This is a genomic window from Streptomyces sp. NPDC048600, from assembly GCF_055587025.1.
In genome coordinates this window covers 184,417-225,531 of sequence record NZ_JBVJGZ010000007.1, presented here as the reverse complement: position 1 = coordinate 225,531, position 41,115 = coordinate 184,417, and the positions used below count along the sequence as shown (strand labels likewise).

26 protein-coding genes and 7 pseudogenes are annotated in these 41,115 nt (G+C 69.8%); 12 read left to right on the top strand and 21 right to left on the bottom strand.

What is annotated here, in order from left to right; genetic code table 11:
- Window positions 1-216: 216 nt before the first annotated feature.
- A pseudogene (locus ACZ6SQ_RS12605) lies at window positions 217-495 on the bottom strand (helix-turn-helix domain-containing protein); the annotation flags it as partial.
- Between the two features lie 477 nt (window positions 496-972).
- Between ACZ6SQ_RS12605 and ACZ6SQ_RS12600 the strand changes: the two are divergent.
- Window positions 973-3,498, top strand: a complete 2,526-nt coding sequence (locus ACZ6SQ_RS12600) for a GDSL-type esterase/lipase family protein (RefSeq protein WP_469560059.1) — start codon at window positions 973-975, stop codon at window positions 3,496-3,498.
- Between the two features lie 421 nt (window positions 3,499-3,919).
- Window positions 3,920-4,210, top strand: a pseudogene (locus ACZ6SQ_RS12595) (transposase); the annotation flags it as partial.
- Window positions 4,211-4,788: 578 nt separating this feature from the next.
- Here the strand turns inward: ACZ6SQ_RS12595 and ACZ6SQ_RS12590 are convergent.
- Entirely contained in the window at window positions 4,789-5,526 is a 738-nt protein-coding gene (locus ACZ6SQ_RS12590; protein WP_469560055.1) for an SDR family oxidoreductase, read from the bottom strand.
- A gap of 92 nt (window positions 5,527-5,618) precedes the next feature.
- Between ACZ6SQ_RS12590 and ACZ6SQ_RS12585 the strand changes: the two genes are divergently transcribed.
- The 3 genes from ACZ6SQ_RS12585 (at window position 5,619) to ACZ6SQ_RS12575 (ending at window position 7,878) form a co-directional block, all read left to right on the top strand.
- Window positions 5,619-6,482 carry a LysR family transcriptional regulator gene (locus ACZ6SQ_RS12585; RefSeq protein WP_469560051.1) on the top strand — a complete coding sequence of 288 codons (864 nt, stop codon included), beginning with the start codon at window positions 5,619-5,621 and terminating at the stop codon, window positions 6,480-6,482.
- Window positions 6,479-7,006 (top strand): hypothetical protein, encoded by a 528-nt coding sequence (locus ACZ6SQ_RS12580; protein ID WP_469560048.1) that lies wholly within the window; start codon window positions 6,479-6,481, stop codon window positions 7,004-7,006. The genes ACZ6SQ_RS12585 and ACZ6SQ_RS12580 overlap by 4 nt, the downstream gene beginning before the upstream one ends.
- A 230-nt stretch (window positions 7,007-7,236) precedes the next feature.
- Window positions 7,237-7,878 carry a DUF6461 domain-containing protein gene (locus ACZ6SQ_RS12575; protein WP_469560046.1) on the top strand — a complete coding sequence of 214 codons (642 nt, stop codon included), beginning with the start codon at window positions 7,237-7,239 and terminating at the stop codon, window positions 7,876-7,878.
- Window positions 7,879-8,050: 172 nt separating this feature from the next.
- On the opposite strand, the pseudogene ACZ6SQ_RS12570 reads toward ACZ6SQ_RS12575, so the two are convergent.
- From ACZ6SQ_RS12570 to ACZ6SQ_RS12550, 5 genes and pseudogenes are all read right to left on the bottom strand, one after another.
- Window positions 8,051-8,506, bottom strand: a pseudogene (locus ACZ6SQ_RS12570) (aminoglycoside phosphotransferase family protein); the annotation flags it as partial.
- A gap of 278 nt (window positions 8,507-8,784) precedes the next feature.
- On the bottom strand, window positions 8,785-9,102 hold the full coding sequence (locus tag ACZ6SQ_RS12565) for a hypothetical protein (RefSeq protein ID WP_469560044.1): 318 nt from the start codon (window positions 9,100-9,102) through the stop codon (window positions 8,785-8,787).
- A gap of 375 nt (window positions 9,103-9,477) precedes the next feature.
- Window positions 9,478-9,714, bottom strand: coding sequence for a hypothetical protein (locus tag ACZ6SQ_RS12560; protein ID WP_469560042.1), 237 nt, complete (start codon window positions 9,712-9,714; stop codon window positions 9,478-9,480).
- 991 nt (window positions 9,715-10,705) lie between these two features.
- Window positions 10,706-11,209, bottom strand: coding sequence for a GNAT family N-acetyltransferase (locus tag ACZ6SQ_RS12555; RefSeq protein ID WP_469560040.1), 504 nt, complete (start codon window positions 11,207-11,209; stop codon window positions 10,706-10,708).
- A gap of 555 nt (window positions 11,210-11,764) precedes the next feature.
- A pseudogene (locus tag ACZ6SQ_RS12550) lies at window positions 11,765-12,100 on the bottom strand (hypothetical protein); the annotation flags it as partial.
- A 459-nt stretch (window positions 12,101-12,559) separates the two neighbouring features.
- Here ACZ6SQ_RS12550 and ACZ6SQ_RS12545 point away from each other — a divergent pair.
- The 3 genes from ACZ6SQ_RS12545 to ACZ6SQ_RS12535 all read left to right on the top strand — a co-directional run bounded on the left by ACZ6SQ_RS12545 (window position 12,560) and on the right by ACZ6SQ_RS12535 (window position 16,846).
- Window positions 12,560-12,835, top strand: coding sequence for a UDP-N-acetylmuramoylalanyl-D-glutamate--2,6-diaminopimelate ligase (locus ACZ6SQ_RS12545; RefSeq protein ID WP_469560038.1), 276 nt, complete (start codon window positions 12,560-12,562; stop codon window positions 12,833-12,835).
- Between the two features lie 1,006 nt (window positions 12,836-13,841).
- The gene (locus ACZ6SQ_RS12540) at window positions 13,842-15,857 is read left to right on the top strand and encodes an ABC transporter ATP-binding protein (RefSeq protein WP_469560035.1); all 2,016 of its coding nucleotides are present in this window, start codon (window positions 13,842-13,844) and stop codon (window positions 15,855-15,857) included.
- Window positions 15,858-16,546: 689 nt separating this feature from the next.
- Window positions 16,547-16,846 carry a hypothetical protein gene (locus ACZ6SQ_RS12535; RefSeq protein ID WP_469560031.1) on the top strand — a complete coding sequence of 100 codons (300 nt, stop codon included), beginning with the start codon at window positions 16,547-16,549 and terminating at the stop codon, window positions 16,844-16,846.
- Between the two features lie 303 nt (window positions 16,847-17,149).
- On the opposite strand, the gene ACZ6SQ_RS12530 is transcribed toward ACZ6SQ_RS12535, so the two are convergent.
- From ACZ6SQ_RS12530 to ACZ6SQ_RS12520, 3 genes and pseudogenes are all read right to left on the bottom strand, one after another.
- Complete coding sequence (locus ACZ6SQ_RS12530) at window positions 17,150-20,074, bottom strand: hypothetical protein (protein ID WP_469560029.1); 2,925 nt, start codon at window positions 20,072-20,074, stop codon at window positions 17,150-17,152.
- 597 nt (window positions 20,075-20,671) lie between these two features.
- Window positions 20,672-21,073, bottom strand: a complete 402-nt coding sequence (locus ACZ6SQ_RS12525; protein WP_469560026.1) for a DUF6896 domain-containing protein — start codon at window positions 21,071-21,073, stop codon at window positions 20,672-20,674.
- Window positions 21,074-21,235: 162 nt separating this feature from the next.
- Window positions 21,236-21,451, bottom strand: a pseudogene (locus ACZ6SQ_RS12520) (IS982 family transposase); the annotation flags it as partial.
- An 82-nt stretch (window positions 21,452-21,533) separates the two neighbouring features.
- On the opposite strand from ACZ6SQ_RS12520, the gene ACZ6SQ_RS12515 reads away from it, so the two are divergent.
- Window positions 21,534-21,923, top strand: coding sequence for a hypothetical protein (locus ACZ6SQ_RS12515; protein WP_469560022.1), 390 nt, complete (start codon window positions 21,534-21,536; stop codon window positions 21,921-21,923).
- Window positions 21,924-22,193: 270 nt separating this feature from the next.
- Here ACZ6SQ_RS12515 and ACZ6SQ_RS12510 read toward each other — a convergent pair whose 3' ends face one another.
- The gene (locus ACZ6SQ_RS12510) at window positions 22,194-24,464 is read right to left on the bottom strand and encodes an MMPL family transporter (RefSeq protein ID WP_469560020.1); all 2,271 of its coding nucleotides are present in this window, start codon (window positions 24,462-24,464) and stop codon (window positions 22,194-22,196) included.
- Window positions 24,465-24,639: 175 nt separating this feature from the next.
- Here ACZ6SQ_RS12510 and ACZ6SQ_RS12505 point away from each other — a divergent pair, with 175 nt between their 5' ends.
- The gene (locus ACZ6SQ_RS12505) at window positions 24,640-25,812 is read left to right on the top strand and encodes a sensor histidine kinase (RefSeq protein ID WP_469560017.1); all 1,173 of its coding nucleotides are present in this window, start codon (window positions 24,640-24,642) and stop codon (window positions 25,810-25,812) included.
- A complete protein-coding gene (locus ACZ6SQ_RS12500; protein WP_469560016.1) occupies window positions 25,787-26,449 on the top strand; it encodes a response regulator in 663 nt (220 codons plus the stop codon). The genes ACZ6SQ_RS12505 and ACZ6SQ_RS12500 overlap by 26 nt, the downstream gene beginning before the upstream one ends.
- 329 nt (window positions 26,450-26,778) lie before the next feature.
- Here the strand turns inward: ACZ6SQ_RS12500 and ACZ6SQ_RS12495 are convergent, their stop codons facing one another.
- The gene (locus ACZ6SQ_RS12495; RefSeq protein WP_469560013.1) at window positions 26,779-27,183 is read right to left on the bottom strand and encodes a type II toxin-antitoxin system PemK/MazF family toxin; all 405 of its coding nucleotides are present in this window, start codon (window positions 27,181-27,183) and stop codon (window positions 26,779-26,781) included.
- A 154-nt stretch (window positions 27,184-27,337) separates the two neighbouring features.
- Here ACZ6SQ_RS12495 and ACZ6SQ_RS12490 point away from each other — a divergent pair.
- A pseudogene (locus ACZ6SQ_RS12490) lies at window positions 27,338-27,984 on the top strand (transposase); the annotation flags it as partial.
- 1,373 nt (window positions 27,985-29,357) lie between these two features.
- Here ACZ6SQ_RS12490 and ACZ6SQ_RS12485 read toward each other — a convergent pair.
- The 9 genes and pseudogenes from ACZ6SQ_RS12485 to ACZ6SQ_RS12445 all read right to left on the bottom strand — a co-directional run.
- Window positions 29,358-29,894: pseudogene (locus ACZ6SQ_RS12485) on the bottom strand (transposase family protein); the annotation flags it as partial.
- Window positions 29,895-30,309: 415 nt separating this feature from the next.
- Window positions 30,310-31,182: an ABC transporter permease gene (locus tag ACZ6SQ_RS12480; protein WP_469560011.1), complete on the bottom strand. Its 873-nt coding sequence runs from the start codon at window positions 31,180-31,182 to the stop codon at window positions 30,310-30,312.
- Window positions 31,179-32,264: an ABC transporter ATP-binding protein gene (locus ACZ6SQ_RS12475; RefSeq protein ID WP_469560256.1), complete on the bottom strand. Its 1,086-nt coding sequence runs from the start codon at window positions 32,262-32,264 to the stop codon at window positions 31,179-31,181. The genes ACZ6SQ_RS12480 and ACZ6SQ_RS12475 overlap by 4 nt, the downstream gene beginning before the upstream one ends.
- Window positions 32,265-32,582: 318 nt before the next feature.
- A complete protein-coding gene (locus ACZ6SQ_RS12470; RefSeq protein ID WP_389334019.1) occupies window positions 32,583-32,738 on the bottom strand; it encodes a VenA family class IV lanthipeptide in 156 nt (51 codons plus the stop codon).
- Window positions 32,739-32,784: 46 nt separating this feature from the next.
- Window positions 32,785-35,544 carry a class IV lanthionine synthetase LanL gene (gene lanL, locus ACZ6SQ_RS12465; protein WP_469560007.1) on the bottom strand — a complete coding sequence of 920 codons (2,760 nt, stop codon included), beginning with the start codon at window positions 35,542-35,544 and terminating at the stop codon, window positions 32,785-32,787.
- Between the two features lie 1,781 nt (window positions 35,545-37,325).
- Window positions 37,326-37,514 (bottom strand): hypothetical protein, encoded by a 189-nt coding sequence (locus ACZ6SQ_RS12460; protein ID WP_469560004.1) that lies wholly within the window; start codon window positions 37,512-37,514, stop codon window positions 37,326-37,328.
- Between the two features lie 193 nt (window positions 37,515-37,707).
- Window positions 37,708-38,925 (bottom strand): MFS transporter, encoded by a 1,218-nt coding sequence (locus tag ACZ6SQ_RS12455; protein WP_469560001.1) that lies wholly within the window; start codon window positions 38,923-38,925, stop codon window positions 37,708-37,710.
- Between the two features lie 7 nt (window positions 38,926-38,932).
- The gene (locus tag ACZ6SQ_RS12450; protein ID WP_469559999.1) at window positions 38,933-39,397 is read right to left on the bottom strand and encodes an ArsI/CadI family heavy metal resistance metalloenzyme; all 465 of its coding nucleotides are present in this window, start codon (window positions 39,395-39,397) and stop codon (window positions 38,933-38,935) included.
- A 39-nt stretch (window positions 39,398-39,436) separates the two neighbouring features.
- Entirely contained in the window at window positions 39,437-40,804 is a 1,368-nt protein-coding gene (locus ACZ6SQ_RS12445; RefSeq protein ID WP_469559996.1) for an NAD(P)-binding domain-containing protein, read from the bottom strand.
- Between the last annotated feature and the right edge of the window lie 311 nt (window positions 40,805-41,115).

Genomic DNA, 41,115 nt, shown 5'->3' with positions numbered 1-41,115 from the left:
CCGGGGGGGTGTTTTTTCCCCCCCCCCCCCCCCCCCCCCCCCCCCCCCCCCCCCCCACAACCCCCCCCCCCCCCCCCCCCCCGCCCCCCCCCCCCCCCCCCCCACCCCCCCCCCCCCCCCCCCCCCCCCCCCCTCGGCCGGCTCCGCGTCCGCCGCCCGCCGCGCACGTTCGCGCACCGCGTCCGCCAGGACCCAGCGCCGGTGCAGCTCGCTCAGTTCCTCGGGAGTCGCCTTGCACACCCGGGCGAACCGGGCGACGGCAGCGTTGTCGGCCGGCACCCCTTCCCCCTTGCAGTACCGGTGCAGCGTCGTGGTGCTCATGTGCGCCTGCTTCGCCAGAGCCTCGTAACTCAGCCCGGACCGCTCCTTCAACTCTCGCAGCAGTGCGGCGAAATCAGCTGTCTCTTCCGCTGCCCCCACCAGTCCCCCATTCCGTTCGGCGTCCCACGATCGCCACGTTCCTCCAGGCCAGAGCCGGTGCGGACATCCCGGCATTCCGAAACCCCCGGTGGAATGGCGGACGGGACGCCGCACGGTACAAGCTCGGGCCATCCAAGCACGGCCCCTCGCCGGACGCCGTGACCGATCCCACCCAACTCGCCTTCAGCGGCCAGCACTTCCGTGCCCACGCGCACACCCACGCAGTGCCCAGGCTGATCTTCGGGTCGGCCCCCTCCCGGAGGCCAGGACCTCACCCTCGCGCCCAGGAAGGCAAGAACCCGGCATGGCTCCAGCCCGAGTCGCACCCGCCGCGAGGCGCGGTAAAAAGCCCTGGCGGCAGGCACGGTGTTCCACCGCGATCACGGGGCGTAGGAAACTCCATGATCTTGGAAGCCCGTGCCGGTCCCGCTCCCAGGGCACCATCGAGCCGGTAGATCGCCGGGAACCGGGCCTCACGCGACTACGCCGAAGCCCTGTGTTCCGGCCCGCCAGTACTGCGCCTTGGATGAGGCGCATCACGCAGGAGGAAGAATGACGCGCAGAAACCCGCATGCACTCTTTCACGCGAAAAGGAGATTCTCAGGGGGCTTATCGCTCTTCGTGCTGGCTCTCTCGGTGGCACTGATGCTCGCCGGGTCCGCACTGCCCCGTGTCGGGCATGAAGCCGTCGCGGCGGATGCCCCAGGGTGCTCGGCTCACGCCACGTCCTTCGACACCTCACCGGCTTACCCTGAGGGCGCTGCCGACCTGCGGGTCGGTTGCGCCCGGGAGGCAGGCAGCCTCCGCGAGTTGGCGAGTCGTGACGACGACCTGGTGACAGCCATAGATTTCTATCCCGGGGAGCATCCGGAGCTGCTGCGTCAGGAGATGCAGAAACTGGTCGCCACCGTCCACGGGGACCAGGCGAACGGGCTTTCGCTCAGTGAATCTTTCACGCTGCATATGGAAAAGAACAGCGTGGGATATTACCAGCAGCAAGATGACGGTGTCGACTACAACGGCAGCATACAGATCGTCGGTGACAGCCTGGTCATCGTAGTGCCGGCCGGCGAATTCGGCGCCACGGATTTTTGGGAAGGTTTTTGGAAGAAACTCGTCGTGGGTGCGGCTGTTACTGCGACCCTCGTCGCGTCGGGGGCCCTGTGCCTGCTCTTGTTCCCTGCTGGTCCTTTCGCCGGACCGGTCTGCGGTGCCGTGGCGGGGGGCCTGTCTGGGGGCGTCGGCGAACTGGTGAGTGCCGCTCTGGACCACAAGCCGATCGACGCGGACGTCTGGGGCGGCGTGGTGGCCACCGCGATCTTTGGTGCGGTCGCCGGTGGCTTGGGCGTCCATTTCATGCAGCTCACAGCTGCGAGTACAACCACCTTGATCGCCAATACTCAAGCCACGCTGCGCACCTGGGCGTCGAAGCTCGGAGCCTGGGGGAACCCGCTCGGCGCTCTGGCGAACCTGCTCACCGAGCACGTCGCCAACATCATCCACGCAACTGTCCAGCGGCTCGCGCGGGGGAGGCTCGGGGCCAGCAATGTGGGCCTGCGGGTCATGGCGCTGGGTGACTCGATCACGTACGGCACGGCCAGCTCGAACGGATCCGGGTACAGGTCGGCGCTGTACGGCCACCTGACCCAGCACGGCGGGTCGGTGGAATTCGTCGGCTCGCAGCGCTCGGGACCGGCGCCCGACGCGAGCGAGGGGCATCCCGGCCGGCTGATCGGGGACATCGCCGGCATCGTGGACTCCGCCCTGACGACGTATCGGCCCGACGTGGTGCTCCTGCACATCGGTACCAACGACATGAACAACAACGTCGATCCGCTCGGCGCGCCGGCCAGGCTCGACAGCCTGATCGACCAGATCCTGCGGTACGACCCGGATGTGACGGTGCTGGTTTCGACCATTGTGCCGGCCGCGTTTCCGGAGACCGCGGCTCGGATCGCCAGGTACAACGCGGCGATCCCGGGTGTCGTGGAGGCCCGGCGGGCGGCCGGCCAGAAGGTCTGGCTGGTCGACATGGACGCGGTCACCACTGCCAATCTGGCCGATGGCCTGCACCCCAACGACCGCGGCTACCAGAAGATGGCAGGAGCGTTCTACGACGGACTCGTGACGGTGTCCCAGGCGGGCTGGATCGAAGGACCTGGCAGCGGCGGCACTCCGGCCGGGGGCCCTGTCCAGGGCTGGTCCTCACAGGGCACTATCGCGTCCGGGACTTTCAGCGGAGGTGCCGGCGCCGCTGTGTACGCCGATATCGACGGCGACGGCAAGGCCGACTACCTGCAGGTCAACGACAACAGTTCGGTCAAGGCCTGGATCAACGGCGGCCCCAACCCCAAGGAGCCGACCGACAGCAAGAGTGAGTGGCTGTGGTGGCCGCAGGGAACCGTCGCCAGCGGCGTCGGCGCACCAGGCAGCAGCATCCGCTTCGCCGACATCAACGGCGACGGCAGGGCCGACTACCTTCGGGTCAACGACAACGGCTCGGTCCAGGCATGGATCAACAGCGGACCCAACCCCGATGACCCAGCCGGAGCCAGCAGCGGGTGGCTGTGGAGGCCGCAGGGAACCATCGCCAGCGGCGTCGGCGCACCAGGCAGCAGCATCCGCTTCGCCGACATCAACGGCGACGGCAACGCCGACTACCTTCGGGTCAACGACAACAGCTCGGTCCAGGCATGGATCAACAGCGGACCCAACCCCAGCAATCCGACCGGCAGCGACTGGATGTGGTCGCCGCAGGGAACCATCGCCGGCGGTGTCGGCGCAACAGGCGCTCAAGTTCGCTTCGCTCCGCTCTACGGGAGGGCATCCGCCGACTACGTCCTCATGGGCAGCACGGACGACGGCAGCGCCGTGCAGGTATGGGAGAACCGTGGCCCCAAGCCCAACGAGCCCATCGGCAGTGACTGGTACTGGTACCCGGGCGGATATGTCGCCAGCGGCGTCGGCGTCGACGCAAGGCGTATCCAGTTCGCCGACCTCAACGACGACGGCAGGGCCGACTACCTCGATGTCGACCCCCAGAGCGGCGCCACCCGGGCCTGGATCAACATCGGCTGACGGCACTGCGGACACCGCAGCCGCCCTGCGCCTCCCTACCCGACAGCACTGATCCACCACGGGCGGCGGGCAAGCAGGTGCACGTCGTTCTCGCGGCTACGTGCGGGCTGATGAGGGGTCGGGCGCTTGCGGGGGTTGGTAAGGGTCGCCCCGGGGCGGCATGTGGAGGCAGGCACGGCCTCCGCTGATCACGGGATGTCGAGTCCCTGATCGGCACAACGGCAGACCGTGCCTGCCTGCTCGTCATCGCTCACAACGAACAACCCTCGTCCCAGCTTGATCTATAACCAGCAACTGTCGAACAGGGTTCGCACGCGTTCACTCGGCCGGGTAATCGCCGCATGTCAGAGCGGCCTTCGCCTGGTTCCGTGTTCCGGATCAAGAGGCACGCGGGACCAGTAAGAAGGCCGTGGAGTTGAGTGTGCTGCACCAGGACGCCCGGCGGGACGCCTTCACCTGGGTGTCGCACTTCCGGGACATCTTCCATGCCTGCCTGACCTCGCGGAGTGATGCGCTCTTCGAGCTCACGGACGCGCCCCTGTGCGCGGACGGGCCGGTGACCTTGCCGGTGGACCTGACACTGGTAGCCGAGCACCGGCGAGGGCACGGCGCAACGTACGACGCTCTGAACTGCGGAAACGTCAACACTTCGCGGCTGCGGCGGTTGTTGGCGGCGTGGCCGCAGCCGCGGGCCGCCGACGAGCGGATCGTCAGGGGCGCCTCCACCGAGGACCGCGCACCGCGACCGCAATCGCACGCAACCACTGCTGCGGTATATGCGAGTCAGGGAGGCGGTTCAGGCCCGGCGCCGCAGGGCAGGCGTCTCGAGGGGAGCCAACTCCCGCCTCGGCAGGGCCAGTCCGTGTGCAGCTCACGCGCGCCTCGCGGCCGCAGCCCACATCGTGCGGGCGCATACGGACCGTACGGTCGCCGGCACCTCTCCGCGCTGCGGGATGCCCCCGGAGTCGGGCCGTCTCGCGCCATCGCCGCCGCCGGCCGGCAGTTACGCACTTTCAGGTGACGGGCCACACCTAATGAGGTGGCGCGCTGGGCGACAGCGAGGCACGGCCCCGCTCCCGCAACGGCGGATCATCCACCGAAACGCCGATTAAGCACATACAAGACTTGCGCCAACTTCGCCCGAGCCCGGTTCACTTCATGTGCATCCACGCGTTCCGAGCGCCCCCGGACCGACAGGTATACCTAACGGAGTCCTACGAGCGGATGGTAGGTGGGTTCGCGGGGAGCTGATGACTGGTCGCCGGGATGTGTGCGTCGGCGGGTTCGTGATCACCAGGGAACGACGCCGTCGTCCTCGAAGAACGAACCGGTCGGGCCGCCGTCGGGCAGGGTGGCGAGCCGGATCGCCGTGGTCGCGCCCTGTTCAGGAGTGCGGGGCCCTTGGAAGCCTGTGAAGTCGGTCGCGACCAGGCCCGGGCAGGCGGCGTTGATCAGAATGTTCGTACCGGCGAACTGCCGGGCGTACTGCACGGTGAGGGCGTTGAGGAACGACTTCGACGGCGCGTAGGCCGCCATGATCGGGCCGATCTCGATGTCCGGGTCCGCCTGCCGGGCCAGGGAGCCGACGCTACTGGAGACGTTGACGATGCGTGGCGAGGCCGAGCGCCGCAGCAGTGGCAGCATCGCGTTGGTGACCCGGACGACACCCATGACGTTGGTGTCCACGACCGTGCGGAGCACCTCCAGGTCGAGTGCGGTCGGGTCCTGCACCCACCCCGGGTCCATCTCGCCGGAGATGCCGGCATTGTTGACCAGGGCGTCCAGGCGCCCGGCCGTGCGTTCGATCAGTTCCGCGGCATCAGTGACGCTCTGGCCGTCGGTCACGTCCAGCGGTACCCCGAACGCGTCCACGCCGCCGGCGCGCAGCTTCTCGACGGCGGTTTCGCGTCGGGTGGCGTCGCGGGCTCCCACGCCCACGCGGTACCCGAGGCTGCCCAGTCCGGCCGCGATCTCGTACCCGATGCCCTTGTTCGCGCCGGTCACCAGCGCGATCATCGTTTCGCTCATGCTGATGATGTTGGCTCGCGGACGAGTGGCGCGGCCAACACCGATACGGTGTTCTGTCATACCTGCCGGGTATCACCGCGTATGCTGCGGCCGTGGACACCCTGGAGACCCGTGAGTTGAGGTACTTCGTGGCGGTCGCCGAGGAACTGCACTTCGGGCGCGCCGCCGAGCGCCTCGGCATGGCCCAGCCGCCGCTGTCGCGGGCGATCCAGCAGCTCGAACGGCGCCTCGGGGTCTGCCTGCTGCAGCGCAACCGCCGTGGTGTCCGCCTGACCGGTGCCGGAGAGGTGCTGTTGCACGAGGGCCGGGCGGCTCTCGACGCGACCGCTGCCGCTGCTCGCCGCACCCGGCGCGCCGGCGGTGCCGACAGCTCTGGCGGCTCCCGCGGCCAGCTGGTCCTCGCGGTGAAGGCCGCCGCGTCGCACGAACTGCTGCGGAAGCTTCTCGACGCCTACGCGGCCGAGCCCGGCAGTGCCGAGATCGAGGTGCTGCTGTGCGGTATGTGCGAGCAGGAGGAGTTGCTGCGCGACGGACGTGCTGATGTCGCGCTCATGCACGCGCCGTGGAACTCCCTCGCGGGGTTCGACAGCGAGGCACTGACGACCGAGGGACAGGTCGCCGTCCTGCCTGCCGGGCACCCGCTCGCCGCCCGCGAGACCCTGTCCCTGGCTGATGTCAGGGATCTCCCCGATCTGCCGCTCGCCCGCTGGCCCACCCACGGCACCTACACACCCGGCCCAGGCCCCGAGATCCACAACCAGACGCAACTGGCTCAGTTGATCGCCCTCGGACGCACCGTGGCGGTCGTCCCCGACTCCGCCCGCTCCTGGCTGTGGGCCGAGCACACGGCCGTCCCCTTGACCGACGCACCTCCCGTCGTGACCCACATCGCCTGGCCCGCGCACAGCCACTCCCTCGCCCTGGCCAGCCTGGTCCGCACGGCCGCACGTCTATGACCAGGCCCTGCTTCTTCGAAGGCATCTGTCGAAACGGCTCCTTTCCCCGCAAGCGCAACCTCCTCGCCCAGGTCGACGAGCACACGACCGTCAAGGGCGTGACCAGTGCCGTGCCGAGCTACGTCCTCGACGACATCGACGAGCTGATGAAGCTCGCAGGAGAGCCCTTCGCTCCCCTGCAGGGCCTGCCGGCCCAGCAGCGCGTATGCGGGCCGATCTTCGCGGGAAGCGCCACCGTGAAGGCCGACGCAGACTTCATCACCGACGGTCTCCTCATCGACTGCAAGGCCCTCACCCGGCGCCACCGCGTCGGACGGGACGAGGCACAGCAGCTGGCCGGTTACCTCCTCCTCGACCACGACGACCGCTACGACATCCGCGAGGTCGGCTTCTACCTCGCCCGCCAAGGCGCCCTGATCCGCTGGGCGGTCCCGGAGTTCCTCGCCATGCTCGGTGCCCGTACCCCGCGTCCGCAGTTGCGCGCGGCACTACGCGGACACCTGCGGGGAAGCCGCCCCGCGTAGCGGCCACGAAAGCCGAACGTCAGGCTCCAGAGAGAGCCACAGAGCCGCGCCGAGGCAGCTCTACGGTCGAGCCGGATTCGAACTGCTCCGAAAGACGATCCTGCTGCAACAGCCTCCACGGCCACCAGGCAACATGAAACTGGCGCCTCGTCACGCCATACGCATGGCCCGCAACACACCGGCCCTGCAGGGTCGGCGAGCGATACCGACGTGAACGACGGAGGCAAGATATGAGGACAGATGCCAGCATCGATTCGCTCCGCTGGGCGATGGCCTGGATGTGCGTCACCTTCACCCGCGGCCTGAGCCCCGAGGAGGTCTTCACACGCTATGGGGCCGACCCGGACCAGGCGCGCCTGCTCGACTGGGACGCGGCCTCGGACCTGGTCTCGGGCGACTCCGACGATGAGACGGTCTCGCTGCTGCGGTCCGGGAAGATCGGTGACTGGGCCTTCTGCGTCGAGGAGGAAGGTGGCATCGGCTTCGGGGAAGAAGCACTCGCGAAGTTGTCCCGGGGCACTGAGACCTACAGCCTCGCGACGACCGATGGAATGGACGTCTTCCAGTACTGGCGTGACGGCGAGTGCGTCGAGTACTTCGAGCTCGGCATGGAGCACACCCGGTCCGAACCACTCGGCCACTGGTGGGACCGGGTGGAGGCGGCACTCGCCGTGCACGAGGGCAAGGGCGCCGGTATGGCGCCGGTTGTGGCCCTCGTACTCGACCACCTGGGCATCGCCCTGGACGACGACGCCCTCGCCGGGCCCTGGCCCAGCCTGACGCTCGCCGAGGGTGACGCGCCGTCGGCACCACCGGGCGAAACCTACGCGGGCGAGGGACCGGTCCTGCCCGGGACTGTCGAGATCTTGTAAAGCCTTACAGCAGTCACCCTCCACGTTCGCTCCCCAAGGTCTGTGACAGAGCCGAGAAATGACGGCACTGACGAGTGAGTGAAGGGATCGCGGGACGACCGGCCGCCCGTCAGGGCGGCCGGCCGTTGAGACGTGTAGCGGTAGGAGCGATGCGTACGTGGCGGACGCGGTGCTACGAGGCCAACAGAGCCAGCGCTTCCTTCGCGTTGTGCTCGGCGATTTCCTGCATCAGCGTGCGGTGCGGGAAGTCTCCCTCGAGCAGGCGCAGGGGGCCGGCCACCAGTGAGAGACGCATCGCGAACATGTAGAGGTCGAGCCGTGCCGGATCGAGTCCGGGGCGGGACAAGGCCGGGTACCGGTCACCGAAACGAAGCTGCAGGAACACGTGTTCCCACTCGACATCGAAGAACATCAGGCCCTCGATGTCGATGAGGACGGGGTGACCGAAGGCATCGACCAGGACATGGTCGGGCCCGAGCTCGCCGTGGATCAGTCCGTGCCGCGTGCGCGGAGCCACTCGTGCGGCCAGCTCCTGCAGGCGATCGTGCAAAGAAGCTGCGGCTGATCGGATGCCGGGGTCGCGGTCGGCTGCCTCGGCGAGATCCTCGATGGCACGTTCGAGCACCACCGGAGCAATCCAGGCAGGGGATAGCCGATGCCGCGTTCAGCAAGGTCCACTTCCGTGTTCGTGAGAGGCGGGAACGGCTGATCGGGGAGACACCCAGGAGAGGGAGGCACACTCTCCAAGCCCCACGCGAGTGCGTGGAGCCTCTCCACAAGCGCGTCGTCGTCCGCAGCAGTGCGGTGCGCAGCATCGGTCACGAGCCGGGACTGTAGTACGCGCCACGCGCCACTCCTTGGACAGCCCGCCAGACCAGGCGACACCCACGTCAGCTCACCTGGGCGTCAACGGACGAAGACTCGGGTGCCGTGCTCCGCGGTGCGCACCTCGACGAGCGCCCCATTGCGCGGGCCGGTTCCTGCGGCCCGGTCGAGGGCGTCCCCGACGTCCTGGTCGGACGGGGTGCGGTCGTTGGCCGCGACCAGGGCGTCGGCGAACCGCGCCGCGTCCTTCCGGGTCGCCTCGAAGGCCTCGTGCTCCCGGCCGGACTCGCGGTACCGGCCGACGGCAAACACGGTGACGAGGACCAGTATGGGAATGAGCAGGACCGCACCCAGAGCCTTCGCCCAGGGTGCGGTCCTTCCTTCTCGCTCTGCCTTCACGGGTTCCTATCGCTGCCTGGGGAGGTTCTCCACCATGCGACGGAAGGCCGCGGAGTAGGCGGAGGTGCCGGTGCCGTTCGGATGGTAGCTCTCCCGGCTGCCCATCCCCGCGGGTGCGGGAGCAGCAGTGCTGGCACGGTCACGGACAGTTCGCGTGCTCGGCAGAGACGCAACGAAAGCCGTCTTCCTCGCCGATGCGGGCATCAGAGGCGACCACGACCTGCTGACGGCACTGGGCAGTGGCCAACTCGCTCTGATGGTGGCCAAGGTGGTGCGCCCACGACGTTGAAACCATCACCTGCAGCGTCGCCGGTCCACGGCACCGCGGCCTCAAGCGTCGGCGAACCGTGGAGGCAGCGGATGGGGACGGCTCCTTTATGAGCAGTGGGTGCGTGCCTGCTTGATGCCCGGTTCGGCACGGCGGAGGTCGAAGGTGGTGGAGAAGGTCTGCCGGGCGGTGGCAAGGGCGTCGGCGAGCGGCTGGTACTTCTTGTCCTCCAACGCCGCCACCCGGGCCAGCTCTGTCGTCGCACTCAGCCGGCCGACCGCAACGTCCCAGGAACGGTCCGACGACTTGTCGGCCGGCGGGTCGGGCATCGGGTCGGGCAGCATCCGCACCAGTGTGCACGCCAGCTCACCGTCACTGCCACCCTGCCCGCCATCGGACCCGCCCGAGCCGCAGGCGGCAAGGACCAACAGCCCCGCGACCACTGGAACAAGACGTCTCATCATGTGCCGTCACCCTCCCCCGTCGGTACGTGCACCAGTCAGCCTAAGATCGCGCCCCGACCCCCGACAAGGCTGCCCCGGTGCCGCCTGCGACCGCCTGCGCAACTTCGGCGCCGGCCGGACGGTGGCTCAGCCGCAGGAATCACCGCGTCCGGCCTGACGCAGACGCTCCACGACTGTCGCGCGACCGTATCCGCGTTCGACCGAATCACCGTGGCCGATGACAAGGACGTCGCCGCGCGGCCGAGCCCGCACTGCACGGCCCCAGGCATCGGCCCCCTTCACCTTCACCGACTGCGCGTCGATGATCCCCGACGTGGGCTCGGCCTCACGGCCCGCGCGCTACGGACCGTCCCGCGCAGCCGGTCGGGGAACTCGGCGATCAGCCCGTGCTCGCGCCGACGGCGCGAGAAGGCGTAGACCCGGCCCCGATCGGGGAAGTCCGCGGGCATCGCCCGCCACAGATCCCGCCCGCGACCAGGTAGCGGATCGCGTCCAACAACTGCCGATGACAGTAGCCCTCGGGCCGTTCGCCTCGCCCCTGGAACCAGGCGGGCGCCGACAGCAACGGCCGGACGGCCAGCCGCCCACTCCGCGTCCGTCATGTCCGACGGCTACCGGCGCACCCGTTCCGGATGGTCGGCCGCGTTGCCGTGCGCATACGCGAGGCAATCGCAGACACAGCGGGCGAGTTGAGGTCAACATGCTCGGGAACGTACGACAAGACAACAGAGCCTTCGGGAACCACTCGGAATGGGATCGCACCCCCGAGCTACCAGGAGGCGCTGCTTTCACGCGCGGAAACAGCTGCAGTCACGCGACCGAGACTCCCGTTCGACCGACAGCCTTCGAGACCGGTGCGGGCAACAGCCACTTACGTGTCGGGATGCTGCGGCAGGGCGAGCCAGTCCGACCAGGAGATGTCACGACCGAGGAAGCGTGGCTGCTCGAACGGCCAGTCGGCGGCGATCCACTGCGGCACCAGTGCGTCGAGGGCCAGCTCGATCTTGCTGCCCACCAGTTCGTCCACCACCCACCAGGAGATCTCGCCGTCCGCGCCGGCCCTCTCCGGCGGGTCGATGTAGACACATCCGAGGAGAGCTGTCTCCGCCGCGTCGAACAGCGCGTAGTTGAAGGACTGGTGTGCGGCGATCTCCTTCTCGTGCCGCAACAGGTCGGCCTGGTCGGCCTCGTAGGTCATGGTGGCCGCGGGCCAGCCCCAGGCCGGGCCGAAGATGGTCCACAGCCGCTCGCGCGAACCCATCACAGCCGGATAGTCGAGCGGGGTGTCCGCCTCCCGGATCGGCCGCAGGTGATGGCCACCGCCCGGCAGCGGTACCAGGACGGGGTGGACGAAGTCATCGGGAAGCCAGCTCATGGCGCCCGACCGTAGCAGCGCGCGGCCGTCCGCTCCCCTGGATTTTCCCCGCATACCGCCAGGCCCTGCTCCCATGCCGGGCAGGGCCCGCGATCACCCGATCGAGACTCCCGTTCGATCGACAGACTCCCTGATCGGTACGGCAACGGCTTCTGTGGTTCGGCCGCACTGCGAGCCGTGTCATGCCGCGACGGGTCGGAACGTCGCGGTGATCGCGCGTCCCGCCGGGCGAGGAGATCCAGTTCGACTGGCTGGAGCCTCCGGACGGGCCTGAGTCGTGGGGAGTGGGCGAGCACGCTCACCTGCTGGTCGGGGCACTCGCGCATTCGGGCCGATGACGCGCGGTACTGGCGGAGTCCGAGGACTTCCCGCACCTGGTCCAGGCCCTCGACCAGGTGCTCCGCAAACCGGGCGGGACCGCGAGGCGGTGGCGCTTCGACCGTATGCCCACTGTCTGTTACCACAACCCCGAGCCCGGACATGGGGCGGTGAGGACCGGGACGGTGGAGTGGCGTACCCGCACTGGCGGTTTCCTTCGTCGGGCGCGGCTCAGGCCACCAGGATTTCACTGCCTGCCTGGTGAGCGTCTAGGGTCGATTCGGTCATGCCGGTCTCATGAACGTCGCTTGCACGGAACAGCAGCGCGTCGTAGGTCGGGTGAAACCAGTTCGGCAGGCTCTCGCGGTACTCCGCAGCCGGAATGACGACTTCCAGGCGCCCGCCGTGCGTCAGCACCGCCTCGGCGAACCAGGCGTCGGGGCCATCCGCGATGCACGAGACAGCGATCAGCTCTGCGGACGCATAGCCGCTCACGACCTCGTCCAACAGGGCACGCACTCGTTCCTCGACCTCGCTGCTGAGCCCCCGGTGTCCAAGGATCCCGACCCGCATCTCTGTGCCCTCCTACAGGTAGACGCCATGCAGGCGCTCGTCAAAGTCCCGCACTACCTTGGGCGGTGTGACGGTGGTGAGCGTACGGCGCACCGCACCACGTCTACCTGCCGTAGACAAGACTGGGGTGTATGAGCGTCCCCAGCACCTGGCACCCTGTTCCCTACTACTCGCAGTGGGAATCGACAAACCTGCCCGGGCGGTCACCGACCTGTCCGCCGCCCCCGTCGCCGAGACCGTCGCCGGCGGGCGCCTGGCGCTGTTGTCCGTCCACAAGACGGTCCGTACGCCCGAAGTCGATCCGCCGAGCAAGGGCGGGCACCTGGTGCTCGCCGTCGGCGCCAACGAGGAGAACGTGACGCTGCACAACCCGTCCGGACTGCCGGGCATGTCCCTGGAGTTCGCGCTGATCCCCTGGACACGGCTCGACCGGTTCTTCGCGGGCCGGGGCGATCCTCGGTGGCTGAGACGGTGGACGTCGAACCGCCGGAGAAGGAGCCGGGCACACGAAGGATCGCCGTGCTCGGCGAGATGCTGGAGCTGGGCGAACAAGCGCCGAGCGCCCACTGGGGTATCGGGCAGGAAGCGGGCCGACTCGGAGTCGACCTCGTGATCGCAGTCGGGCAGGAACTGGCCAAGCAGTGCGCACTCGGCGCAGCCGACGGCGGCGTCGACGCCGCCGTCGTCGTCGCAGACAACGAGACCGCCACACAACTGCTGTCCAAGATGCTGTAGCCCGGCGACGTGGTCCTGATCAAAGGGTCACGCGGCGGGATGCGCTGGCAGATCGCCCAAGCCGTGACCGGTCAGACGATCACCGGCATCCTCAGCTGAGCAGGCCCCGCTCGCCCACCCCTCGGATCCGTCTATGCAACACCGCAGTTGGCAAAACGTCGAACGGCTGTCTCGAACCGCCCGTTCCGGGTTCATCAGGCCATGAGCACGGAACTGCCGATCACGCACCCAGTCCAGCCCGAACTCGCGGGCCCAGGCAGCAAGTGCCGACAAAAGACGTGCTCAGCAGTCGGTTCCGTCGCCCCGCCGCGCACGGTAACCCAGCACCTGGTACCGCAACCGATTTCGCCATCCGCTCCCCCCTTGGACCGCCCGGCCCTGACCGCCCGCAGCCGCTGCACGCACGCGTCGCGAGCTGGACATCGGTGTCCTCAGCGTTTCGGCCACAGCCCTCAGGTCCGTGCCCCTGGCGGGAGAAGGGTCGGTGCACCGGGCATGCTCAGCCGGGCGCTCTGTGGTGGGGTTCGGGGTTCGTCCGAAACACAGGTGTTCGAAATCCGGGCGCAGTCGTTGAGCCGCATGACCCAACCCGCGACGAAGGGAGAGCCACGTTGACTTCAGTCGAAACCCACGGACAGCAGCGCGCCGCGACACCGGCGACAAGGACCGCATCGGGTCCGGCGAGCCTGCCGACCGTGCCCCACGGTGCACAGCGAAGGAAAGAGCGGCGGGCAGGGACCAGCGCCTACCTGCAGGAGCCGTACAGCCCCGTCCACCGCCATATGCCTGGCGAAGACCTGGACCGGCAGACCGTTGCGTCCTTGGCCTGGTCCTGGCCTGGGAAGCCGCACCACGCCGATCCGGGCAAGCACAACCCGGAAGGGCTGATCCGAGTGCCGAAGGAGTTCCCCCGCACGTCCCGCCCGCGCACCGCCATCACCGTCGGCATCCCCACCCGCGGCCCCTCGCCCATGTCCGTGAACGGTCCTGCCCGAGGAGGCATCCGGTGAAGAGGTTCTTCAAGCCGGTGAAGTTGGCCGAGCCCCGGGTCAGTGACGCCGAGCAGGAACTGTTCGGCGGGCCGCTTCGCTACGACATGGGCTGGTCCCAGCATGAGCACGCGGGTCTGGACCTGACCATGATGTCCGCGCTGCGCTCGATGCCCGCGCTGGTCGGCGCGACCCTGCGCATGGCGTGGCAGGCCGACCGGCGGGCGCTGCTCGCCGTCGGGGTCAGTGAGGTCGGCCAGGGTGTCGCCGCAGCCGCCGGGCTGCTGGCCGTCAACGCGGTCATGCACGCGCTGATCGCCGGAGACGGCGGCGCGGCGGAGCGGCTGCACGGGCTGTTACCGGGTCTGCTGACGGCCGGCGTCATCGGTGTCGTCAACTCCGTTCTTGCCGCGTGGTCGACGTCGCGTGCGGGGCGTCTGGAGCCGAAGGTCGAGCGGACCGCGACCACCCAGTACCTGGCCGCTGCCGCGAGTGTGGAGCTGGAGGCGATCGACGACCCGGACTTCCGGCGGCTCGTCGACATCGCGCAGCACGGTCCGGCCTGCGCGCGTCGGATGATCGGTGCGTGTGTCGCGGCACTGAACGGGCTGATCTCCCTGGTCGCCACGGCAGGTGTGCTGGCGGTGCTGCATCCCGCGCTGCTGCCGATGCTGGTGCTGATCGCGGCGCCGCGGGGCTGGGGTGCGATGCGGGTGGCGCAGGAGCGGTATGTGTCGGTGATGAGCTGGATCGAGCATGTGCGGGCGAGCCGGCTGATCGGGAACCTGCTGACCGAGCGGACGGCGGCGCAGGAGGTGCGGCTGCATGCCGTGGGTGCGTTCCTGCTGGGCCGGTACGAGCGGATGGCGGAGAGCGCGGAATCTGAGCAGGAGCGCCTTGCCTCCAGCAAGGCGTTGACGGAGTGGGTGGCGTCCGCGTTGTCGGGTGCGGCGATGGCCGCGACGTACGGGGCGTTGTTCTGGCTGATCACGGCCGGGCACATGAGCCTGGCCGTCGCGGGGACCGCGGTGATCGCGGTGCGGGCGGGTTCGGCGAGTCTGGGGGCGCTGGTGATGAACATCAACCAGCTGCACGAGGAGTCCCTGTACGTCCGTGACCACGGCCGCTTCCTCGTCCAGGCCGCCCGGCGCACCATCCCCGCCGGCGGCGCCCCCGTACCGCAGCGCATCGAGCACGTGGTGCTCGACAAGGTCACCTACCGCTATCCCGACCGGGATGCGCCTGCGCTGGAGGAGGTGTCGCTGACGCTGCCGATGGGCTCGGTCACCGCGGTGGTGGGTGAGAACGGCTCCGGCAAGAGCACCCTGATGAAAATCCTCTCCGGGCTGCTGCTGCCGCAGGCCGGGACCCTGCGCTGGGGCGAGCACGACATCCAGAAGCTGGACCGGGCGCAGGTCTTCGAACGGGTGGGTCTGCTCACCCAGGACTTCGAGCGCTGGCCCGTGACCGCCGCGATGAACATCCGTCTCGGCCGCCCCGCCCACCCCGCCACACCCGAAGACCTGCAGCCGTTCGTCGACTACGCCGGCGCCGCATCCGTCATCGCCCGGCTCCCCGACGGCCTGCACAGCCTGCTCGCCCGGATGTTCCGCGGCGCCATCGAACTCTCCGGCGGCGAATGGCAGAAGATCGGACTCGCCCGCACCCACTGGCGCAGCGCCACCGCACACGCCGACAGCATCCTCATCGTCGACGAGCCCACCTCCGCCCTCGACCCGCAGGCCGAGATCGAAGCATTCGACCGTATCCGCCGCCTCGCCGCCCCCAACCGGGCCGTCGTCCTCGTCACCCACCGCATGTCCGGCGTCCGCCACGCCGACCACATCTACGTCCTGCACCACGGCCGCCTCACCGAACACGGCACCCACAACGAACTCGTCACCGCACAAGGCCGCTACGCCGCCATGTTCCACGCCCAGGCAGCCCAGTACGCCCCCACCACACCCGTCCCGCCCCCCTCCACACCCACCATCCCAGCCCCCGCCTCCCCCACCGTCCCGGACCCCGCATGACCCGCCCGCCCGGAAGGCGCGGCGCGACGCATGCTCCTCCCACCGCCCTTGAGCACTCCCAGCGCGCTGCGGCGCCGGCTCATCGACCTGCTCCGCGCAGGCGGCCGCATCCGCGCCACCGCCGAGGACGCCCAGCGCCAGGCGCCCATCGCGGCGACCCCGATCCGTACGACGCCTCGCCGTCACCACCGCCGGAGCCAGGACACTCACGGCGAGCCGACCACTCGAACGCACCGCCGATCCCTGCGTGCTGCGCTGCTGCACGCTGCGCCCCTCAACTGTGCATGGAGATCACCGTGTTGGACGCCGAACATCGCACCCACCTCGCCTGGAACACCTACGGGCAGCACCACCTGGAGCGCGGTACACCCCTGGCGAAGCTCGTACAAAGGGCGAGCGGGACCCGGCGGGCCCGTCCCGGCCATGCGGCCAGCAGAGCCGCAAGCCCGGCCCGCCACGCGGGCGCTCGAGCGCGGCCGACAGGCCCCGCCCTGGCGAAAGGGTTCTCGTCCCGCAAAGGCGACGCCGACATACGGGGACGCGGTGAAGAGCATCCGCTGCTCCGCGATGTCGTCGTCCACGGAATCACGCGCCACACGATTTCACCTGATCAGCCCGCTCGGGCACCTGCTACGGAATGGGTACCGGTGCCTGGGGACTGACCAGCGACAAGGAGCCTCCTGGAGATCGTGGTTGAGATCCATGTGCCTCTTCGTGATGCCGCGGGCACCGCGGAGGGTTACCCGTGGATCGACCAGGTCGAGGACTTCCTCGCCGAGCAGGAGGCGGCGCAGGTGTATGACGAGGGTGAGGAGTACAGCGAGGCGTACGTCTCCTTCATCACCGGGGCCGCCGAGGAGGATCTCCTGGCCGTAGCAACTCGCGCGGCTGGTCCGGCAGGCGTCCCGAGCGGAGTGTTCGCGATGGTCACGAGTGACGAGGCCGAGGAGATCGGCCTCGGACGACGTGCTGAGCTGCCGCTTGGCTGACCCGCCGCCCAGCCGACGGCCGACCGGCGTCGGCTCTGCCCTCTGATTCCTGGAGAGCGCGCAGGCACGGACTCCCGGGCTCATGGAGTTCTCGACGCCCCGTCATCCGAGTGGAAGTCAGCGCCTGACCGGCTCCGTGACCATCCGCGGGCCGAACCCTCAGACGTGCCGGTCTGCCGGGACGGCTTGCTGAAGGACGCGCGCGGCTGCACCTGACGAGTGATCGGTACGGCCGGGCCGGTACCTCCGGACCGTCCTTCGATCCTGAGAACGCGCCTCCCGCCCGCAACAGGCATTCGGCCCTCAGCTTGTGCCGGTGACGCCGCTCGCAGGAGCGGCGGTACTGCCGTGGGATGTCGGCACACACGGGACACTCGTACAGACAGGCCTCAGCGGTGGCGGCGCGACAGACGTCACGACGGGCAGGTTCCACGCCACGCGCACCCGGTCGATCAACTCCCGCGCGCTGTAGGCGGAGACGGCCAGCTCGAGCCGCATGTCGGCGAGGCGCTGAGCGGCCCCGTCGGCGCCGCGTGCGCCGACGTCCCGGCTGCGCTGGTCGAAGTCGGGCGGCGTGAAGACCTCCAGCAGGGTGAGCCCGTACGCCACGTACGCACGGGCCTCGGCGACGGTCGACGCTATGGACTCCGGCAGCTCGTCGCCACCGGCAGGTACCGGACGCGGCGCCCCCGCAGGGGCAGGTCCCTGACCGGTTGCACCCGTGGCGGCCGGGCCGGCGCCTGCGAACGCCTGGAGAGCCTGGACCAACCACTGTGTGCGGTGCGGACAGGAGTCCGCCAACTGCTCGGTGAGAGTGCGGTATTCCATCAGGACGTACGCCGTGCCGGCCGTCCACGGTTGGCCCGCCAGCAGCGTCCGGAACCCGGCAAGCGTGTCGGAGAGCTCCTCAGCCAGCACCAGGGACGTCAGGTCCCGCAGTTCCACGTACGGCGTGCTCTGGCGCAGTTCGACGAGCCGGAGCGCGTACCGGATGAGGTCGCGCGGTATGCCGCCGGACAAGGCATGTGCGAGGACCGCGTACGGGCGGGGCAGCCGTGGCACTCTCTGGTCCAGGATCGCCACGGACTCCTGGAGGGTCATGGGCCGCACATGGACCACGTCGTCGAAGGAGCTGTCGGTGGAGTCGCGGTGCGGCAGTCCGCGGCGTACGAACGCGGCGCTCACATCCTCGGCAACGGTCACGAGGCAGTAGACCCTCGGCACCCCGAGAATGGCTTTCACCTCGCTGAGGAACTCCAGAGCCTGGTCCGCAGTGCGCATTCGGTCGAGCTCGTCGATGCACAGGAACACACGCCCGTTGCCGTTGTTCCTGACGTCCTCCGCGATCGCTCCGAGCAGACCTCTGAACTCCGCAACGAGCTGCGGGAAGTTCGGCGCCACGCTCGAGAGTGAGGACCCGTGCGCGGTCCCGAACAGCGAGGCCGGCGCCAGGGTGAGTGAGGCAGAGGTGCCCTGGACGGTCCGCAGTCGGTAGAGCTCGTCCTGACAGCGCAAGGCCAGAGCGGAAGGCTGGGATCGCGTCAACTTTCGCCTGCCGTGCGCGACACCGATGGCTTCGACGCCCAGTACGAGCAGGGCAAGGCGGGCCGGGTTCTCCCCGTCGGCCAAGTAGGGGCGGGCCACCGGCGAGACGGCGGTTACTGCTATCACGGCAGCGGCGCCCAGCGCCAGAGCCAAGAGCGCCCGGTCATCAACGGTGAGCCTACGCGGACGACGCAACAGGAAGGCGCCGGTGAACACGCTGAACCAGACAACAGCCGCCAACGTCAGCGAAATCGGGACCGCATTGCCTGGGGCCCTCGCGGGAAGGTCCACGACGAGACTGGCGGCGAAGACGACCAGCGCGGACAGCCCCATGACCCACACCAGGGTCCATCCGATCCGATGCTCGGGCCCGACCCCCAGAAACCGGCGCACGCGGCCCGGCCTGCGCATCCGCCACACCAGCGCGCCCGCGCATACGAGGACCACACTCGCGATGACGTTCTGCCCCTGCCACACTTCCTCGACAGCGCCGACGAAGTCCCGAACAACCGAACTCCCCCAGGGGACGAGATCCATGCCATAGCCGCCCCACCAGCCACGCACAGCCGCGGCGGCCCCCACGACGAGCAGCACCGCGGCAGGCAGGGCGAACACAAGCCACCTGACGGAACGGCGGACCAGGACAGCGGCCCTGCGACGCAGCCGGACGAACCCCGAGAGCCGTGCGAAGCCCGGCACAGCCTGGCCACCGCGCTCCAGATACCTTTCGCACACGCCCACCAGACAGGACAGCACGAAGTCGTACGGCGTGTAGGCCGCAGGCACGGCGACCTCGACCAGGAAATCCGGCGCCCCGTCGGCGGCGGATTCCTTGGGCCGCAGCAGTCGGGGCGCGACCCCCAACAATGTGGTCTTGCCCACCCCTCTCGGCCCGCTCAGCGCGATGGTGCCGCCGTCGACGAGGGAGAGTTTGCGCGCGAACTGCCCCGCGCACTCAGTAGCGACGAAGAACCGCGGATCATTGCGTGCCCTGAGTCCCTGATAGCTGTCGTACATCAGCACGGAGCGGGGATCGTCGCCCAGCAGCGCAGTGATGACCTCCAACAGAACCTGGCGAGCGCTGTTCTGGGTGAACTCCGCCTCGAGCTTGTTCAGCGCGGGTCCGACGGCGCTGCTGCTCGACCAGTTCTGCACAGTGAATCCAGCCACCAAGAACAAGGCCCGCACTTGGCGCCAGGCAGACGGGCGGAGCCACACCCAAACCGCCATCACGACCAGGCCCATCAGCAGTGCGGCCCCGAAAACGTCCCGCACGGTCGGCGTAAGGTAGGACTCCGCCAAGACACGCGCAAACATCAATCCCAGCAAGAACAGCACTGCCAGGATCGGCGGATCGAAGCCGACCTCCCCCTTGGCCCTCGCCAGGCCCCTGCGGATCCGCGTCCGGTCGTCCAGGGCCCGTCGCGCCGCAGCGAGCGGCTCCTCGCCGAGCGCCAGGACCCGCTCCACCGCAGCCTGCATCTGCATGGCCGCACGCACGCGGTCAGGGGTCACCTCCGGGCGGCTCTGCATCCGGTCGGCGACCGAACGCTCCTGCAGAATCGCCTCGACGCTGCGCTGGTAAGCCGCCTTCTCCGCAGCGACGTACCGCCACCCTGCCACGGACGAGGGTAAGACCGTCGTCCCCAGGCCGGATCCCTGGGCCGGCTGGCTGCCGCTCATCCGCGCCGCAGCATGTGACATACGGCAACTCCTCCTCCGACGGCGCGCTTTGCCGCCGCCTGGGACGCCCAGCTGCGTGTCGCACCGACCACCGCGTGATCTCCGCGCGCAGTCTAGGGGCTTGCAGAGCACACCTACACGGGGAACGGAAGTGACAAATGGGCGACTTGGAGGCCTGGGCTACGCAGTCCAGCAGCGCCCTGGGAATTGCCCAGCTCCCGACCGGGTCAAGGTCAGCGCGCCCTTGGCGGGAACAGACGCCACAGCTGCCTCCACCGCGCGGGCCGACACATACGCGCACGCCCGGCACGAACACGTTGCGGCCAGGAAGGAGACGACGCCTCAGCCAAGGCCGCCTCCAACCCACTCAGCATCTCCGACACGACCAGACAGTCTCATGCCCCACGCAGAAGATCGAACCCCGGGCCGACGCTGCCCGCCCTTTGACCAAGGAAGTAGAGGCCGCCCGCAGTGAGGGCTCCACGTCAGGGACTGCGGGATGAACGTCCTGGCCGCGGCTTCGCCTGCGGTGCCGCCCCGACTGCAGCCAGAAACGGCAGCCGCATCGCCCGCCTCACCAACCACATCCTGGAGCGATCAACCGGCTACCTTGAACCACCCCGGCCGCACCTCGTCCAGGAGTGGCTGCAGCGCCCGCACTGCAGACCGCAGGTCCTCATCCGTGACGTCAACAGGGTCCGGCAGGCTCCGCCCGTACGCGCGCAGCCGCCAGAGGTCGAAGACTTCGCTACCGTCGGCATCGAAGTCCACGTCGACCTCAGTGCCGTTGCCGCTCACGAACCGGCACCCTGCCCCATGAACCTTGTAGGAGTAGGTGCCGATGCGATCGTTTCGGAGGATCCTGCGCGAACGCGCCAGGCCGACCACGTCAGCCAGTCGTTCAAGCGAAGGGATCGCTACTCCCACGGCCTCGTCGATCGCTTTCAGATCGCGGACGTAACCGAGGACGAGAGCTCGCGCAGACCCAACCCGCTCCATACGGCGCCATCCCCCTCAGCCCGTGACAGACGGCATTGTTCCATGAGGCCGCCCGACGTCCCGCAGGGCGCCATACCTCAAAACGCGAGCCCGAACGTCCCGCCTCATACGGCAGTTGGCCTCGGTGATGAGGATTCGTGCGAACGGCTCGGGCTGCTCCACACCGGGGTGGTGGGGGCGCAGGTGGGCACGGGCATGGCAGAGCCATCTGGCCTCGGAGGTGAAGCCGAGTACGGCCTGCGTCGTGGCGAGGGTGACCGCTTCGGCTTTGCTCCGAGGGGGCGTGATGCCGACCGGCGGGCGCCACGGCGCCGACTCGGGATGCTCTTTCAGGGTGTCGTCGGTCGTCGCATAGGGTGCTGTCGTGAGGGTGTCCACGTCGTTCGTCACAAAACGATCTTGAACACCCTCATTCTCGTCTCCGCAGGCACCCCTCGGATCACACCACCAGGAGGAACCGGTGTCATCCCCGCACCTGCTCACCCCCCATGAGAAGCTCGCCGACGCGAAGGAGCAGCTCAGTCTCCCGCGTATCGTCGTGATCTGCGGCTCCACCCGCTTCATGACCGAGATGACCGAGGCCGATCTGTTGGAGACCAGAGCCGGAAGGATTGTCGTCAAACCAGCCTCTGACATGAAGTCGCCGCACGACCTTGGGTCGGATCCTGTCGAGGCCGAGGCGCTGAAGGCTCGACTCGGCGATCTGCACCGGGCGAAGATCCGGCTCGCCGATGAGGTGCTCGTAGTCGGCGACTACATCGGAGACAGCACCCGAGCCGAAATCGCCTACGCCCGGTCGCTGGGCAAACCCGTGCGGTTCACGCACCCCGAAGTCGACCCTGGCGCCTGACCGCCCGCTGCCACCTCGACAAGTTCCTGTCCGCCGTCCTTCGACGGTATCGGAGGCGTTTCGTGTGCGCGGGCCGACTTCTCGGGGCGTTCGGGCGCATGACGCTGCGTTCAGTGGATCTGCGCAACGAGCCCGTGTAAGCCGTGCTGGACCGTGTCGAACGGTCCCTCGGGGTGCGCCTGAACCGGGAGACCACCCGATGATCACGACTCGATATGCCCCTGGGTGACGCGCTGAGGTGCCGGACGCCAAGGGCGGCCAGGAGTTGAGTCAACGGTCAACCAGCCGTGGACGCGGGGCCTCACCCGTGGATTCCGCGTCGGTGTCGTCGGTGCCGACCGGGCCGCGGGGAAGCATCCGGTCCAGCCACTTCGGCAGCCACCAGTTGGCCCGGCCGAGGAGTGTCATGGTCGCCGGTACCAGCACCATGCGTACGACCGTGGCGTCGATGAAGATCGCGGTGGCCAGGCCGAGCCCGAACATCTTGGTGGAGGGGTCCTCGGCGACGGCGAAGGACAGGAAGACCGCCGCCATGATGAGGGCGGCCGAGGTGATGACCCGGGCGGTGCCCGAGACGCCCTCCACGATCGCCGTGCCGTTGTCGCCGGTGCGCACATACTCCTCGCGCACCCGCGAGAGAAGGAACACCTCGTAGTCCATCGACAGACCGAACAGGATGGCGAAGAGGAACATCGGGATGAACGACACGATCGGAACCGTCGCCTCCAGCCCGATGAGCGCGCCACCCCAGCCCCACTGGAAGACCGCGACCATGACGCCGTAGGCCGCGCCGATGCTCAGCAGGTTCAGCAGTACCGCCTTGAGGGGTACGACGACCGAGCGGAAGACCAGCATCAGCAGCAGGAACGAGAGCGCCAGCACGGCGGCGACGAACAACGGCAGGCGCTCGCTGGTGCGTTGCCCGACGTCGGACAGGCTCGCGGCGGCCCCGCCGACATGCGCCCTGGCCGGGCCCTGCCCGATCGCCGTGGGCAGCACCTCGGTGCGCAGCCGGGCGAGGGTGTCGGCCGTGGCCTTGTCCTGAGGGCTGGTGGTCGGGAACACCACGAGGGTCGCGATGCCGGTGGCCCGGTCGACGCGCGTCGGCGCGACGGACGCGATGCCCGGATCCGCCGTGACCGCTGCGACGAGACGGTCCACCACTCCCGGATCACCGGCGGGGTCCGCGGCGATGACGAGGGGACCGTTGGTGCCCGGGCCGAACCCGTCGGCGACGAGGTCGTAGGCGCGACGCTCGGTACGGCTCTGGGGCAGTGAGCCGTCGTCGGGCAGGCCGACGCGCAGGCCGAGCACGGGCAGCGTCGCCGTCAGCAGCAACGCCGCCGCGCCGACCGCGTACGGCACCGGGTGCCGGCCGACGTGCCCGATCCAGCGACGCCACCCGACGGCGGGGACGGCGCCCGCCGCCATGTCCCGCCGCCGGCCGAATCGGCCCGACCGCCCGGCCCGAAGAGCCCGGCCGATCCGGCCGGCCCGGCCCAGCCGCGGGCCCGCCGCGCCGAGGAAGGCCGGCAGCAGCGTCACCGACGCGAGCACCATGGTCAGGACGACGATCGAGACGGCAACCCCGCCCACCGTCATGAACGGCACGTTCGCGACCGCCAGACCGAGGATCGACACGACGACGGTGCCGCCGGCGAAGATCACCGGCCGCCCCGCCGTGGCCACCGCTTGTCCGGCAGCCGTGTGCGGATCGAGCCCCCGCGCGAGGTACTCACGGTGCCTGGCGAGCACGAACAGCGCGTAGTCGATGCCCACTCCGAGCCCGACCATGCTGCCCAGGACCGGTGCGAAGGTGGGGACCTCAGTCACCCCCGCCAGTACCGTCATCGTGGCCACCCCGACGGTCAGCCCGAAGACCGCCATGCCGATCGGCAGCGCGGCGGCGACGAGCGAACCGAACGCCAGGAACAGGATCGCGGCCGCGGCGAGGAGGCCGATCAGCTCGCTCGCGCCGCCGTCGGGGTCGGAGAAGGCGTAGAAGAGGTTCCCGCCCATCTCGATGCGCAGCGGCAGCTCGGGGCGCAGACGGTCGCCGAGATCGACGAGGGCGTCGAGGTCTTCGGCAGACAGCCGGCTCTGGTCGGGGTACTGCACCCGGACGACCGCGATCCGCCCGTCGGCCGAGACGAGGCCGCCGCGCACGGCGGTGTCCCCGCCCGCGTCGAGCGCCCCCGCCGGGTCGCTCGTGCCGAGCACGTGCGGCAACCGCTTCACCTCGGTCTGCAGCCGCGTGAGAGCGGTGCGCGCGCCGTCGTCGTCGAAGAACGTCGCACCGGCGTCGAGGGGGGTGACGACCACTTGGGCGGTCATCCCCTCCTGGCCGGTGCCGGCCCGCTCGATCAGTTCCGCGGCCCGCTGGGAGTCCAGTCCCGGAGCGGTCATGGAGTCCGCGGTCCGCCCGCCGAAGGCGACGGCGGCGAGGACGGCGAGCGTGGCGGCGAGCAGCCATGTCGCGATCACCCGCCAGGGATGGCGGGCGGCGCTTGCGCCCAGGCGCAACAGGGCTTTCGAGAGCATCGGGTCCTCCAACCACGTCGCCGGCCGTCCTTGTACGGCCGCCGATGCCGAGGCTCGTCGCCACGGCGCTCCGCGGCATCGGCCCACGGGCCGCGGATCCGTCGGCCCCGGGGCGGAGTGGCGACCCGTCCTTTCGGCCGATGCGCGACACGCCACGGTCCGTAGGCTGAGAACCGTGCTCCGAAACGACCTGCGAACCCTGTGGACCGAACCCCGGCCGCCCGACGCGCCCGCCCGGGTGCGGCGGGACTGGGCGCTGCTCGCCGCGGGCCTTGCCGGTGTGGCGCTGGAGGCCACCCTGCGCGAGGACGTCGTGTGGCGGCCGGTGGCGGTGGTGTTCGCCGTATGGCTGTGCCTGCTGCCCCTGTGGCGCCGGACCCGTCCGCTGGCGATGGTGACGCTGGCGTTCGGCTCGGTGGCCCTGCTCCAGGTGGCCTCGCTCGTCGCCGCACCGCGCGAGCCCGTCGGCCTGTACACCGGCATGGTCGTGCTCGTGCTGGTGTACGCGCTGCCCCGGTGGGGATCGGGACGGGAGATCGTGCTGGGCGGCGCGGTGATCCTCGCGGTCGGCACGCTGTGTGTCGTCGCGGACGAGACCCCGGTCGTCGAAAAGGTCGTGGGCCTCGTCTTCCTGCTGCTGCCCGGGGTGGTCGGGGCTGCCGTGCGGTTCCGGGTGACCGCTCGCGAGCGACAGGTGGAGCAGGTGCGCTCCCGCGAGCGCGAGCAGCTCGCCCGGGAACTGCACGACACGGTGGCCCACCACGTGTCGGCCATGGTGATCATCGCTCAGGCGGGCCGGGTGCTCGCGGGCACAGACCCGTCCGCCGCCGTCGAGGCACTGGAGGGGGTCGAGGAGGAAGGGGCGCGCACGCTGGAGGAAATGCGCGCCATGGTCGCCGCGCTGCGCGACCGCGAGGTCGGCGCCGAGCTGGCGCCGCCTGCCGGTGTCGCGGATCTGGAGCGCCTGGTGCGCACCCCGGGTGGTCGTCTCAGGGTCGACCTGGGGCTTGACGGCGAGCTGGACGCGCTGCCACCGGCCGTGGACGCGGCCGTCTACCGGATCGTGCAGGAGTCGGTGACCAACGCGCTGCGCCACGCGGTCGACGCGACCGAGGTCGTCGTGAGGGTCGCCGCGGAACGGCACGCGGTACGGGTGACCGTGCGCGACAACGGCCGGCGCACCGGCCGGGGTCGCGACGGATACGGACTTACCGGACTGCGCGAGCGCGCGACGATGCTCGGCGGCACACTACGAGCCGGCCCGGGTACCAACCGGGGCTGGCATGTCGAAGCCGAGCTGCCGAAGGCGAGGAGCGAGAGCGGTGTCCATTCGCGTGCTCGTCGCTGACGACCAGACGATCATCCGTACCGGGTTGCGGATCATGCTGAACGCCCAGCCCGGCATCGATGTGGTCGGCGAGGCCGCCGACGGGCGGGAGGCGGTACGTCTGGCCCGCGAACTGCGCCCCGACGTCTGCCTGTTCGACATTCGTATGCCCGTATTCGACGGGCTCGAGGCCACCCGGCTGGTCGCCGGCCCGGGTGTCGCCGACCCGCTGGCCGTCGTCGTCATCACCACGTTCGACCTCGACGAGTACGTCTACGGCGCGCTGCGTGCCGGAGCCCGCGGATTCCTCCTCAAGGACACCGGACCGGACCTTCTGGCGCAGGCCGTACGGTCGGCGTCCGACGGGGAGGCGCTCATCGCGCCCAGCGTCACCGTCCGTCTGCTCCAGGCATTCGCGGACCTGCCCGCCGGCCGGCCCGCGGCCCAGCCGGTCTCACCCGTCACCGCTCGCGAGGAGCAGGTGCTCCTCGCCGTCGCTCGCGGGCTGACCAACACCGAGATCGCCGATGCACTGCACATCAGCCTCAGCACGGTGAAGACGCATCTGGCCAGCCTGATGGCCAAACTCGGTGCCCGCAACCGGGTCGAGATCGCGATGTGGGCCTACGAAACGCGCCGTATCCTCCCCGGAACCTGAGCCGGGTGCCGGGCCATGTCCCATGAGTCCCCGCCCGGACGTCAGTGCACCGGTCCGCTCACTTCGGCTCCACGTGCCTCACCCGCCCCAGAGCGTGACGTACCAGGAGGCGGGAACTGGGACGGCGAGAGACCCGATACGACGAGACTCCCGACAGCCACCTCGCCAGTCTCCACCTGCACACCTCGATGACCCGGATCAAAGACCTCACCAGGACCACCCGATGATCACAACTCGATACGTAGATCGTGATCTTGTTGCTGGAGTTTAGTGGAGAGGGGGCAGCGGTCAGTCGTCGACGAGATCGAGCTGGGCAGCGCAGGCGTCCGCTACTCGAGTCCTTGGAGACGGCGGGCATCTTTGATCTCGCTGATCCTGGCAGCCGTCATCGGGGTCCACTCCCTCCTCTGTCCAGCGGCACGGAGGGCTTCTCCAACCTCGCTGAGCTTCACGGAGGACAACACGCCCGCCCGCTCGATCAGGTCGTCCCGGGCCACGGTGGTCAGCCATGTGCACGGAGTAAAGCCTGGACGCGGGAACGCGAACCGCAGCACGCCTTTGAAGGGCAGTCCTTCCGGGGCTCCTACGGCCACTTCAACGCCCAGGCCGCTGATATCGACGCCCGCCGGCGCAACGACCTGCATCGCCTGAAACCCGGATGACTCCTCGTCCGAGAGCAGCACGACCGGGCGTCGCTCATCGAAGTCGACCCACCAGACTTCACCGCGTTGCATGTGTCCTCCTGGCACGTGACGGCGGGCGAACGCTGCGTGCCCCGTGCGGGACACGGAAGGGATGCGGCCCCGTCTTCGCACGTCGTGACCGAGGGGCGGTAAGACGGGCGCGGCTACCGTTGATCATCGGTGTGTGAAGACTGAAGATCACGCGATGGCCGCGAGTCACAGCGTAGACCCTGCCCGCCGGCGGGAGGCGTTCGAGGTCCTGATGTCCCGGATGGCGGGCCGGTTCGCGCGGGTTGAACCCCGGCGTCGGGTGCGGGACTTGGTGCTGGGGCTGCTGTCGGACCTGCCGCGCAAGAACTGGTGGAGCATCGCCGAGTGGGCCGGGCAGGCCAGTCCGCATGGAACGCAGCACCTGCTCGGCCGGGCTGAGTGGGATGGGAGGATCGAAACGCTCAGGTCGCTGTCTACCTCGTCTATGCAGGCCGCCGCGGACACGCGCCGATCGACCGCGAGCTGTACGTCCCCCGCTCGTGGACGTGCGACCCGGACCGCTGCCGGGTGGCGGGACTGGGCGAGGACACCGTCTTCGCGACCAAGCCGGAGCCGGCCGCCCGCATGATCGGCCGGTTTCTTGACGCCGGGCACCGTGCGGGCTGGATCACGGGCGATGAGGTCTACGGCGGCAACCCCAAGCTGCGGGCCGCGCTGGAAGATCGCCAGTTCGGCTACGTGCTCGCCGTTGCTTGCTCGGCCGAAGTCACCACGGGTGCGGGGAAGTTCCGAGCAGATGCCCTGGCCGTGAAGGTGCCGAAGTGGGCCTGGCTGAAGTTGTCGGCAGGGGCCGTCGGCAAGACGACCCACGCCGTGCGGCCTGCCGAGCAGGGGGACTGCTTCCAGCCGCTGGGCGCGGTCCACGAGCACGGCCCCGAGGCGTGGGTGCGGGTGGCAGCCGACGACTGCGCCCGGTGGTGGTTCGAGACGTCCACTCCCTGCGCGGGATTCAGCGGCCATAATCATGACGCTCGTCTGTCGGGTCGGTCCTGGGCGGTGGCCACCTCGCCGCATGCGGCCGCCGTCGGCCTTCTGGTCGTAGCGGTCCTGGCAGTGGACGACCTCGTCGTAGGCGAGCCCGGCTGGACTTTGACCGCGGCGTGACGCTGCGCTGACGGCACGGCCGTAGCCTCGAACGAGGCCAACGAGTTCAAAGGACCAGGCCTCACCTCTATTCCCTGCGCCGGCTTTGCCCGCCCCTACGTACCACTCGCCAGGGCTGACCAGACTGCCAGCGAAGCAAATCAAGGAGTGGTCATGTCTGGGTATACGTCCCAACAGCAGCTCACCGACGAGCAGTCGAAGACTCTGGAGAAGGCTGCTCTGCTGATCATCAACGCCCAGGGAAGCGGGGGAAATGCTCAGGCGGGCCGACATCCAGGGGTTCGACGACGATTTCCTTGGCAGCCAGTGCCGACAGTGCGGCATGTGCTCGGAGTTCATCGGCGACGGCGAGGTGTGCGAGAGAAGTGCATGCAGGCACAACGCCTCACGACACGCGACCTGACCGATCAGGGCAGCGAGTCCTGCCGGATCGGCACCAGGCAAGGAACAGAGTCATGGAAAGTCAACGGAATCTAACAGAAACGCAAAAGGGCGTTTACAAGGAGAACGCAGTCGCCCTCGATGAGGCCGAGCAACAACTCCGGACGGCCCAGCAGAAAGCCCGTGCGAGGCTCAAGGCAGTGGGCATCGATGACGGTCCCACGGCGTGCATGAGCTGTGGATGTCCAGAGTATGTGCCGACACCCCACCACCCTGACACCCCGTGCCCGAGAGAATTCTGTGGGCACTCGTGGTTCAGCCATATCGCGTGAAGGAGCTCGTCGAGGCGGCCGAGCGGGCACTCGCTGGGGAGCCGGGCATCGGGCTCCCGCCACGCAGGGGTGACATGGCGGGGATCCGGCCCGCGAGGGGGCGGCAAGGATGAGGTGGGTGACTACGACCACCCCCGACCTCTGCACCCCTGCGGCCGCAGCCGTGGCGCCACCGACCGCGACATTCCGGACTCGTTTCACTGGACCTGGGAACAGAACTCGAGCCCTGCACGGAGGTCTTGGGCGGCCTGGACGGGGCGCGGGCGGGAGACCTCGGCGCGGGACCGGCCCTGCACGCCGCCCACGTGGCGACCCGTCACCGGCCCGCCCGGGTCTGAGCCGTGGACTCCTCCCCTGCCCAGACCGAGATCGCGGCCGGCCTGTACGGGCACCTGGCGCCGCGCCTGAAGATCGTCGACTCCGACGTCGTCGCAAACCTGCACACGATTGAGGACTGTCGGCCGCCTGCCCCGCGGTCAGGACGACGGCGAGCGGGCGGCGGCATCTGCGGTCCGAGGCGAGATGGACTTTGCTGGTCAGGCCGCTCCTCGACTTGCCGAGCAGGGCCTGGGCAAGGCGGAGCCTGCGTCCGCGCCGGACGCGCTGCCGCCCGGCCTGTCCGTTCCTGCGGCCGGCCCCCTTTTGCCGGGCCCGCTCCTGCTCCAGTGCGGGCTCCTCCAGTACCTCCATGCGGTCGTCGCTCACCCGCATTCCCGCGGCGTCGTGATGGGTGCGGACCGTCGTGGAGTCCACGCTGACCAGGGACAGATCCGTCCGGTCCGCGCGGGCTGCCGCGGCGATCAGGCCTTCCAGCAGAGCGGAGAAGACACCGGCGTTGCGCCAGGCCCGAAACCGCCCGTAGACGGTGGCCCAGGGGTAGAACTCGGCGGGCATCTTCGGTCACTGGCCACTGGACCGGCACCGCCAGATCACTCCCTCGAACTGCTCTCGCAGCCGATCGGGACAGGGACCCTACTCTCCGATCGGCAGGTACGGCTCGACGAACTTCCATTGCTCGTCGGTGAGTTGCCGACGAGTCACAGTCAATGTCCTACCGGCCCCACCGCCAGAAGAGGACAGAGCCCACCAACTGATCACTACATCACACGCGCATAGTGCGGCATGGAGCTTGGAGGCACGGCGCTGCAGATCAGTCTCCTGCTCCGAGAGCGGTGCCGGGCTCGGCCGTTGCACGTGTTGACGGCTTGGCGGCCGTCCGGCTGGGCTGGGAGCGTGTGAATCGAGCCGGGCGGGTTTCCGCTCCTGCCCCCACCAGCCGCTGCGGGCTCGCGGGCCCGCTCGGCTGCGGTCATTCGGGACGGCTGAAGCGGCGGGCGGCGTAGAGGAGGGTGAGGACGCCGACGGTCAGGAGAGCGGCGGCTTCCAGGAGGAGCGGGGGCTGGTGGCCGAGCCACTCGATGCCGGCCGCGGTCGTCTGCTGCGGTACCCGCACGGTGATGGAGCGGCGCAGCAGGTCCACACCGTAGGCGATGGGGTTCAGGGCGGCCAGTCCGCGTGCCCAGCCGGGGAGGTTGTCGAGGGGGAAGAAGCCGCCGGACAGAAAGAGCAGCGGCATCATCACCAGGCCCAGGAGCATGTGGAAGAGCTCGGGGCGGCCGAGGGTGACGGCGAGGGCGAGTGAGAGGGCGGTGATGGTGAAGGAGGCCAGGACCATGCCTGCGAGAAGCAGGGCCAGCAGCAGGGGGTCATAGGGCAGGCCGACCGTGCCGCCCAGCGCGAGGAGGACGGTGCCCTGGACGGCCGCCACCGCGGTGCCGCCCGCGCAACTGCCCAGGAGCAAAGTGGCGCGGCTGACCGGCGCCATGAGCAGTTCGCGCAGGTAGCCGGTCTGCCGGTCGGTGATCAGGCGGATGCCGACCATGATGGCCGGGGTCTGGACGGTCATCATCAGCATGCCCGGGAAGAGGTAGGTCTGGTAGCCGACGCCGAGCGTGGAGGCGGGGATCAGGGCCGCGAGGCCGCCCCCGAGGATGAAGAGGTAGAGCACCGGCTGGATCAGCATGAGCGCGGTGTGGGTGGGCTGTGAACACAGGCGCAGCAGGTCGCGGTTGACCAGGGCGTGGATCGCGCGCAGTTCCCGGCGCAGGCGGGCCGACTGCGGCGAACGGGGGCGGGCGTGGCCGTCGGGGCTGGCCGGTGCGGTGACGGCGGGGACGGTCACGGGCCTTCCTCCGTCGTTGCGGGGGGTGAGGTGGGGCGTGGGGTGTGGATGCTGCGGCCCGTGTGGTGGAAGAAGACGTCGTCGAGGGTCGGCGGTGTCGCCGAGGCGGCCTGGACCGGGATGCCGTCGGCGGCGAGGGCCGCACACAGGCGGGGGATCCAGGAGCTGCCGTCGGGCAGGCGCAGGCTGATTCCGTCGGGGCCGAGAGTCGTTCGGGTGCTTGGCGGCGTGGTGCGGCGGACGGTGCGGTCGGCGGCTGCGTCGTCGTGAGTGCGCAGTACGACCCGGTCGTCGCCGATCGCCGCCTTGAGGGCGGCGGGTGTTCCCTGTGCGACGAGGCGGCCGCTGTCGATGATGGCGAGGCGGTCACAGTTCTCGGCCTCGTCCAGGTAGTGCGTGGTGATGAAGAGCGTGGTCCCCTGCCGGTCTCGCAACTGGCGGAGGTGGTCCCAGACCTGGGCACGCGCGTGAGGGTCGAGTCCGGTGGTCGGCTCGTCCAGGAAGAGGACGCGCGGTTCGTGGAGCAGGCCACGGGCGAGTTCGATGCGGCGGCGCATGCCTCCGGAGAGGGTCCGGACCGGGGAGCGCCGCCGGTCGTCGAGGCCGACGGCTTGGAGGGTCTCGGTGGTGCGTCGGTGGGCGTCGCGGCGGCTCATACCGTAGAGCCGGGCGTGGATCCGCAGGTTCTGCTGGACCGTCAGTTCCATGTCCAGTGCACTGTGCTGGAAGAGCATGCCGACCCGACGGCGGACCTGGTCGGGCTGGGTGAGTACGTCGACACCGGCCACCGTGGCCGCTCCGGAGGTGGGGCGGGCCAGGGCGCACAGGAGGGCGATGGTGGTGGACTTCCCGGCGCCGTTGGGGCCGAGAAACGCGAAGGCCTCGCCTTGGTGCACGCCGAGGTCCAGGCCGCGCACGGCGGGAGTGACACCGCCGTCCGGGCCGGGGTAGTTCTTGACCAGGGCACGGGTGCTGATGGCGTACGGCTCCCCGGTGGCGGGCCCCGCGTCGTCCGGGTCCGCGCCGGCGGTGGTCGGGAGCGTGGCCCGGGCGGGGGCGTCGGCACCGGCGTGCGGCTGCATGGTCACTCGGGTCCTCGTCTGCTGGGTGTCGTCAACGGCCTTGCGTGAGCGCTATGTTGAAGGGGACGGTTGCGTTCGGGGCGCGTACGTGGTGCCTCCTTGTGGCGGAGCCGGACGCTCCGGCCGGTGGCTGCTGCGCGTGCAGCCACCGGCCGGAGGTCGAGCAGCCCCTTCGTGCTGCCCTGGTCGGCCGGCGACGCGGGTGCACGGGGCCTTCTTGCTGGCCTACGGGGAACCGGCTGTCACTGCCCCGTCAACAAAAGGTGCGGTTGCCAGGGGCGGCTGAGCGGTGCCGGATCCGCGAGGGCTCCTGCCTGGTCAGGCGCAGCTGACGCCGACGCAGACGGTGTTGAGGAGCGTGAGCAGGCCGACACACTCACACGTCGCGGCGAACGCCGCCCCGTCGGCGCCGACCGGGTCGGTCTCCGGGAGGGCGTGGAGCTCTGCCAGCAGTTCGAGGTCGCGGTTCTCCATGACTTTCTCCTTCTTCTGCGAGGTCGGCGACAGGGGTTCCTGTCGCTCAGCCCGGCTGCTGGATCATCCAGAGCCGGGAGTCCGTGTGGAGGGTCCGCTGGAGGAAGGCCAGGATTCCTGCGGACCCGTCGCTCCAGCCGGTCGAGACTTCCCCGTATTCGTTGGGAAAGACGACGTGGGAGCCGCGGTGGGAGCGTTCGGCGGCGATGAGGCGGGCCATGGTTTCGGCACCGGCGCGGTGGGCCGGGTCGCCGGTCGCGGCGGCCAGGTCGAGGAGGAAGTCGCCGTTGCCCGCCAGGCCGTGGCACTGCGTGAGGGGGGCTCGGGAGGCGCGTTCCATGACGGCCCGCGCCGCACCGGTGGCGAGGTCGCGGTACCGGTCGTCACCGGTGGTCTGCCACAGCTGGAGCAGGAAGGAGCCGATACCGGCTGAACCGTGGCACCAGTACGGGGCCGTAGGCACATCGCCGGCCTGGGCCGGCCAGTGGACCGCCCCGCCGACCGTCACGGCGTGCGCCGCCAGTGCCTCGCCGGCCGCGACGGCCAGGTCCCGGTACTTCCGGCTGTCCGTGGCGGTGGCGGCGGCGAGGAGGAAGCAGCCGATGCCGGCAGTCCCGTGGGCGAAGCCGAGGTAGCGCTTGCCGGCTTCCCCGGCGACCGCTTCCACCGGTGCGGGCCAGCTCACTCCGTGCGTTTCCGGGGTCGCGGCGGCTGCCAGCTGTTCGGCCTCGTCGGCGACCAGGGCGGCGAGCCGCGTGTCGCCGGTGCGGTGCCACAGGTGGACGGCGGCCAGCCCGCTGCCGGCGAGGCCATGGGTGATGTCCCGGTGGGGGCTTGGTTGCTGCGGCGCGAGGGCCAGGGCGAGCGCGTGGTCGGTCAAGGCGCGGTCGTCGAGGACGCGACCGGTCTCGTACAGGGCCCAGGCGGTGCCGCGGCCGCCGAAGTGCAGTCCTGGCCGGGGGGACCGGGTGTCCGTGCGGGCGGCCACCCAGTGGCCCGCGGTGGCGAGCAGGTCCGGCAGGCGCCGGTCGGCGGTGAGTTCGAAGGAGCGGGTGAGGACGCCGAGGACGCCTGCGGCACCCTGCTGGACGGTGCAGGGGTCGCTCTCCCCCGCCATGGTGGAGACGGGCCACAGGCGACGGTCGTCCTGCGGGGTCATGGAGTCGATGAGGTGGTCCACGATGCCGGCCACCACGGCCGTGACCGCGCCGGCGTCCGCCGGGGCGTTGCCCACGGCGTCGGGCGGTGTCAGAGCGGACCCGACAGCATCGACGGGTACCCCTCCGGCCCCGAACTCAGCGGGCCGTCGGGCCGGGAGAGCCGGTGGAACTGTTCGGCGCTCGGCCGAGCGCCGGGCGTTGCGCAGCGCTGCGCCGGCCCTGGCCGGGTCCCAACGCTCGGCGGGGTCGTCCTTCATCAGTCCCAGGATGATCTCGGGCAACCCTGCGGGCAGGTGCAGCACCGCGTCGCCCGCGGCCAGCCACGCGGCAAGCCGCTCCTGCGCCGGCCTCGCTGCCGGTTCCTCGGGCAGGAGATGGGGCACTTTGCCCGCGAGCACGAAACAGAGAGTGGCACCGAGGCTGTAGTAGTCCGCCGCCGGCGCGACGAGCGCGCCGGTCAGGCGTTCGGGGGCGCTGAAGCCGGGCGTCCCGACGGTGGTCGGCAGCGGGTCGTCGTCCTTGAGGACCGCCAGTTCGAGGTCGATCAGGCGCAGTTGCCCGTCCGGCCGGACCATGACGTTGCCGGGTGTGAAGTCCCGCAGGACGCAGCCGTGGGCGTGCGCGGCGGCGACGAGTTCGACGAGGCGTGCGCACAGGTCCAGGGCGTCGGCCCGGTAGCGCTCGCTTCCGGTGTCGCGGAAGTGCTCGGCGGTCCAGTTGCGCAGCGGGATGCCGGGGATCTCCTCCTGGGCGAGGAACAGGTGCCCGGCGTGCTCGAACGTCGCCAGCAGCTGTGGGGCGAGGTCCTTGCCGTCGAAGTACTCCAGCATCCGGGCTTCGGCACGCAGCCATTGGCGTACGTCCGTCCCGGACGCGTCGGCCTCCACGTGCGGCCGCGCCTCCTTGATGACCACCGGCAGGTCCGAGGTGACGTCGGTCCCCCGGTAGACGCCGCCCTTGTTCGTGTGGCGGATCGCCTCCCGGATCGCGAAGCGGCTGCCGAGCAGCACCGGTGCCGCATTCTCCGTGCGGGGGCGCGGCGCGGTCGGGACCGTGGCGGGGAAGGGGCTAACTACCCAGGACGGCGGAGCGTAGTGGCCGGTGCGGATGTCCTCGACGGGGTTGCCGTCGGGGTCTTCGATGAACCACACCAACAGGCCCTGGTCGGAGAGTCGCCGCCGCGCGACGAAGGCGCCGTAGCGGTAGTGCACCAGGCTGTTCGCGGCGTACGGCTGGTCCGACAGGATACGGGGGCCGGCGAGTCCGGCCGTCGCCCTGTGAAGTTCCTTCGCCAGCCGGGCCGCATCGGCGTCGGAGCGCGGGTACACGGTGATGAACTTGCCCGAGGTTCCCCGAGGCGTGGCACGCGAGTTGAGGGCGCCTACCTGGTCCAGGGAGCGCACGAACTTGAACGCCGAATCCTGCAGCAGCAGGACGGGGAGGGATTTCGCCAGCACGGCGGGCGCCGAGCCGGCGGTCGCCGACACATGGAGTTTCCAGCCCTGCGTGCGCCGGATCGCGGACGAGGGTGTCAGGCGGCACCACATGGCGTCGGCGTCGGTGGTCCACCGAGCGTCCTCACCTGTAGCGTCCAGCGCCTGGTGCAGCAGCGACTGGAGATCCACTTCGCTCGCATTGCTCGTCATGCCTGTCCCTCCTGTCCCTCTCCACCGCGAGGAGCACACTGTTCGGAAAATGCCTTCAACACGCACAGCCGAGGCGCCCGGAGCGGCGTCATAGCGGGTCGGAATCTATGCGAGCGAAAAGGTAGGGGACGGGTACGGTCGCTCTATTCGAACGGAATCAAGGGATTCTTCGTATCAAATCTGGCGTCCGGCCGTACACCACCACACACTTCCGCACCGACAACAGGACACTTGGATCCACCGCTGCCTTTGCGGAGAAATCCATCGTCCCGTCACTACGCAATATTTCGAACGCAGAATCGACGTTCGAAATCGTTCGAAAAGGCCTGACATTCACGGTCGAGGCCGGGACGAACACGTGCAACGGCTCCACTGTTCATCGCCTCGATATCAAATCTTCGCCGCGGCCGGCCTTCGAGTAAAGAGCCTGATTTCGCCACGCTGTCGGCTGAATACGGACAGCAATGGCACAGTCTGCAGCCAAGGGCCACCAGACGCCCGGCTGCGGCTTCTGATTATTCAGGGCTCAAAACTTTCGAAAGACTGCGTGATACGACTCGAAAGTGTGCAGAAATCTTCCATCCGGTCCACGGAGCACAGCGAATAGGTCAGAGGAGAGAGAAGAGGCATTCAGTCACCAAATTTACGGATGGGACTACGGTCGAGATCTGCAGCACACAGATGCGTTCGCGGAGCACTACTTGAGTACTTTCGAGGCCGAACCTCATTGGGCTCATTGGGTGACGGATGACCGGCGGGGCTGGGTGCAAAAGCGCTCATGCAGACGGCGCAGACCCGGCGCACAGCTTTAGCGCGGGCCGGACGAAGGCGGGATTGCCGGTCTGTCTTCGCAAGTGGCGCCCAGCTGCCTGCATGTGGGCGAAGGAAGGTAAATCTCCATGACTGGGGAGGCCGGCCCGCGGCCTGACGGGCAGCGAGCCTCCAGGAAGTCGTTTCTCTCGGCAAGTGGGCGCCCGGAGTCATGGCGGCTGCCTGCGTCGGGCAGTCTGGAGGCAGGCAGCTCTGACCGAATCACCGGCGAGAGGGTGCCCGCACCATCGAGTGGAATCCATGTCTGCTACTTCATCCGTCACCGCCCCCCGTCTGGCCGCTGCCGTGCTCACGGCCGGAGCCGTCATCGGGGGCGGCGGCGCTGCCGGCGTCGGCCGCCGACCACGACCGCGACTACCGCGGTCCGAAGGTGGCCACGGCTGGCGGGCAAGGAGAGCACCGCACTGCGGCGGGCGGACGAGCACACCGGGACGCTGCACAGCCTTCCCGAGAGGCAGCGCCTCCAGACCGCGCACGGTGCTTTCGGGCACCTGCGGCGGGGGATGCGGGAACGGGCCGGACAACACTTCGGCCGTCTCCTCGACCACCACCGCGTCGGCGACTTCCTGCGCCGCATCTCCCTGCGGACCTGCGAGCGGATCGCCGGCTGGGCCAACGCGGGAGCAGAACACCTGCGCCGGGCCGCAGACCCCGAAACGCTCGCGGGCCCTGCAATGGTCTTCCTCGAGGCTGGCGGCGTTGCCGGGATGTCAGGTGCAGACGGCCGACGGCCGCGTGGAGGTGGTCCGGCGGTCGGGCGGGCGGGGCTGGATGGCGGTCGCATCGAGGGTTCCGACTCGGCGCCGGTGGAGGCCGTGACCATCCGCTGCTGACGGGACGCCGGCCGGCGCTGGCGTCGAAGGCGAGATTGCCGCCGTCCGTTTCCTGGGCTGGTTCGGTGGGGGTGTCGGGGCCGGTGGTGAGGGTGAACGGACCGCTGGGTTCGACGGTCAGGGCCATGTCGCGTAGGCGGCGGCTGCGGCGATGCCGGTGTCGAGGACGAGTCCGACGAGCGCGACGAGCTCGGCGACGGCCACCGCGTCGACAGGCTGATCGCTGGTGGGCGCGTTGGCGCGGTTGACGAACAGGTGCCGCACCCGCCGCAGCGTCGCTTTGCTCTCGCCGTGTTTGCCGGTCACCGGGAGTGACTTGCCAGTCTCTGGAGGCTGGCATTTCTTCACACGATCCTGGGTTCTCTCGGCGATGACAGGCGGGAACCTCGACAGTGACGTGAGGCCGTGAACGGTTGTTTCGCGCGGGGCTTCGCGCGCCTGGCGTTGGACGGGCACGCTCGCGGGGAGGCCGGGTCTTTGTCCTGGTGGGGAGCGGGTCTCAGGGTCGCTCGTGTACGGAAGTTCCGGCGGCTATGAGTGCGGCGGTTGCCGCGAGTGCGGCAAGCAGGCCGAAGAGCTGGGGTGTTCCGCCAAGGAGTGGGGCGAGGAGGGCTGCGGCAAAGGGGGCGAGAGCGGAGGCGGTCATGGCGGGAGCGCTGAGGATGCCGGAGAGCCTGCCGTAGTTGGTGGTGCCCCAGCGGTCGGTGATGGCGGTGGCCTGGAGCAGGGTGAGGTTGCCGCGAACGACGCCCGCAGCGACCGATGCCACGAGCAGGAGACCGTAGGGGCCGGGGACGACGGCGAGAGCGGCGGTGGTCAGAGCGCCGAGAGCGATGAGGACGACGGTCCGGGCGGTCGTGCTGGTGCGGTGGGCGAGTGGTGCGTAGAGGGTGCGGCCGAGGGTCTGGCCGACGCCGCCGAGGCCGAGTGCCCAGGCGGCCTGGCTGGTGGTGTAGCCGCGTTCGGTCACGAGCGGGACGAGGGTGACGACGGCCGCGTAGACCGCGAACGCCGACAGCGTGAAGGCCACAGCGAGAAGAAGGAACGGCCGGCTGCGAACGGTCTCTTGCGGGGTGTCGTGGGCGTGGGCCGGTGCGGGCGGGATCGGCGGCCAGGGGGCCCGCAGAGCGAGGGCATGCGAGGGGATCGTGACGGCGCCGAGGATCACCGCGAGCACGAGGTAGGTGGTCCGCCATGTCAGATGGTCCGCGAGGGCGGCGGTGAGCGGGGCGAAGACGGTGGAGGCGAGGCCGCCGGCGAGGGTGACGATGGTGAGGGCGCGGACGTGGTCGGGTGCCCACCAGCGGGTCAGGGCAGCGAACGCAGGCTGGTAGAAGGTTGCGGCCATGGCGAGTCCGGCCAGGACCCAGCCGGCGAAGAACGCGGGCAGGTTCGGGGCGAGCGCGATGACGGCCAGTCCCGCGGTGCCGACTGCAGAGCCCGCGGTCATGACCGTGCGGGGGCCGTGGCGGTCGATGATCCGGCCGACGCGGATTCCGGCGATCCCGGACACGACCAGGGCGAGCGAGAACGCCGCCATCGTCGCGCCGGTCGGCCAGCCGGTCGCGGCAGTGATCCGGGGGTTGAGGACGGGGAAGGCGTAGTAGACGATTCCCCAGCTCGTGACCTGGGTCGCGCACAGCGCGGGCAGGACGGCGCGGGGCCTCGACCGGTCCCCGGTTCCGGTCGTGACCCCGCGGGTGTGGAGTTCGGTCATCGCAGCGTCAGCAGCAGCCGCCTGCGGTGACCGGTGCGCGCTCTTCGGTCTCGACGGTGGCCGGACCGGCGCAGCACGTGCTGTTCTTCTCCTTGGTCAGGGTGTCGGCGTCGGCTTTGACGACGTACACCTCCCAGGGCTCGCGGCCGGGGCCGTGGACCCAGACCTTGTCCTGAAGGGCGTAGCAACAGCGGGTGTCGTTCTCCTCTGCCGTCGCCAGGCCCTCGTCGTTCAGCCGGGTGGTGGCGGCGAGGACGGCGTCGGTGCTGTCGACTTCTACGCCGAGGTGGTCCATGCGGGTGTCCTCGCCGGCGGTGCCTTCGATGAGAACCAGCTTGAGCGGCGGCTCGGTGATGGCGAAGTTGGCGTAGCCGTCGCGGAGTTTGGCCGGCTCGGTGCCGAACAGCTTGGTGTAGAAGGCGACGGACGCCGCCAGGTCCGGGACACGTAGAGCGAGCTGTACGCGGGACATCACGTTCCTCCTGTGGGTGGGTTGGGCGGGTGGGCGGGGTCAGCAGCCGCCGGTGGCAGGCGCCGCGCCGATGCCGATCTGGAGGGTTGCCGGGGCCGCGCAGCAGCCGCCGTCCGACGCGGCATCGGCTTCGGGCTGGTCGAAGAGGCCTGCTCCGCCGCACACTCCGGTCTCGGGCAGGACGAGTTCGACGCGTTCGGCGGACTCGTGGTCGCCGGCGATCGCGGCGACGACGGAGCGGACCTGCTCGTAGCCGGTGAGGGCGAGGAAGGTCGGGGCGCGGCCGTAGGACTTCATGCCGACCAGGTAGACGCCCTCCTCCGGGTGGGAGAGCTCCTTCACGCCGTGCGGGTAGACGGTGCCGCAGGAGTGCTGGTTGGGGTCGATGAGCGGGGCGAGCTCGACGGGTGCCTGGAGGCGTTCGTCGAGGCCGAGGCGAAGCTCGTCGAGGAAGGACAGGTCGGGACGGAAGCCGGTGAGAACGATGAGTTCGTCGACCGGGGCGAGGCGGCGGCCGTCCTCGGCGACGAGGACCAGGCGCTCGCCGTCGCGCGCGATCGCTTCGGTGCGGAAGCCGGTGACGGCGTCAGCGTGACCCTCGTCCACAGCGGCCTTCGCGGCGAGGCCGAGCGCGCCCCGGGCGGGGAGCTGGTCGGCGGTGCCGCCGCCGAAGGTGGAGCCGGAGATGCCCCGGCGCAGGATCCAGGCGGCGTGCGTACCGTCGCCGTCCTGCGACTTCGCGAGCTCGGCGAGCGAGGCGAGGGCGGTGAAGGCGGAGGCGCCGGAGCCGATGACGGCGATGAGCTTGCCCGCGTAACGGGCCCTGGTCGCCGGGTCCTTGAGGTCGGGGACGCGGTACGAGATCCGGTCGGCTGCCGCGTGCTCGCCCAGCGCCGGGAGGCCGTCGCCGCCGGCCGGGCTCGGGACGGCCCAGGTGCCGGAGGCATCGATGACGGCGTGGGCCAGGATCCGCTCCTCGCGCCCGTCGGCGTAAGTGACGTGGACGGTGAACGGCTGGGTCTCGCGGTCGGTGTCGACGATCCGGTCCCGGCCCACCCGGGAGACGCCGGTGACGCGGGCGCCGACGCGGACCTTGTCGCCGAGGACGTCGGCGAGGGGCTGGAGGTACTGCTCGGCCCAGTCGCCGCCGGTCGGGTACGTCGCCGCGTCGGGCTTCACCCAGCCGGTCGGGGCCAGCAGCTTCTCGGCGGCCGGGTCGGTGACCTCGCCCCAGGTGGAGAACAGTCGCACGTGCGACCACTCACGCACCGCCGCGCCCGCCTTCGCGCCGGCCTCCAGGACCAGTGGCTCAAGGCCCCGTCCGACGAGGTGAGCGGCGGCGGCCAGACCGGCGGGGCCGGCCCCGATGACCACGACGGGCAGCTGCTGGGCGGCGGTGGTGTTCATGCGAGTCCCCTTTTGTTTCGACATCCGTCGATCTCTTGTGCCTTCAGCATGGCACCTGTATCGATAGGCGTCAACATAGACATCCATCGATGTGGAGCCGGCTTCCTGGAACACGCGGACGTCGCAGTCATCGGGGGCGGCCAGGCAGGTCTTGCGGCAGCGCACAGCCTGCTCCCGAGAGGCCTCAACCTCCTCGCCCTGGAGGCTGCGGAGCGGGCGGCGGGGTCGTGACCCCGCTTCTACGACAGCCTCACCCTGTTCTCGCCGCCCCGGCACGCCTCGCTGCCGGAGCTGCCGTTCGACGGCGACCC

Bases quoted from the DNA above. Each gene is read 5' to 3' on its own strand.
- ACZ6SQ_RS12600 (WP_469560059.1), top strand. From the start codon at position 973: ATGACGCGCAGAAACCCGCATGCACTCTTTCACGCGAAAAGGAGATTC.
- ACZ6SQ_RS12590 (WP_469560055.1), bottom strand. From the start codon at position 5,526: ATGAGCGAAACGATGATCGCGCTGGTGACCGGCGCGAACAAGGGCATC.
- ACZ6SQ_RS12580 (WP_469560048.1), top strand. From the start codon at position 6,479: ATGACCAGGCCCTGCTTCTTCGAAGGCATCTGTCGAAACGGCTCCTTT.
- ACZ6SQ_RS12575 (WP_469560046.1), top strand. From the start codon at position 7,237: ATGAGGACAGATGCCAGCATCGATTCGCTCCGCTGGGCGATGGCCTGG.
- ACZ6SQ_RS12560 (WP_469560042.1), bottom strand. From the start codon at position 9,714: ATGCTGCCCGACCCGATGCCCGACCCGCCGGCCGACAAGTCGTCGGAC.
- ACZ6SQ_RS12555 (WP_469560040.1), bottom strand. From the start codon at position 11,209: ATGAGCTGGCTTCCCGATGACTTCGTCCACCCCGTCCTGGTACCGCTG.
- ACZ6SQ_RS12530 (WP_469560029.1), bottom strand. From the start codon at position 20,074: ATGAGCGGCAGCCAGCCGGCCCAGGGATCCGGCCTGGGGACGACGGTC.
- ACZ6SQ_RS12525 (WP_469560026.1), bottom strand. From the start codon at position 21,073: ATGGAGCGGGTTGGGTCTGCGCGAGCTCTCGTCCTCGGTTACGTCCGC.
- ACZ6SQ_RS12510 (WP_469560020.1), bottom strand. From the start codon at position 24,464: ATGCTCTCGAAAGCCCTGTTGCGCCTGGGCGCAAGCGCCGCCCGCCAT.
- ACZ6SQ_RS12495 (WP_469560013.1), bottom strand. From the start codon at position 27,183: ATGCAACGCGGTGAAGTCTGGTGGGTCGACTTCGATGAGCGACGCCCG.
- ACZ6SQ_RS12475 (WP_469560256.1), bottom strand. From the start codon at position 32,264: ATGCAGCCGCACGCCGGTGCCGACGCCCCCGCCCGGGCCACGCTCCCG.
- ACZ6SQ_RS12470 (WP_389334019.1), bottom strand. From the start codon at position 32,738: ATGGAGAACCGCGACCTCGAACTGCTGGCAGAGCTCCACGCCCTCCCG.
- lanL (WP_469560007.1), bottom strand. From the start codon at position 35,544: ATGACGAGCAATGCGAGCGAAGTGGATCTCCAGTCGCTGCTGCACCAG.
- ACZ6SQ_RS12455 (WP_469560001.1), bottom strand. From the start codon at position 38,925: ATGACCGAACTCCACACCCGCGGGGTCACGACCGGAACCGGGGACCGG.
- ACZ6SQ_RS12450 (WP_469559999.1), bottom strand. From the start codon at position 39,397: ATGTCCCGCGTACAGCTCGCTCTACGTGTCCCGGACCTGGCGGCGTCC.
- ACZ6SQ_RS12445 (WP_469559996.1), bottom strand. From the start codon at position 40,804: ATGAACACCACCGCCGCCCAGCAGCTGCCCGTCGTGGTCATCGGGGCC.